The sequence below is a fragment of the Shinella sp. WSC3-e genome (genome assembly GCF_945994535.1).
Classification (GTDB): Bacteria; Pseudomonadota; Alphaproteobacteria; order Rhizobiales; family Rhizobiaceae; genus Shinella; species Shinella yambaruensis.
This window is the reverse complement of the sequence record NZ_OZ000530.1, coordinates 3,016,520-3,072,912: the sequence shown is the minus strand read 5'-3', so window position 1 is coordinate 3,072,912 and position 56,393 is coordinate 3,016,520. Positions and strand designations below refer to the sequence as shown.

The 56,393-nt window shown below is 65.0% G+C and carries 49 protein-coding genes (2 of these 49 running past the window's edge); 25 read left to right on the top strand and 24 right to left on the bottom strand.

Annotated elements, in window-relative coordinates; all coding sequences use genetic code 11:
* From AABF56_RS15290 to AABF56_RS15275, 4 genes are all read left to right on the top strand, one after another.
* Positions 1-295: the 3' portion of a GNAT family N-acetyltransferase gene (locus AABF56_RS15290; RefSeq protein WP_272806577.1), read on the top strand. It extends 296 nt beyond the left edge of the window; only the last 295 of its 591 coding nucleotides appear in the window; the start codon falls outside the window, past its left edge; it ends in the stop codon at positions 293-295.
* 200 nt (positions 296-495) lie between these two features.
* Positions 496-1,182, top strand: a complete 687-nt coding sequence (locus AABF56_RS15285) for an OmpW/AlkL family protein (protein WP_272806576.1) — start codon at positions 496-498, stop codon at positions 1,180-1,182.
* Between the two features lie 114 nt (positions 1,183-1,296).
* Positions 1,297-2,322 (top strand): serine hydrolase domain-containing protein, encoded by a 1,026-nt coding sequence (locus AABF56_RS15280; protein ID WP_272806575.1) that lies wholly within the window; start codon positions 1,297-1,299, stop codon positions 2,320-2,322.
* Between the two features lie 269 nt (positions 2,323-2,591).
* The gene (locus tag AABF56_RS15275; protein WP_272806574.1) at positions 2,592-3,038 is read left to right on the top strand and encodes a glyoxalase superfamily protein; all 447 of its coding nucleotides are present in this window, start codon (positions 2,592-2,594) and stop codon (positions 3,036-3,038) included.
* A gap of 77 nt (positions 3,039-3,115) precedes the next feature.
* Here AABF56_RS15275 and AABF56_RS15270 read toward each other — a convergent pair whose 3' ends face one another.
* On the bottom strand, positions 3,116-4,282 hold the full coding sequence (locus AABF56_RS15270; protein WP_272806573.1) for a hypothetical protein: 1,167 nt from the start codon (positions 4,280-4,282) through the stop codon (positions 3,116-3,118).
* A 249-nt stretch (positions 4,283-4,531) separates the two neighbouring features.
* Here AABF56_RS15270 and AABF56_RS15265 point away from each other — a divergent pair, with 249 nt between their 5' ends.
* A complete protein-coding gene (locus AABF56_RS15265) occupies positions 4,532-4,816 on the top strand; it encodes a hypothetical protein (RefSeq protein WP_272806572.1) in 285 nt (94 codons plus the stop codon).
* A 78-nt stretch (positions 4,817-4,894) separates the two neighbouring features.
* On the opposite strand, the gene AABF56_RS15260 is transcribed toward AABF56_RS15265, so the two are convergent.
* From AABF56_RS15260 to AABF56_RS15245, 4 genes are all read right to left on the bottom strand, one after another.
* Complete coding sequence (locus tag AABF56_RS15260) at positions 4,895-5,629, bottom strand: class I SAM-dependent methyltransferase (protein ID WP_244768232.1); 735 nt, start codon at positions 5,627-5,629, stop codon at positions 4,895-4,897.
* A 194-nt stretch (positions 5,630-5,823) separates the two neighbouring features.
* Complete coding sequence (locus AABF56_RS15255; protein ID WP_272806571.1) at positions 5,824-6,813, bottom strand: WD40 repeat domain-containing protein; 990 nt, start codon at positions 6,811-6,813, stop codon at positions 5,824-5,826.
* Positions 6,814-6,871: 58 nt separating this feature from the next.
* Entirely contained in the window at positions 6,872-7,996 is a 1,125-nt protein-coding gene (locus AABF56_RS15250) for a CobW family GTP-binding protein (RefSeq protein ID WP_272806570.1), read from the bottom strand.
* Positions 7,997-8,131: 135 nt separating this feature from the next.
* Positions 8,132-8,923: a creatininase family protein gene (locus AABF56_RS15245; RefSeq protein ID WP_272806569.1), complete on the bottom strand. Its 792-nt coding sequence runs from the start codon at positions 8,921-8,923 to the stop codon at positions 8,132-8,134.
* A 105-nt stretch (positions 8,924-9,028) separates the two neighbouring features.
* On the opposite strand from AABF56_RS15245, the gene AABF56_RS15240 reads away from it, so the two are divergent.
* The 4 genes from AABF56_RS15240 to AABF56_RS15225 all read left to right on the top strand — a co-directional run bounded on the left by AABF56_RS15240 (position 9,029) and on the right by AABF56_RS15225 (position 12,130).
* A complete protein-coding gene (locus tag AABF56_RS15240; RefSeq protein WP_272806568.1) occupies positions 9,029-9,556 on the top strand; it encodes a MarR family winged helix-turn-helix transcriptional regulator in 528 nt (175 codons plus the stop codon).
* A gap of 58 nt (positions 9,557-9,614) precedes the next feature.
* Positions 9,615-10,643 (top strand): LacI family DNA-binding transcriptional regulator, encoded by a 1,029-nt coding sequence (locus AABF56_RS15235; protein WP_244768237.1) that lies wholly within the window; start codon positions 9,615-9,617, stop codon positions 10,641-10,643.
* A gap of 28 nt (positions 10,644-10,671) precedes the next feature.
* Complete coding sequence (locus AABF56_RS15230) at positions 10,672-11,661, top strand: 2-hydroxyacid dehydrogenase (protein WP_443021131.1); 990 nt, start codon at positions 10,672-10,674, stop codon at positions 11,659-11,661.
* A 61-nt stretch (positions 11,662-11,722) separates the two neighbouring features.
* On the top strand, positions 11,723-12,130 hold the full coding sequence (locus AABF56_RS15225) for a hypothetical protein (protein ID WP_244768238.1): 408 nt from the start codon (positions 11,723-11,725) through the stop codon (positions 12,128-12,130).
* A 4-nt stretch (positions 12,131-12,134) separates the two neighbouring features.
* Here AABF56_RS15225 and AABF56_RS15220 read toward each other — a convergent pair whose 3' ends face one another.
* Positions 12,135-12,914 (bottom strand): gamma-glutamyl-gamma-aminobutyrate hydrolase family protein, encoded by a 780-nt coding sequence (locus AABF56_RS15220; protein WP_272806567.1) that lies wholly within the window; start codon positions 12,912-12,914, stop codon positions 12,135-12,137.
* Between the two features lie 454 nt (positions 12,915-13,368).
* On the opposite strand from AABF56_RS15220, the gene AABF56_RS15215 reads away from it, so the two are divergent.
* The 6 genes from AABF56_RS15215 to AABF56_RS15190 all read left to right on the top strand — a co-directional run bounded on the left by AABF56_RS15215 (position 13,369) and on the right by AABF56_RS15190 (position 20,146).
* Entirely contained in the window at positions 13,369-15,678 is a 2,310-nt protein-coding gene (locus tag AABF56_RS15215) for a putative bifunctional diguanylate cyclase/phosphodiesterase (protein WP_272806566.1), read from the top strand.
* Between the two features lie 182 nt (positions 15,679-15,860).
* Positions 15,861-16,634 carry an N-acyl amino acid synthase FeeM domain-containing protein gene (locus AABF56_RS15210; RefSeq protein ID WP_244768241.1) on the top strand — a complete coding sequence of 258 codons (774 nt, stop codon included), beginning with the start codon at positions 15,861-15,863 and terminating at the stop codon, positions 16,632-16,634.
* A gap of 228 nt (positions 16,635-16,862) precedes the next feature.
* Positions 16,863-17,087 (top strand): aa3-type cytochrome c oxidase subunit IV, encoded by a 225-nt coding sequence (locus tag AABF56_RS15205; RefSeq protein WP_244768242.1) that lies wholly within the window; start codon positions 16,863-16,865, stop codon positions 17,085-17,087.
* An 86-nt stretch (positions 17,088-17,173) separates the two neighbouring features.
* Entirely contained in the window at positions 17,174-18,328 is a 1,155-nt protein-coding gene (locus tag AABF56_RS15200; protein WP_272806565.1) for a Re/Si-specific NAD(P)(+) transhydrogenase subunit alpha, read from the top strand.
* Entirely contained in the window at positions 18,328-18,738 is a 411-nt protein-coding gene (locus tag AABF56_RS15195; RefSeq protein ID WP_272806564.1) for an NAD(P) transhydrogenase subunit alpha, read from the top strand. Before AABF56_RS15200 ends, AABF56_RS15195 begins: the two co-directional genes overlap by 1 nt.
* A gap of 10 nt (positions 18,739-18,748) precedes the next feature.
* Positions 18,749-20,146 (top strand): NAD(P)(+) transhydrogenase (Re/Si-specific) subunit beta, encoded by a 1,398-nt coding sequence (locus AABF56_RS15190; RefSeq protein WP_272806563.1) that lies wholly within the window; start codon positions 18,749-18,751, stop codon positions 20,144-20,146.
* Positions 20,147-20,216: 70 nt separating this feature from the next.
* Here AABF56_RS15190 and AABF56_RS15185 read toward each other — a convergent pair whose 3' ends face one another.
* Both AABF56_RS15185 and rpsU read right to left on the bottom strand, forming a co-directional pair.
* Entirely contained in the window at positions 20,217-21,110 is an 894-nt protein-coding gene (locus AABF56_RS15185) for a tetratricopeptide repeat protein (protein WP_398432656.1), read from the bottom strand.
* Between the two features lie 320 nt (positions 21,111-21,430).
* On the bottom strand, positions 21,431-21,658 hold the full coding sequence (gene rpsU / locus AABF56_RS15180; protein WP_119256642.1) for a 30S ribosomal protein S21: 228 nt from the start codon (positions 21,656-21,658) through the stop codon (positions 21,431-21,433).
* Between the two features lie 330 nt (positions 21,659-21,988).
* On the opposite strand from rpsU, the gene AABF56_RS15175 reads away from it, so the two are divergent.
* The 5 genes from AABF56_RS15175 to AABF56_RS15155 are packed head-to-tail and all read left to right on the top strand — an operon-like array spanning position 21,989 to position 27,530.
* Positions 21,989-23,242, top strand: coding sequence for a sarcosine oxidase subunit beta family protein (locus tag AABF56_RS15175; protein WP_272806562.1), 1,254 nt, complete (start codon positions 21,989-21,991; stop codon positions 23,240-23,242).
* Positions 23,242-23,640 carry a hypothetical protein gene (locus AABF56_RS15170; protein ID WP_272806561.1) on the top strand — a complete coding sequence of 133 codons (399 nt, stop codon included), beginning with the start codon at positions 23,242-23,244 and terminating at the stop codon, positions 23,638-23,640. Before AABF56_RS15175 ends, AABF56_RS15170 begins: the two co-directional genes overlap by 1 nt.
* Before the next feature lie 14 nt (positions 23,641-23,654).
* Entirely contained in the window at positions 23,655-23,999 is a 345-nt protein-coding gene (locus tag AABF56_RS15165) for a sarcosine oxidase subunit delta (protein WP_244768247.1), read from the top strand.
* Positions 23,996-26,989 (top strand): sarcosine oxidase subunit alpha, encoded by a 2,994-nt coding sequence (locus tag AABF56_RS15160; protein WP_272806560.1) that lies wholly within the window; start codon positions 23,996-23,998, stop codon positions 26,987-26,989. Before AABF56_RS15165 ends, AABF56_RS15160 begins: the two co-directional genes overlap by 4 nt.
* The gene (locus AABF56_RS15155; protein WP_244768249.1) at positions 26,982-27,530 is read left to right on the top strand and encodes a sarcosine oxidase subunit gamma; all 549 of its coding nucleotides are present in this window, start codon (positions 26,982-26,984) and stop codon (positions 27,528-27,530) included. Before AABF56_RS15160 ends, AABF56_RS15155 begins: the two co-directional genes overlap by 8 nt.
* Positions 27,531-27,682: 152 nt before the next feature.
* On the opposite strand, the gene AABF56_RS15150 is transcribed toward AABF56_RS15155, so the two are convergent.
* The 14 genes from AABF56_RS15150 to AABF56_RS15085 form a co-directional block, all read right to left on the bottom strand.
* The gene (locus tag AABF56_RS15150) at positions 27,683-28,168 is read right to left on the bottom strand and encodes a MaoC family dehydratase (protein WP_244768250.1); all 486 of its coding nucleotides are present in this window, start codon (positions 28,166-28,168) and stop codon (positions 27,683-27,685) included.
* 63 nt (positions 28,169-28,231) lie between these two features.
* Positions 28,232-30,199 carry a glycogen debranching protein GlgX gene (gene glgX / locus AABF56_RS15145; protein WP_272806559.1) on the bottom strand — a complete coding sequence of 656 codons (1,968 nt, stop codon included), beginning with the start codon at positions 30,197-30,199 and terminating at the stop codon, positions 28,232-28,234.
* A gap of 7 nt (positions 30,200-30,206) precedes the next feature.
* Positions 30,207-31,838, bottom strand: coding sequence for an alpha-D-glucose phosphate-specific phosphoglucomutase (locus AABF56_RS15140; RefSeq protein WP_272806558.1), 1,632 nt, complete (start codon positions 31,836-31,838; stop codon positions 30,207-30,209).
* A gap of 13 nt (positions 31,839-31,851) precedes the next feature.
* Positions 31,852-33,300, bottom strand: a complete 1,449-nt coding sequence (gene glgA, locus AABF56_RS15135) for a glycogen synthase GlgA (RefSeq protein ID WP_272806557.1) — start codon at positions 33,298-33,300, stop codon at positions 31,852-31,854.
* An 8-nt stretch (positions 33,301-33,308) separates the two neighbouring features.
* A complete protein-coding gene (glgC, locus tag AABF56_RS15130) occupies positions 33,309-34,571 on the bottom strand; it encodes a glucose-1-phosphate adenylyltransferase (protein WP_244768254.1) in 1,263 nt (420 codons plus the stop codon).
* Positions 34,572-34,593: 22 nt separating this feature from the next.
* On the bottom strand, positions 34,594-36,807 hold the full coding sequence (gene glgB, locus AABF56_RS15125) for a 1,4-alpha-glucan branching protein GlgB (protein WP_272806556.1): 2,214 nt from the start codon (positions 36,805-36,807) through the stop codon (positions 34,594-34,596).
* On the bottom strand, positions 36,807-39,266 hold the full coding sequence (locus AABF56_RS15120; protein ID WP_244768256.1) for a glycogen/starch/alpha-glucan phosphorylase: 2,460 nt from the start codon (positions 39,264-39,266) through the stop codon (positions 36,807-36,809). Before AABF56_RS15120 ends, glgB begins: the two co-directional genes overlap by 1 nt.
* 203 nt (positions 39,267-39,469) lie before the next feature.
* The gene (locus AABF56_RS15115) at positions 39,470-40,681 is read right to left on the bottom strand and encodes a vWA domain-containing protein (protein ID WP_272806555.1); all 1,212 of its coding nucleotides are present in this window, start codon (positions 40,679-40,681) and stop codon (positions 39,470-39,472) included.
* A gap of 141 nt (positions 40,682-40,822) precedes the next feature.
* The gene (locus AABF56_RS15110) at positions 40,823-41,710 is read right to left on the bottom strand and encodes a transglutaminase family protein (RefSeq protein WP_244768258.1); all 888 of its coding nucleotides are present in this window, start codon (positions 41,708-41,710) and stop codon (positions 40,823-40,825) included.
* 22 nt (positions 41,711-41,732) lie between these two features.
* The gene (locus AABF56_RS15105) at positions 41,733-44,129 is read right to left on the bottom strand and encodes a circularly permuted type 2 ATP-grasp protein (RefSeq protein WP_443021130.1); all 2,397 of its coding nucleotides are present in this window, start codon (positions 44,127-44,129) and stop codon (positions 41,733-41,735) included.
* A gap of 21 nt (positions 44,130-44,150) precedes the next feature.
* A complete protein-coding gene (locus tag AABF56_RS15100; protein WP_272806554.1) occupies positions 44,151-47,468 on the bottom strand; it encodes a transglutaminase family protein in 3,318 nt (1,105 codons plus the stop codon).
* A gap of 129 nt (positions 47,469-47,597) precedes the next feature.
* Positions 47,598-48,371 (bottom strand): VOC family protein, encoded by a 774-nt coding sequence (locus tag AABF56_RS15095; protein WP_272806553.1) that lies wholly within the window; start codon positions 48,369-48,371, stop codon positions 47,598-47,600.
* Positions 48,372-48,415: 44 nt separating this feature from the next.
* On the bottom strand, positions 48,416-49,150 hold the full coding sequence (locus AABF56_RS15090) for a DUF899 domain-containing protein (protein WP_272806552.1): 735 nt from the start codon (positions 49,148-49,150) through the stop codon (positions 48,416-48,418).
* Between the two features lie 81 nt (positions 49,151-49,231).
* A complete protein-coding gene (locus AABF56_RS15085; protein WP_244768262.1) occupies positions 49,232-49,693 on the bottom strand; it encodes a MarR family winged helix-turn-helix transcriptional regulator in 462 nt (153 codons plus the stop codon).
* An 86-nt stretch (positions 49,694-49,779) separates the two neighbouring features.
* On the opposite strand from AABF56_RS15085, the gene AABF56_RS15080 reads away from it, so the two are divergent.
* Entirely contained in the window at positions 49,780-50,184 is a 405-nt protein-coding gene (locus tag AABF56_RS15080) for a GFA family protein (RefSeq protein ID WP_272806551.1), read from the top strand.
* 43 nt (positions 50,185-50,227) lie between these two features.
* Here AABF56_RS15080 and ilvD read toward each other — a convergent pair whose 3' ends face one another.
* On the bottom strand, positions 50,228-52,063 hold the full coding sequence (gene ilvD / locus AABF56_RS15075; protein WP_272806550.1) for a dihydroxy-acid dehydratase: 1,836 nt from the start codon (positions 52,061-52,063) through the stop codon (positions 50,228-50,230).
* Between the two features lie 203 nt (positions 52,064-52,266).
* Here ilvD and AABF56_RS15070 point away from each other — a divergent pair, with 203 nt between their 5' ends.
* Both AABF56_RS15070 and AABF56_RS15065 read left to right on the top strand, forming a co-directional pair.
* Entirely contained in the window at positions 52,267-53,304 is a 1,038-nt protein-coding gene (locus AABF56_RS15070; RefSeq protein ID WP_272806549.1) for a GntR family transcriptional regulator, read from the top strand.
* Between the two features lie 10 nt (positions 53,305-53,314).
* Positions 53,315-53,665, top strand: a complete 351-nt coding sequence (locus tag AABF56_RS15065; protein ID WP_272806548.1) for a VOC family protein — start codon at positions 53,315-53,317, stop codon at positions 53,663-53,665.
* 3 nt (positions 53,666-53,668) lie between these two features.
* On the opposite strand, the gene AABF56_RS15060 is transcribed toward AABF56_RS15065, so the two are convergent.
* A complete protein-coding gene (locus AABF56_RS15060; protein ID WP_272806547.1) occupies positions 53,669-55,198 on the bottom strand; it encodes a UxaA family hydrolase in 1,530 nt (509 codons plus the stop codon).
* A 143-nt stretch (positions 55,199-55,341) separates the two neighbouring features.
* On the opposite strand from AABF56_RS15060, the gene AABF56_RS15055 reads away from it, so the two are divergent.
* Positions 55,342-56,109 carry a FadR/GntR family transcriptional regulator gene (locus tag AABF56_RS15055; protein WP_272806546.1) on the top strand — a complete coding sequence of 256 codons (768 nt, stop codon included), beginning with the start codon at positions 55,342-55,344 and terminating at the stop codon, positions 56,107-56,109.
* A 61-nt stretch (positions 56,110-56,170) separates the two neighbouring features.
* Positions 56,171-56,393: the beginning of a galactonate dehydratase gene (dgoD, locus tag AABF56_RS15050; protein WP_244766543.1), read on the top strand. 926 nt of this gene lie beyond the right edge of the window; only the first 223 of its 1,149 coding nucleotides appear in the window; the start codon lies at positions 56,171-56,173; its stop codon lies beyond the right edge, outside the window.

The window sequence follows — 56,393 nt, the reverse complement described above, 5'->3', positions numbered from 1 at the left end:
CGCCGTCGATTGCGAACACGAGGGCAAGGGCATCGGCGGCGCGCTGATGCGGGCGGCGATCACCGAGGCGCGGGGCCGCGGCCACGGTGCGGTGCTGCTGATCGGCGATCCGGAATATTACGAGCGCTTCGGCTTCTTCGCCGACAAGGCGCGGCATCTCGTCATGCCCGGCCCGTTCGAGCGCCGCCGCTTCCTCGGGCTGGAGCTGAAGGACGGCTGGCTGGCCGGTGCCGCCGGCGTGCTCGTCCCAAGCGGTCGCCGCCGGGTGGCGGCGGAGCTGCGCAAGGCGGCCTGAGGACGGGGCCGGCAACCTGCCGGCTCTTTGCCGTTTGATACGTGTCATTGTTTTAATTGGATGATTGTCAAGATTGGCGCGAATATCGCGCCAATCTCCCCATTCGCCTGCCGCTGTTTGATCCATCTCAAAGGAGCCTCGCACCCTGCCGCTCCATAGTCGCCCTCGCAAAGACGAGTCGCGTTTGATGGAGAGACGACATGAAGGGAAATTGGATGGGGCGTGCCGCCCTTGCCGCCGGTCTGGCGCTGCTGGCTGGGCAGGCATTCGCTGCCGATCTTGAGGAGCGCATGGCGCCGTCGGAGGCGACCGTTGATTTCGCGGCGCAGAGCCCCTGGCAGATCCGCGTGCGCGGCCTCGGCGTCATCACGAACGATTCCGGCTCGGTGAACGGTATCCCGAGTTCGGACCTCTCCTATACGGATACGGTCATTCCGGAGCTCGACATCTCCTACTTCTTCACCGACAACATCGCAGCCGAACTCATTCTCGGCACGACCTATGCGAATGTCCATGCGGACGGCGCGATCGAGGGCCTCGGCAAAGTGGGCAAGGCCTGGCTGCTGCCGCCGACGGTGACCCTGCAATATCACTTCACCGATTTCGGCGCCTTCAAGCCTTATGTCGGCGCCGGGGTGAACTACAGCCTTTTCTATGAGCAGTCCGGCTCGGGCAGGTTCTCCAATCTCGACATCGAGAACAAGGTGGGCGCGGCCCTGCAGGTCGGCTTCGACTATATGCTGGACGACCACTGGGGCGTGAACTTCGACGTGAAGAAGATCTTCCTCGAGCCCAAATGGAAGGTCGATTTCGACGGCGCGCCGCTCACCGGCAAGGCGAAGCTCAATCCCTGGCTCGTCGGTGCCGGCGTCACCTACCGCTTCTGACGGTGGGATTCCGAAGCGCCCGCCCGCCGCCCGGCAGGGTGGGCGCCTTCAACATTGCGTGAAAGCCGGCGATCGGCCATGAATTCGCGCGGGCCTGCGCCTATGTGCCATGACATGAGGACGCACGCTCTTATTGCCGGACTTTCGCTCGCGCTCGCCATCTCGTCGCCGCCTGCCGTTCATGCGCAGCAACCGGCCGTCGTGCAGCCGGCGCAGACGATTGCCGAGACGCTGGAGGCTGCCGCCGCGCTGTCGCAGCTAAGGGCCGTCGTCGTGGCGCGGGACGGCGAGATCGTCGCCGAGCGGGGCTATGGCGGCCATACGCCGGCCGAAAGCACCAATATCAAGTCCGCTTCCAAATCGATCATCTCCGCCCTTGTCGGCATCGCGATCGACAAGGGCCTGCTGGAAGGCGTCGACCAGCCGATCGCACCGATCCTTTCCGGCGACCTGCCGGCGGAACGCGATCCGCGGCTCGATCGCATCACGATCGGCCATCTCCTCTCCATGCAGGCGGGGCTGGATCGCACCTCCGGCGGCAATTACGGGCGCTGGATCGCCAGCCGCAACTGGGTGCGTGCCGCGCTCGCCATGCCCTTCGTCGACGAGCCGGGCGGCCGCATGCTCTATTCGACCGGCTCCACGCATCTGCTTTCGGCCATCCTGACGAAGGTCGGGGGCAAATCCACCCTGCAGCTTGCGCGCGACTGGCTGGGGCCGGTCGAGGGCTTTCGCATCGGCGCCTGGGACCGCGACCCGCAGGGCGTATATCTCGGCGGCAACCAGATGGCGATGAGCACCCGCTCGCTGCTGGCCTTCGGCGAGCTCTATCGCAATGGCGGGCGCACGGCAAAGGGCGAACAACTCGTGCCGGAAGACTGGATCCGTCGGTCCTGGACGTCGCGCACCAATTCCCGCTTCTCCAACGACGGCTACGGCTATGGTTGGTTCGAACGCGTGATCGGCGGCAGGACGGTCCATTTCGCCTGGGGTTTTGGCGGCCAGATGCTCTATGTCGTGCCCGATCTCGGCCTGACGGTCGCCATGACCTCCGACGAGAGCGGGCCGTCCGCGCGCTCCGGCTACCGCGACGAGCTGCACGACCTTCTGGCGAAGATCATCGGCACCGCGGAGGGCTGAGGCGGCCCAGGTCGCCGCGCGGTGGTAAAGGCAAGGCATCCGGCAAGCGCCGGCAGCGCGCCGCAGATGCGGTCGAGCCGGCGGCGGATTTGACAGGAGGCCGGCCAGGCCTTATGTGCGAGGGCAAGGGTGAGAGCCCCTGCCGTCCGCGAGCGCAAGCTTTGGTGAAGTCTCTCCTTCGGAAAATCGGTCTTCCAGCATCAGGCATGCGAACCGGTGGCAATGCGGGCTCCCCCCGAAAAGACGCATGCACCGACTGGAGATTCGACATGCGTTCATCATCGACGCCCCTTCCATCGCTTGACGCCCTGAAAGACCAGGCAAAGCGGCTGCGCGCCCGCTTTTGCGAGGACGGCCAGGCCCTTTCCCATTCGCGCGCCCTCGAACTCGTAGCCGCCCAATACGGCTTTCGCGACTGGAACACGCTGCACGCGGCGGCCGGCAACCGGCCGCCGTTCAATCCGTGGATGCTTGGCGCGCGCGTGCGCGGCCACTATCTCGGCCAGCCTTTCGACGCGCAGGTGCTGGGCGTGCAGGCGCTGACCGGTCAGCCCGGCCGTTACCGCATGGTGCTGCATTTCGACGAGCCGGTCGATGTGGTGACCTTCGACAGCTTCTCCGCTTTTCGCCAGCGCGTGCATTGCACCGTCGATGAAACGGGCAGGACCATGGAAAAGACCTCGAACGGCCGGCCGCATCTCGAACTCGAATGGTGAGGCCTTTCGGCTTCATGCAAAAGCGTGAAGACAAAGAATTGCAGCGTTTTCGCGATTCGAAGAAAAGCGGGAATGATCTAAAACGAACCGGCAAACCGCACTGCAAGGCCGTCGATCTTGAAATCGGCGGCCTTGTCGTTTTCGCGGCGCACGAGATGGCTGTATTCCAGCGCCATCGTTGCGCCCCTGGGCAGCGTATAGGTCAGCGTGGCGGCGACCGACTTCGTGCGCGTGCGGTAGTCGTAGTAGAGCCAGTCGCTATAGGCCTGCTCGTAGGCGAGCGTCAGCTTCAGCTTTTCCGTCAACGCCTTTTCCAGCGAAAGGCCGACCGTGCGCACATCCTCGGCGAGCGGATCGTCGATATCGACGAGGCGGAGGTCGCGTGCCAGTTTTGCCTTCAGCACGGCCTTGTGCGGCAATTGCCAGGTCGCCTCGCCCTTGAAGAAGGGACGGGCGTGTTCGACGGTCGTGCCGAGGTAGGGGCTGGCGATGCCGACGACGCCGGCCTCGGCCATCAGGGTGATGCCGTTGCCGTAGGCCCGGCCATAGGCGAGCGACCCGCGCAACGTTTCGGCCGGAAAGCGACCGAACGTCCTGCGCTCGGAGCCGGCAATGCGGCTCGCCCTGTATTGCAGCGTGGCGCCCGCCTCGCCGCCGAGCAGCGGACGGATCTGGCCGCCCGTGAGGTCGAGCAGGCTGTAGCCGGCGTCGAGCTGGGTCGGCTTCAGGCCGGCAAGCGTGAAATGCGCCTTGCCGCGGTCAAGGTTCGAGAGGGTCGCGGTCAGATGGTTGCGGCCGCCCCAATGGTCGACCGTCAGGCCGGCGCTCGCCGTCGCGAAGACATCGTCCTTGCGATAGCCGATCAACGCACCGGGCAGGGCGAGAAAGATATCGCCCGTGCGCCGGTGCTCAAGTCCGCCCTTCAGGGTGAGCTTCGCCGACTTGCTGAGATCATGGGCGTAGCCGAATTCGATCCCGGCCGTGCGTTGGTCCGCGAAACGATATTTCGGCACACGCCGGGCACTCATGTTCAGCGCGTAGGCGAACTGGGAGTCCTCCAGCGCCAGGCTGCCGCGCAAGCCGAGTTTCGCCTCGCCGAAGGCGGCCGAAAGATGGGTCGGATCCTGAAAAATATTCGACGTCCAGCCCATGCCGGTCTTGTAATCGACGGTTGAATCGGCTTTTGCCGGGTTGTGCCCGGCCAGCATCGCAGCCGCACAAACGAAGCCACCAAGAAAGCGCATCAGATCCTGTTCCTGTCCGTTTCTGGAACGGAATCCTAGGGTTGCATGGTTAAAAATTCCCTCAATGGTTGATATTAAACTTGATGTCGCAATTTATGCTACCTGAAATTGATTTTGGTTGGGAATTGTTAAACTTGTCTACGTTATGGTTAACTCTTTGCTATGATTGGGAAATCGGGTTGAGTAAATCGATGCTTATATTACCTTCGATTGCGTACCAGAGAGGTACACAACCAAAGGAGAGAGAGCATGAACAAGACCCGCATCATCGCCATCGCAACCGTCTTCGCAATCGCCGGCGCCGGCCAGGCATCGGCCGGTGGCCTGCTTGGCGGCCTCGGCATCCTGAACAACAACAAGACGGGCAGCGTGGTGATCGCCCCGAGTGTCGGCGTCGGCGAAATCCTCAGCGACAACGATAACAACAAAGTGCTGAACGGCGTGCTCAACGGCACCCTGTCGGGCATCCTCAACGGCAATACGCTGGGCATTCTCGGCGGCAGCGACTGCGGCTGCAAGAAGCGCAAGCACTGACCGCACCATCCCCGCCCTTGTGGTCCGTGGGCCCGGGAGAGCGCTGCTCTCCCGGGCTTTAACCGTTCGGTGCGGCGGTTACCTGCGCTTCAGGACGCCGATGCCGAGGAAGTGGCCGTCGACCGATTCGTATTGCTGGGTGAAGTCCCAGGCTTCGAACTCGCTTTCGGCCTGCTTGATGTAGTTCCAGAAGAGCGTCGTGCCTGCGCAGGCCTGCGAGGATATGTCGTGATGCACGATGATGCCGGCCTGCTTGCGTACCATCAGGTGGTCGTACATCACGCCGTGCAGCGAATGGTCGCCGTCGATAAACACCATATCGGGCTTGAACGAGCGCAGGTAGTCGCCAACCTGCTGGGAGGTCGACAGGTCCTGGATGTAGTGCACGGGCGTGGAGGAGATTTCCCGATACTTTTCGATGAACGGCGTCGGCTCGATCGGATCGATGGCGAGGGAAAACTCCAGCGGCGCGCCGATCTTCTTCAGCCATTCGTTCACCAGGATGAACGTTCCGCCCCACCGGCAGCCGATTTCCGTGAAGTTGCGGACCTGCCGGGCATTGTGGGACAGCCAGACGAGATAGCGGGCGAGCTGGGAAGGATACTGCCACAGGTGCAGGCCCTTGCCGAAATAGGGGGAAAGCTCGTTCGGCTGCTGTTCGAGATATTCGTCGTTCAGGCCGAGTTCGGGGATCAGCTGCCGCTCGATGTACTGGATGTCGTAGCATTTCGCGCTGGGCAGGTTGCGGATGGTTTCTATCGCGCTTTCCACCGAGCCGGAGATGCTCGCATAATATTGGTATTTCTCAATCATCCGAACCGTCCTTTGGTACGCGCAATTGGCCGCCTTCGCGTGGGAGACGGCTGCGCGGGGGATCGCGGCCCGTCGGGCCCGATCCCGGTAAAAAAGCAAGGTTGTTTCGCGAGCGCATGGCTGCCCGGCCCCCGGAAATCCCCTTGGGACCTCTAGAGGCGCAGGCTTGCTTCAAGCTGATGATGGTGCCTGGCTCAGCCGGCCAGGTCGATGACGCCGCAATCGCCGGCTTCGCTGGCGAAGGCGAGGAGCTTTCCGTTGCCGCTCCAGGCCAGGGAGGTGACCGCGCCCTTGCCGGGGCGGCGCAGCAGCACTTCGCGGCTGTCGGCAAAACGGGCGGCCAGCACCATGCCGTCGGAATAGCCGATGGCGACGACCTCTTCCGCGGGATGACAGGCGACGCAGGTCACCATCACGTCGGCGCGGGTGCCGAGTTCCAGCGGTGGCTTGCCCATCGGCCCGTCCTTGGCGGAGAACGGCCAGACGATCGCCGCCGGTGCGCCGGACGAGGCGAGCCATTTGCCCTTCACCGACCAGGACAGCGACTTCACCTTGGCCGGATAGCCCGTCATGCGCATGTGGCGCGTCTCGGCGCCGGGCTTGGTGTCGAGCTTCCAGCCATGCAGGGCGTTTTCCTGCATGCTGGTGACCACGAAGCGGCCGTCGGGCGAGAAGGTGATGCCGGTATGGGCGCCTTTCCATTCGAGATCGACCGGCTGGCCGGCCATTGCCACCCAGTGCAGCGAGGCGCCGTTGTAGCGCGCCACGCCGATGCGCAGGCCCTTCGGCGCGAAGGCGATGCCCTCGACCGAGCGGCTTTCGGCGAACTCCTTGATCGTGCCGTCGGCAAGGCGGACGCGCGCCGTGCGCCCCTCGGCAAAGCCGACCGCGCCCTGCGGGCCGGCGGCAACGACGGAGATCCACTTGCGCGGCACTTCGGCCAGAAGCGTCGCGGTGCCGTCGGCGGCGATGCGCTGCACCTTGCCGTCCTCGCCGCCGGTGATCAGCGTGCCGTTCGCCTCGTCGCGAATGCAGGCGAGCAGCCCGTCATGCGCCTCGGTGACCTTCTCGCCGTGGTCGAGGCGGTGGATGGCACCGGAGGCGGTGGCGAAGAACGGCACGTCGCCGAGGAAGGCGGCCGCGACGACGTGCCCGTCGAGATCAAGAGGCGCGACTGTCGGCATCAGGTCTTGTCTTTCATGCGCAGGACGGTATCCGAAAATCGCTTCACACGGTCCGGCATCATGCTTTCTGGGCCTCGCAGGCCTTGAAGGTGCGCTCGATCTTCTCGCGGTCGAGATCGCGGCCGATGAAGACAAGCCGGCTTTCGCGCGTCTCGCCGTCCTTCCAGGCGCGCTGGTGGTCGCCCTCGACGATCATGTGCACGCCCTGCACGACATAGCGCTCGTCATCGCCGGCAAAGGCGATGATGCCCTTGAGACGCAGGATGTTCGGGCCGTCCGTCTGGGTGATCTTCTGGATCCAGGGGAAGAAGCGGTCCGGGTTCATCTCGCCGCCGCGCAGCGAGATCGACTGCACCGTCACGTCATGGATCGGCGAGACGCCGTGGTCGTGGTGATGGTGGTCATGATCATGATCGTGGTGGTGATGGTCGTGATCATGGTGGTGGTGATCATGGTCGTGGTCGTGACCATGATGGTGATGGTCGTGGCCGCAATCGGGGCCGCAGACATGGTCCGGATGGTCGTGGTCGAGGAAGTGCGGGTCGTTTTCCAGCGCCCGCTCCAGGTTGAACGCACCCTGGTCGAGAACCTTGGAAAGGTCGATTTCCGAACGGGTGGTGCGGTGGATGCGGGCGGACGGGTTGATCACGCGCACGGTCGCCTCGATCCGGGCCAGCTCTTCCGGGCTGACGAGGTCGGTCTTGTTGATCAGAACGACGTCGGCAAACGCGATCTGGTCTTCCGCCTCGCGGCTGTCCTTCAGGCGCAGCGGCAGGTGCTTTGCGTCGACCAGCGCCACGATGGCGTCGAGCTCGGTCTTCTGGCGCACGTCGTCGTCCATGAAGAAGGTCTGGGCGACCGGCACCGGATCGGCAAGGCCCGTCGTTTCGACGATGATGGCATCGAACCGGCCGGGGCGGCGCATCAGGCCTTCCACCACGCGGATCAGGTCGCCGCGCACGGTGCAGCAGATGCAGCCGTTGTTCATCTCGTAGATTTCCTCGTCGGACTCGACGATGAGGTCGTTGTCGATGCCGATCTCGCCGAATTCGTTGACGATGACGGCATATTTCTTGCCGTGGTTGTCGGTCAGGATGCGATTGAGCAGCGTCGTCTTGCCGGCGCCGAGATAGCCGGTGAGCACGGTGACGGGAATGGGCTTGGGAAGGGCTGTTTCGGTCATGGGAACCTCGAGCGATGGCGGGGACGCGTGCGGCGTCCGGTTGGCGTCTGATATAGGAGATCGGACGGGCCAGCGCAAATGCGATCCGGCCTTTGTCGTCATGCAAAATCGCCCCGTGCCTTTGCCGGAGCCGCTTTAACGCAGCGTTTCCACGTCGAAGGCGGCGACGTCCTCAAGAAGGGCGAGGAGGCCGCGCACGGCATGGGCGAGCAGCAACTCGCCCCTTTGCGCCGTTGCCGCGGCGGCGTTTCCGGCAACGCCCTTGGGGTTGAGGTCGGACATCTTCCAGCCGAAGGCATGCGGACCATAGGCGCGCAGATGGGCAAAACGCGCGGCGAATTCCGCCTGCCGCGAACCGAAGCGCTCCGCCCTGTCCATCCGGACACGTTCCGGATGCAGGGCGAGCATGACGGAGGTCTCGATGTCGCCGCCGTGGATATCGAGCGCCTTGTCCTCAGGCGTAATCCAGCCTTCCGGCTGGCCGAAGCGGGTCCATGCGGTGGCGACGACGAGCATGTCGAGGTGCACGCGTGCCTCCGTCGCGACAATCGTCATCAGCGGCGCGTTGCCGCCATGCGCGTTGAGCAGGACGAGCTTGCGGATGCCTTTCGCCTTGAGGTCCCCCGCAATGCCCAGCCAGCGTTCCACCGCCTCCGCGTAACCGAGCGAACGCGTGCCCGGCACATCGAGATGCTCCGGCGAATAGCCGACGGGCTCCGTGGGCAGGATGGTGACGGGCAGGTGCGCCGGCAGCACGTCCATCAGCCGGGAGACGATGCCCTCGGCGATCAGCGTGTCGGTTTCGAGCGGAAGGTGCGGGCCGTGGCCCTCATGGGCGCCGAGCGGCAGGACGGCGATCCAGTCGGCGCGGTCCCCTGCCGTCAAGGCCGGGTCGTTCTCGCTCCATCGCATCTTTGGATGCGCCATTGCCTGCCTCTCGTCCCGTCTTGCCGCCCGACTGTCACATGAGTCATACAGGGCCATGCCCGCGATGCAAGGGTAACGCAGGGAACGGTGAGGCGGAGGCAATCGATGGGCAAGAAGCACAAGGACGGCAAGAAGGGCAAGAAGAAGAAGGGGCACACGGATGTCTCAGGTGCTGGTCTTGCCGCCGCCGTCGTCAATGCGGCCCGCTCCATGCGCACGGTACTGTCGCGCAATCTTCTCGCCACCGGTCTCTATGCCGGCCAGGACGGGGTGATCCTGGCGCTTGCCGAGGAGGGGGGCCTGACCGCAGGGGCGCTCGCCGCCCGGCTCGGCGTCAAGGCGCCGACCATGACGCGCACGATCGGGCGCCTCGAGGCGCAGGGTTTCGTGGAGCGGCGGCCGGATGAGACGGACGGCCGCCTGACCGTCGTGCACCTCACGCCCGCCGGCGAGGCTTCCATCGGTCATATCACCGAGGCGGGCCGGCTCAGCGAGCAGCAGGCGGCGGAAGGTTTGAGCGAAAAGGACGTGCGCCAATTGCTCAAGCTGCTTCGCGCCGTGGACGAAAACCTGCATGGCGGCCTGCCGGATGCGCCGCGCGATAGCGAAAAGGCAGTTGCCGACGAGATTTAAACTGTTTAAATAAACGGTTTTAAACGCCGTGTTGCTTGGCGTTCGTCGGGGAGGGGTCGTGGCACAGAAAATCAAGCTTTCCACCATCGCGGAGACGCTCGGCGTTTCCACGGCGACGGTATCGCTTGCGCTCAGGGACAGCCCGCTGGTTGCAGCCTCCACCCGCGACAGGATCAAGGAACAGGCCCGCGCGCTCGGCTATATCTACAATCGCCGCGCCGCCAGCCTGCGCACCTCCCGGTCGGGCATCATCGGCGTCGTCGTGCACGACATCATGAACCCGTTCTATGCGGAGATCCTGAAAGCCATCGAGAGCGAGCTCGATCGCGACCGGCAGACCTTCATCCTCTCCAACCACTACGATTCGGTCGAAAAGCAGCGCAACTTCGTCGAGACGCTGCTGCAGCTCGGCGGGGACGGGGTCATCATGTCGCCGGCCATCGGCACGCCGCCGGAGGATATCCAGCTTGCCGAGGACAACGGCATGCCGGCGATCCTGATCGCGCGCTCGATCGAGGGGCTGGACGTGCCGATCTTCCGCGGCGACGACAGCTATGGCATCTCGCTCGCCACCAACCACCTGATCGGTCTCGGCCACCGCACCATCGCCATGGTGGGCGGCACGGACCAGACGTCGACCGGCCGCGACCGCTACCAGGGCTATGTCAACGCGCTGCGAAAGGCCAATATCGAGATGGATCCCGGCTTGCGCATCCCCGGTCCACGCACCAAGCAGGGCGGCTTCGAGGCGGCGGTGCATTTCCTCTCCCTGCCGCAAAAGCCGACCGCGGCGGTCTGTTGGAACGACCTCGTGGCGATCGGCCTGATGAACGGCATCGCCCGCGCCGGCCTCGTGCCCGGCCGCGATGTCTCCGTCACGGGTTACGACGACCTGGAGGAGGCGGCGATCGCGACGCCCGCACTCACCACCGTCTGGAACGGCCAGTCCGAGGTCGGTCGCAATGCCGCCCGCGCGCTGCTCGACAAGCTTTCGGGCAGCCACGAGCCGGACGGCATTCACCTTATCAAGCCGGAAATGCGCATTCGCCAGTCCACGGGGCCGCTGAAGCCCCATCCGGAAGGCTGAGGCAAACCGGGCAAACGGAGATTTCGCCATGGTGGTCAAGACGCGCATTCTCGTGCCGGGCACGATCCGCGAGCGGGTGCTCGACCGGCTGAAGGATGCCTTCGATGTGGTGCGCATCGAGCGGGCGGATCCGGCGCTGCTTGCGCGGTCCGAGGCGGCAGGCATTTCCGGCATTGCCGTCTCCGGCGGGCTCGGCGCGGCGATGATCGAACATCTGCCCGCGCTGGAGATCATCGCGAGCTTCGGCGTTGGCTATGATGGTGTGGATGTCGCTGCCGCCGCGGCACGCGGCATAACCGTCACCAACACGCCGGATGTGCTGAACGACGAGGTGGCCGATACGACAATCGGCCTGCTGCTCAACACGGTGCGCCGCTTCCCGCAGGCCGAGGCCTGGCTGCGCGAGGGCCGCTGGGCGCGCGAGGGTGCGTTCCCGCTGACGCCGCTCAGCCTGCGCGGCCGCAAGGCCGGCATCTACGGCCTCGGGCGCATCGGCATGGCCATCGCCGAACGGCTGAAGGGTTTCGGCATCGAGATCGCCTACCACACGCGACGTCCGCGCGAGGGCGTGCCCTTTGCCTATTATCCGTCTCTGGCGGAACTGGCGGGCGCGGTGGACATCCTCATCGCCATCGTGCCGAAGACGGCCGAGACGCACCGGACGATCGATGCGGACATCCTTCGGGCGCTGGGGCCGAACGGCGTGCTGATCAACGTCGGACGCGGCTGGACGGTCGACGAACCGGCGCTCGCGGCGGCGCTCAAGGACGGCGTGATCGCGGCGGCCGGGCTCGACGTGTTCTATGACGAGCCGAACGTGCCGCCGGCGCTGCTCGACCTGCCGAACGTCTCGCTGTTGCCGCATGTCGCCTCGGCTTCGGTGGCAACACGCGATGCCATGGCCGACCTTGTGGCGGACAATCTCTTCGCCTGGTTCGAGCGCGGCGTGGCCCTGACGCCGGTGCCCGAAACGCCCTTTACGCGAAAAGCGGGGAACGGTCCGGAAAGCCTTCGTTAACCTTTCGGCAAGTTTGCGGGCGCATGCTTTTGCCATCGAGTCGCTTGCGAAGGAGAGCCCCATGAAGACGCTGATGCTTGCCGCCGTGGCCGGCGTGTTGTCGCTGGGGCTCTGGAGCGTTGCCGCGGACCGGACGCCGGCTGTGGACCCGGTGACGACGCGGTCCATTCCCGCGCCGGCGGGAACGCATAGCTATACCATTTCCAACGTCGTGGCGAACACCGCCTGCCTTGCCGAGCGCGGCGGCCGCATCTCGAGCCGCAGTGAACGCTTTGCCGCCAACATCGACTGCGATGCGGTCTGGCCGCGCCTCTCCGCGGCGCGGACCTGGGTCAACAATGGCGACGGCACGGTGGTCGTCGCCGATGCGCAGGGCGAGCCCATCCTGACCGTCGTCGACGGCGACGGCCTTGCCTACGAGGCCGTCGAGCCCGCCGACGCCATGATCACGATGATTTCTGCCGACTGAGCGATTATTCGGCAGCGGTCCGGTGCGCGGTCGCCTGTTTGGAGGCGGCATAGTCGCGCACGGCCTGGCCGAAGGCCGCGAAAAGCCTGTTCGACGGCTGGTCGGAGCCGACCCAATATTCCGGATGCCACTGCACGCCGACCGCGAAGGCCTTGGCGCCGATGACGGAGACGGCCTCGATCGTGCCGTCCTCGGCGACGGCTTCGACGGCAAGGCGCGGCGCGATGTCGGAGATCGCCTGCCGGTGCAGCGAATTGACCTGCACCTCGCCGGCGCCGACGACGGCGGCAAGGCAGCTGCCCTCCTTGACGATGACCGTCTGGCGGATGCCATAGGCGACGTCGAGCACGGGCGTGTCCGGCTTGCGGTGATCCCACATGCCGGGCTGTTCCTGGATCTCGTTGGCGAGCGTACCGCCGAGCACGACGTTCAACTCCTGGATGCCGCGGCAGATGGCGAGCAGCGGAATGCCGCGTTCCAGAGCGCGGCTGATCAGCGGCAGGCTGGTGGCGTCGCGCGCGGTGTCATAGGGGCCTTCCGCCTCGGTCGCTTCCTTGCCGTAGAGCGAAGGATGCACATTGGTGCGCGAGCCGCTGACGAGGAGCCCGTCCACCCGGTCGAGAATGCCGTCGAAATCGTTGTCCGTTTCGAGCGCCGGCACGAGGAACACCGTGACGTCCGCACCCTTGACGGCGGCGCGCACATACTGGTTCGGGGTGGCCTGCCAGACGTTGCCTTCGATTTCCCTGATATCGGCGGGAATGGCGACGACGGGTTTCGACATGGTGGGCTCCGGAAAAAGAAATACCAAATGAGGATTTGCTATCAAATCCACCATCAGTCAATTCCCCCATTTCGGCGAAATGACGACGGATGCCCTGTTTCCAGGGGACAGGAGGCTTGCGGCTCCATCGAGATTCGACAGGATTTGCGGTCCGCCAGCCACGCTCCGTTAACCAAAGGCTTGCAAACAGCGATTGCACGCTAAATTTTTCTCGCCCCGCTGCTGCGTAATACTGTGTCGTGCCGGAGACAGGAAATTATAAGCATGACTCATGTCAGGTTGAGTTTGCTGCGCGGAAATCGGCAATATTGCAATATTGGGTTGAATGTACCTTCCATGGGTTGAACGGGCGTGCAATGATGCCGGGCACTACCCTTGTTATTGGGTAATTTCCCGAAATCATTCATTAAATTTTGGTCGGTAACCCTCTCTTGGTATAGGGAGTGCCGAATCCATGAAGGATAAGGGTCAAAACACACTGCCGGCTGATGTGTACCTATCGTTCGTCAGCTCGCTGTACGGAAACCGCCAGACCCTTTTCGTGGGCATGATCTCCCATGTCATCACGTTCTCCTTCGTTTACGCCAAGACCGCCGACCCCTTCTTCCTGATCTGGAGCGGCCTCGTCGTCGCCATCTGGTCGCTGCGCGCCGTCGGCATGCGCCATTTCGACCGGGTGGACCATGCCGCGCTCGACATGGACGGCATCCGCTATTGGGAGAACTGGTACAATCTCGGCGCCGTCGGCACGACGCTGGCGCTCGGCACGGCCTGCGGCTACAGCCTGCTCTTCAGCCGCGACAGCTTTGCGGAACTCGCCTGTATCGCGGTGACGCTCGCCACCATGGTTTCCGTCGTCGGGCGCAATTGCGGCTCGAAGCGGGCGGTCGACTACATGACCTTTTCCGCCTGTTTCCCGATGGTCGTGGGCTTCCTGGGCCTGCAGGATTTCTACCATGCGGTGCTTGCGGTGCTCATCCTGCCCTTCGTGATGACGACGCGCATGATGGCGAACGGCGTGCGCGAATTCCTCTACAAGAACGTGCTGGCGACCCGCGAGGTCTCCATTATCGCCGACCGTTTCGACACGGCGCTGAACAACATGCCGCACGGCCTGTTCATGCTGGACGCCGACCACCGGATCCTCGTCGCCAACCGCCGGGCCTGCGAACTCCTGCATCTCGGCAACCAGGAGCGGCTGAAGGATTGCCATCTCGACGTGGTGCTCAGGTTCGGCGTGCGCAATACCTTCCTCAACGCCGAGCAGAGCAAGACGATCCTGCGCCAGCTCGACGAACTCCTGAAGGGCGAACGGTCCCGTGCGCTGGTGCAGGTCACGGACGGGCTCTATCTGGAATTCACCGCCTCGCCGCGCGAGAACGGCGGCGCCGTCCTCATTTTCGAGGATGTGACCGGACGTGTGCGGGCGGAAAAAAAGATCCTGCACATGGTGCGCTACGACAGCCTCACCGGCCTGCCGAACCGCACCTATTTCGCCGATCTCGTGCAGGAGGCGCTGGGCGAGCGCAAGAAGCCGGGCACGGTCGGCTTCATGGTGCTCGATATCGACGACTTCAAGCATGTCAACGACATGAAGGGCCACGTCACCGGCGACCGGCTGCTCTGCGCCATTGCCGAGCGCCTGCGCCGGCTTGCCGGCGACAAGGTGTTCGTCGGCCATCTGATGGGCGACGAGTTCATCCTCTTCTTCCCCAACGAGACGAACCGCCGCGACCTCGAAACGCGCATGCGCCGCTTCCACGAACAACTGCGCGGCACCTACGAATTCGACGGCATGACGTTCCTCGTCTCCTTCAGTGCCGGTGCCGTGATGGTGCCGAGCGACGATTTCCGGCTGGAGGAAATGCAGATCCGCGCCGACCTTGCGCTCTTCGAGACGAAATCGCGCGCCAAGGGCAGCGTCACCGTCTTCGAGCAGGAGATGGACGCGCGCTACATGGATCGTCAGAAGCTCAAGGACGACCTGCGCGAAGCGCTCGCCAGCAACACGCTCTCCGTCGCCTACCAGCCGATGTTCGTGCCGGACGGTTCGCGCATCGAATGCTGCGAGGCCCTGTCGCGCTGGACGCATGTCGAGCGTGGCCCGGTGCCGCCGAATGTCTTCATCCAGCTCGCCGAGGAGATGGGCATCGTCTCCGAGATCACGCGCTTCATGATCATGCGGGCCTGCGCCGACTGCGCGGGCTGGCCGGCGCATATGGGCGTATCGGTGAACCTTTCCGTGCAGGACCTGCGCGGCACCGGCATCATCGATCTCGTCACCGAGGCGCTGGAGGCGGCCGGGCTCGCGCCGCATCGGCTGCATCTGGAAGTCACCGAAAGCTGCCTCATGGAAGAGCCGGTCAAGGTGCAGGCGATCCTGCAGGAGCTGCGCGCCCGCGGCATCACCATCGCCATCGACGATTTCGGCACCGGTTATTCCAGCCTCAGCTATCTCGACCAGCTGCCGCTCGATGTCATCAAGATCGACCGCTCCTTCGTGCGCAACATCGGCGAGGACGCGCGCCGCTTCAAGCTCCTGCGCGGCACGGTCAACCTGTCCCGCGAGCTCGGCCTGCGCATCGTCGTCGAGGGCGTCGAGACGCGCGAGCAGCTCGCCCTCATCAACAAGTACCAGTGCGCCGACCTCGTGCAGGGCTATGTCTTTGCGGCACCCATGTCGCCGGATGCACTGCGCGATCTCTACGAGACCCTTGCCCGCAAGTCCGGCGAATCCCGCCGCCGCGGCCGCCGCGTCGCCTGATCCTTTCCACCACCCAATCTCGTAACGTGTGAATTCGACACGATATATCAGCTTATTCAAAATTAGTGTTAACCATATATTAAGGTTAATGAATGGTATTTTACACAAATTGTCTTATATCGACGATTGTAGTGACGGCAGCGCGGTGGCTGCCGGTGTTTTTCAATCGGGGTACGGGGACAATGGCCAGCGTAGAGACGGCGACCAACCGCTTTTCGGACAAGCTTCTGGGACTGCTCGACAGGATCGAGTATCGCCGCGTGGAGACGGGCGAGGACATGGAAGACGTCGCCCGCATCCGCTACAAGGCCTACAAGGCCGGCGCCGTCATGCATCTCGATGAACAGGCGGTCCTCATCGACGAGGTGGATTTCGACAGCCATGCCTATGTCTTCGGCATCTATTACGAGGAGCGGCTGATCTCCACGGTGCGCCTGCACCATGTGACGCCCGAGCACCGCGTCACCTCGTCGGGAAAGGTCTTCCCGGACGAGATCAATGCCTTCCTCGATGCGGGCATGTCGCTGATCGATCCGGTGCGTCTTGCCGCCGACCCGGAGATCTGGAGCGAGATGCCGGCCATTCCGTATCTGACGCTGCGCATCGCCACGATGGCGACGGACTATTTCCAGACGGATCGCTGCGTGCAAATGGTCAAGCCCGCGCATTCGGCCTTCTACAAGCGCGTCTTCGATGCCGATTTCGTCGCCTCGCCGAAGAGCAACCAGGGCAAGTTCATCATCGACCTGATGCTGCTGGCGACCAACGTCAAGGAGACGTTGCCCTCGCTCTACCAGCGCTTCCCGTTCTTCAAGTCGGAGCCCTATGAGCGCCGCATGATGTTCGCGCGCGGCGACGACCTGCCGTTCAGCCCGCTGACGGTGCGCCCGACGGCGCGCCGCGCGCATTTCGGCGGCGGGCGGATCGAGCTTTCCGGCAATGCCTATGCCGGGTGAGGCGCCCGCGTTCTGATGTCGCATGCCGGGCCGGTTTCGTATGAAACCGGCCCGTTCTGTTTCGGAAACGATACAGGTCGAAACGCGCTGCCCGCCTTGCCGTTGCGCTTTGCCGATCCATTGTGTATGGCCAGAAAGACGCGTGTCTTCACGCTTGAGGGAATCTGTTTTGGCGCTCGTCGTGGGCTTTCCGGCTGACGGGTGCGGGCGCTTAGGAGAAGGTAGACTATGGCTGAACATCATTCCGGACCGGTCGAAACGGGCGCTGCGATGGATTACCCGGAGCACGAGAAGACCTACGACCTCTTCATCGCCGGTGCCAAATACGGCACGCTGTTCTGCGTCGCGCTGCTGGTCGCCATGGCCGCCGGCTTCTTCACGAGCGCCGGTTTCTTCTCGAGCCTTCTGCTCCTCATCATTCTCAACGTCGTCGGCTACTTCCTGCTGCGTTGACCTGAACAACCGCATCCGCGGTTTGTCATGCGGCGCCACCCGGCGCCGTGATCCAACACGGCCAGTCTCGGGGGGAGGACCACGGTTTGAGTCAGTGTGTTTTTATAGCAAGGGAAAGTGACCCGGCCGAAGGCCGCGTCGCGGGTTCCGTCGAAACGGTCAAGAAAATGAAGGGCCTCGGGCTCGATGTGCTGGTGGAGGCCGGTGCAGGCCTTGCCTCGCGCATCCTGGATGCGGACTACGAGGCCGCCGGCGCCCGCATCGTCGGCTCCGGCGAAGCGAATGCCGCCGACGTCGTCCTGAAGGTCCGCCGGCCCACCGCCGCCGAGATCGCGGCCTACAAGCCCGGCGCCATCGTCATCGCCACGATGGACCCCTACGGCAACGAAGCGGCCATCGCCGAGATGGCCAATGCCGGTCTCACCACCTTCGCGATGGAATTGATGCCGCGCATCACGCGCGCCCAGTCGATGGACATCCTGTCCTCGCAGGCCAACCTTGCCGGTTACCAGGCCGTCATCGACGCCGCCCATGAATTCGACCGCGCCATGCCGATGATGATGACCGCCGCCGGCACCGTGCCGGCCGCCAAGGTCTTCGTCATGGGTGCCGGTGTCGCCGGCCTCCAGGCCATCGCGACCGCCCGCCGCCTCGGCGCGGCCGTCTCCGCGACGGACGTGCGCCCCGCGGCCAAGGAACAGGTCGCCTCGCTCGGCGCGAAGTTCATCGCCGTCGAGGACGACGAGTTCAAGGCAGCCGAGACCGCCGGCGGCTATGCCAAGGAAATGTCCAAGGAATATCAGGCGAAACAGGCCGCGCTCGTCGCCGACCACATCGCCAAGCAGGACATCGTCATCACGACGGCGCTCATCCCCGGCCGCCCGGCGCCACGGCTCGTGACGCGCCAGATGCTGGCGGCCATGCGCACCGGTTCCGTCGCCGTCGACCTCGCGGTCGAGCGCGGCGGCAATATCGAAGGCGCCGAGGCCGGCAAGGTCGCCGAGGTCGAGGGCGTCAAGGTCATCGGCTATCTCAACGTGCCCGGCCGCATCGCGGCCTCCGCTTCGGCGCTCTACGCCAAGAACCTTCTCACCTTCCTGGAGACCATGGTCGACAAGGAGACGAAGTCGGTTTCGGTCAATGTCGAGGACGAGCTGGTCAAGGCGACGATGCTGACAAACGGCGGTGCCGTCGTGCACCCGAACTTCGGCGGCTCCGTTCAGCAAGGGGAGGGCAAGTGATGGCGAACGAACTTCTCGACAAGGCGATCACCGATCTCGAACGCGCCGTGGAAGCCGTCCGCGCCGCGTCAGAATATGTGCCGGATGCGGCCGCTGCGGCGGCGCACGGCGTTTCCGGCGGGGCGATCGATCCCTTCGTCTTCCGCCTGGCGATCTTCGTGCTGTCGATCTTCGTCGGCTACTATGTCGTCTGGTCGGTGACGCCGGCCCTGCACACGCCACTGATGGCCGTCACCAACGCGATCTCCTCGGTCATCGTCGTCGGCGCGCTCTTGGCCGTCGGCATCTCGCTTTCGGGCGTTGCGACCGGCTTCGGCTTCGTCGCGCTGATCCTCGCCTCCGTCAACATCTTCGGCGGTTTCCTCGTCACCCAGCGCATGCTGGCGATGTACAAGAAAAAAGACAAGTGAGGCCGGCCCGATGAACGCTAACTTCGCAGCCTTCCTCTATCTCGTCTCCGGCGTGCTCTTCATCATGGCGTTGCGCGGCCTGTCGCATCCGACGACCAGCCGTCGCGGCAACATGCTCGGCATGATCGGCATGGGTATTGCCATCGGTACGACGCTGCTGCTCGCGACGCCGTCCTTCGGCGGCCTCGTGCTCATCGTGCTCGGCCTTGCCATCGGCGGCGGCGCGGGTGCGTGGATCGCCCGCTCGATCCCGATGACCTCCATGCCGCAGCTCGTCGCCGGCTTCCACTCGCTCGTCGGCCTTGCCGCCGTGCTGGTCGCCGCCGCCGCGCTTTACTCGCCCGTCTCCTTCGGCATCGGCGCGGTGGGTGAAATCCATGGCCAGGCGCTCGTCGAAATGGCGCTCGGTGCCGCCATCGGCGCGATCACCTTCACCGGGTCGATCATCGCCTTCCTGAAGCTCGACGGGCGCATGTCCGGCAAGCCGATCATGCTGCCCTACAGGCATGTCATCAACATCGTGCTGCTCGCCGCGATCGTCTTCTTCATCGTCGGCCTGACGCTGTCGGAAAGCCATGTCGACTTCTGGCTGATCGTGCTGCTCTCGCTGGCGCTCGGCGTGCTGCTGATCGTGCCGATCGGCGGCGCCGACATGCCCGTCGTCGTCTCCATGCTCAACTCCTATTCGGGTTGGGCGGCGGCCGGCATCGGCTTCACGCTCGGCAACCTCGCGCTGATCATCACCGGCGCGTTGGTCGGCTCCTCGGGCGCGATCCTCTCCTACATCATGTGCAAGGGCATGAACCGCTCGTTCATCTCCGTCATTCTCGGCGGCTTCGGCGGCGAGACGGCGGCAGCGGCCGACGACGGCGTGCAGCGCACGGTCAAGCAGGGCTCTGCCGACGACGCGGCCTTCCTGATGGCGAACGCCTCCAAGGTCATCATCGTGCCGGGTTACGGCATGGCGGTGGCCCAGGCCCAGCATGCGCTGCGCGAGCTCGCCGATACGCTGAAGAAGCAGGGCGTCGAGGTGAAATACGCGATCCATCCGGTCGCCGGCCGCATGCCCGGCCACATGAACGTGCTGCTCGCCGAGGCGAACGTACCCTATGACGAAGTGTTCGAGCTTGAGGACATCAACTCGGAATTCGCCCAGGCCGACGTCGCCTATGTCATCGGTGCGAACGACGTGACCAACCCGGCCGCGCGCGACGACAAGTCCTCGCCGATCTACGGCATGCCGATCCTCGACGTCGACAAGGCCAAGACCTGCCTCTTCGTCAAGCGCTCGCTCGGCTCGGGCTATGCCGGCATCGACAACACGCTGTTCTACAAGGACGGTACGATGATGCTGCTCGGCGACGCCAAGAAGATGACCGAGGACATCGTCAAGACGATGAACCACTGATCGGCAAAGCCAGGAACGAAAAAGCCCGCGAGATGATCGCGGGCTTTTTGTTGGAAGGATCCCTGCCGGACTAGGCCGGCTTGGCGGCGCTGGCGACGCCGCGGGTGCGGGCAAGGCCGTCCTTGGCGGGCTTGTAGTTCGGGTCGAGCTTCAGCGCATGCGAATAGGACTTCGCGGCGCGCGCCATGTCGCCGCGGCGCTCGTAGATCAGGGCCTGGTTCGCCCAGGACTCGGCAAGCTTGCCGTCGAGGTTGATCGCCGTATTGAAATCCTGGAACGCGTTGTCGTCGTCGCCCTGCGCGGCATAGGAAATGCCGCGGCCGTTATAGGGTTCCGCAGAGTTCGGCGAGAGCGAGATGGCCTTGGAGAAGTCCTCGATCGCCTTGTCGTGCTGGCGGCGTGCCTGGTAGATCAGGCCGCGGTTGTGATAGGCGCGCGGATCGGTCGTGTCGAGCTGGATGGCGCGGTTGAAGTCACGGAAGGCCTCATCGAGGCGGCCGGCCTGGCGATAGAGGTTGCCGCGGCCGATATAGGCGACGTCATAGTTCGGGTTGAGCTGCAGCGCCGTGTTGTAGTCGCTCGCCGCCTGCGCCTGATCGCCCAGGCTGCGCTGAACGAGCGCGCGGTTGGCATAGGCCTGGTAGAAGCGCGGGTTGAGCTCGATCGCGCGGTTGAAGTCGTCGACCGCGCGGCGGTACTGGCCGGCGCGGCCATAGGCAGAACCGCGCACATTGTAGCCTGCGGGATCCTGCGGATTGGCGGCGATGACGGCCGAGAGCGAGGAGATGTTCTCTTCCGAGCCTTGCGCGCGCTCCACCTTCAACACGTCCGTCGATGTCGTCGACTGGCAGCCTGCCATGAGGAGCGCGAGCGACGCGGTGGCGACGGCGGCCATCAGCGGACGGCGCAGGCGGACGGATGCGGAGGAGAAACGAGCGGTCGGGAACCCGGTAGATGCAGCCATGTCCAAGTGCGAATCCTCAAAGTGGGCTTCTATCGCGCCTCATACGCGATGAAAACACTACGCCTCCACAGCCCGCGCGTCATCTATGGCGCGCAAAGGACGCTGTGGTCCTCTCGATCTGCCCGTTACGCTTGAAATCGCGGTGGAATTCCAGCGTAGCGAACCGGCAATTCCGGCGAAGGGGCGTAGCGATAGCGCCCGGAATTGCACGGGAAGTCTTTCACATCCGTGAAGAAACGACCGGTCACGTCAAAAAAGGCGGCGGCGAAATGTTCGCCCCCGCCCGGTCTTGCATCCGAAAACGTCGAAAAGACGGCCGATCAACGGGCGCCGGGACGACCGCCGATGAGGCCTTCGCGCTGGGCGCGCTTGCGGGCCAGCTTGCGGACGCGACGAACGGCTTCGGCCTTTTCACGCGCACGCTTCTGCGACGGCTTTTCATAATAGTCGCGCATCTTCATTTCACGGAAAATACCCTCGCGCTGCATCTTCTTCTTGAGAGCGCGGAGAGCCTGATCAACGTTGTTGTCGCGGACAAGTACCTGCACGAGAATCCCGTTCCTTTGTTTGTTGCCGCCCGGCGATTCTATGGGTCGTCAGGCAAATAGATGACGTTCGCGCAGCCCAGAAGGCTGACGATTGGCGTGTCGGATACCAGATCGCAGCAGTGAAGTCCAGCCTGAAGCGCCGGGAAGCTGAGGATATTTGCGACAGGCCTTCCTGAAACCATCGCAAAACCTTCGATGACGCGCATGTCGCATGTGGTACAAGGTACGCCTGAATGCGTCGCAAAGGATACGGCGCGCCGCGCCAGGATTTGCTTTCTATCGGGGCAGGAAACAGGCCGGCCGGACCGGCGAGACTTTGAGGACTTGGATATGCGCAAATATTCGGTTTTCGCCGTCGCCCGCGAGGCGATGCGCGGCCACAAGGGGTGGGAGGCGCAATGGACCTCGCCCGAGCCGCGCAAGGAATATGACGTGATCATCGTCGGCGGCGGCGGCCATGGCCTCGGCGCGGCCTATTACCTCGCCAAGGAGCACGGCATCACCAATGTCGCGGTGATCGAGAAGGGCTGGCTTGGCGGCGGCAATACCGGCCGCAACACGACCATCATCCGCTCGAACTATCTCTATGACGAGAGCATGGATATCTACGAGCACTCGCTGAAGCTCTGGGAGGGCTTGAGCCAGGACCTCAACTACAATGTCATGTACTCGCCGCGCGGCGTGATGATGCTGTCGCACAATGTGCATGACAAGCAGTCCTTCCAGCGCCACGTCCATGCCAACCGGCTCTACGGCATCGACAATGAATGGCTGACGCCGCAGCAGGCGAAGGATTTCGTGCCGGTTCTCGATATCTCCGCCTCCGCCCGCTACCCGATCAACGGCGCGGCCCTGCAGCGCCGCGGCGGCACCGCCCGCCACGATGCCGTGGCCTGGGGGTATGCGCGCGCTGCCTCGGACCGGGGCGTTCATGTCATCCAGAACTGCGAGGTCAAGGGCATCCGCCGCGGGCCGGACGGCGCGGTGACGGGCGTCGAGACCTCGAAAGGCTTCATCGGCGCGAAGAAGATCGCGGTGTCGGCCTCCGGCCACAACTCGGTCATCATGGCGATGGCCGACGTCAAGCTGCCGCTGCATTCCGTGCCGCTGCAGGCGCTGGTCTCCGAGCCGATGAAGCCGATCTTCCCCTGCGTGGTCATGTCCAACTCGGTGCATGCCTATATCTCGCAGTCGGACAAGGGCGAACTCGTCATCGGGGCGGGCACGGACCAGTACAACTCCTATTCCCAGACCGGCGGCCTGCAGATCATCACGCATACGCTCGACGCCATCTGCGAACTCTTCCCGATGTTCCGCCGCGTCAAGATGATGCGCCAGTGGGGCGGCATCACCGACAACACGCCGGACCGTTCGGCGATCCAGGGCGTGACGCCGGTGAAAAACCTCTTCGTCAATTGCGGCTGGGGCACCGGCGGCTTCAAGGCGACGCCGGGTTCGGCGCATCTCTTCGCCCATCTCATCGCCAGGGGCGAGCCGCACAAGCTGGCGTCCGGCCTGACGCTGGACCGCTTCCGCACCGGGCGCCTCATCGACGAGGCGGCGGCGGCGGCCGTGGCCCACTGATGAACGGCGCGCTGCTTGCGGGCTTTCTTGTGACGGCCGGCACCCTGCCGGCTGGCGACATTCTTCCGATGCCGGGAGACTTTCGCTTTCAGAAGATCCAGAAGGCAGCGGGCGAGACGGATTGGCCCTTCGTCGCGAAGAGCGGGATGCTGGGGTGCGCGAAGGTGTTCGGCGGTCGGGCGGTCTATTTCCTTCCCGACGAGACGGACATGAACCGCGCCTTCAATCTCGATGTGAACGTCTTTGCGATGAGCATGGTCAATTTCGGAATGACAGACATTCTGGCCCCTTACGACAATGCCGAGCAACTCGTGAGGCGGATTGCTCCCTTCGTCACGATGGGCCAGCGACTTTGCGATCAGGCTCCGGGCACGTTCGTGTCGGGACCAGAGCTTTAAACAGGTAGGATAAAATGCTGCTGATCTACTGCCCCTACTGCGAGGAAGAGCGCTCGGAGCTCGAATTCCGCCACGGCGGCGACGCGCACATCGCCCGGCCCGCGAACATCGCCGATATCACGGATGAGGAGTTCCAGGACTACTTCTTCCTGCGCGACAACCCGAAGGGCCTGATCTTCGAACGCTGGCGCCATATCCATGGCTGCGGCCGCTTCTTCAACGCGGCGCGCGACACGGTGAGCGACAAGTTCGTCATGAGCTACAAGGCCGGCGAACCGAAGCCGAACCTTTCCGGTGAGCCGACCGCCACCGAAAAAACCGTCGAAACCTATGAAGCCGTGGAAGGAATCGCGAAATGAGCGGCGCCAATCGCATTGCCGGTCAGGGCCGCCTGACGCCTGCCAGGACGGCGCGTTTCACCTTCGACGGGAAGACGTTCGACGCGCTGGAAGGCGATACCGTCGCCTCCGCGCTGCTCGCCAACGGCGTGCATCTCGTTGGCCGCTCGTTCAAGTATCATCGCCCGCGCGGCATTCTCTCCGCCGGACCGGAAGAGCCGAACGCGCTGGTCGATGTCTCGCGCGATGCCGCCCGCCGCCAGCCGAACGTGCGCGCGCCGGTGCAGGAAGTCTTCGACGGCATGAAGGTGGAATCGCAGAACCGCTGGCCCTCGCTCGCCTTCGACGTCGGCGGGGTGAACAACCTCCTGTCGCCCTTCTTCGCCGCGGGCTTCTACTACAAGACCTTCATGTGGCCGAAGGCGGCCTGGGAGAAGGTCTACGAGCCCTTCATCCGCCGTGCCGCCGGCCTCGGTGTCGCGCCGACGGAGGAGGATCCGGACCATTATGCCAACCGCTACGCCTATTGCGACGTGCTCATCGCCGGCGCCGGCGTGGCCGGTCTTTCCGCAGCGCTTGCCGCCGCGGAAGCGGGCGCCCGTGTCATCCTCTGCGACGAGCAGCCGGAAGTCGGCGGCGCGTTGCATTATGACACGTCGGTGAAGATCGACGGCCAGAACGGCTACGACTGGGCGCAGGCGACGGCCGCCAAGCTAAGGGCGATGGAGAACGTCACCGTCCTCACACGCACCACGGCCTTCGGCTACTACAACCACAATTTCGTCGGCCTCGTCGAGCGCGTCACCGATCACCTGACGCGCCCGGACAAGAAGCTGCCGCGCGAGCGTCTGTGGCAGGTGCGTGCCAAGCGCGTCATCCTCGCCACCGGCTCGATCGAGCGTCATATGGTGTTCGCCAACAACGACCGGCCGGGCATCATGCTCGCCTCCGCCGCGCGCACCTATCTCAACCATTTCGGCGTCGCGGTCGGCCGCAAGGTCGGTGTCTATACGGCGAACGACTCGGCCTATGAGGCCGCCTTCGACCTGAAGCGGGCCGGCGTCACCATCGCTGCGATCGTCGACAATCGCGACAAGCCCGGCGAGGCCGTGGTCGCCGAGGCCCGCAAGCTCGGCATCGAGGTGCTGACCGGCCATTCGGTCGTCGATACCAAGGGCAAGCTGCGCGTCTCCTCCATGTCCGTTGCCCGCAACGGCGGCGGCTCGGCTCGCGCGATCCCGGTCGATGCGCTCCTGATGTCCTCCGGCTGGACGCCCTCGGTCCACCTCTTCTCGCAGTCGCGCGGCAAGGTGGCCTATGACGCCGCCTCCGGCCGCTTCCTGCCGGGCACCTATGCGCAGGATTGCCTCTCGGTCGGTTCGTGCAACGGCACGGACGCTCTCCAGGCGACCATCGAGGAATCGCTGGCGGCTGGCGAGCTGATGGCCCGAGCCACCGGCAACGAGGGCGGCGGCAAGGTCGAGCTTTCCGGCGAGAACGCCTTCGACTGGACCGGCGGCATGGCAGGCAGCGGCGAGGGGGCCGGCATCGACACGACCGTCAAGGCCTTCGTCGACTTCCAGAACGACGTCTGCGCCAAGGACATCCGCCTTGCCGTGCGCGAGGGCATGCACTCGATCGAGCACATCAAGCGCTTCACCACCAACGGCATGGCGACGGACCAGGGCAAGCTGTCCAACATCCACGGCCTTGCCATCGCCTCGGAAGTCCTCAACCGCGAGATCCCGAAGATCGGTCTCACCACCTTCCGCGCGCCCTATACGCCCGTCACCTTCGGCGCGCTGATCAGCCATTCGCGCGGCGATCTCTTCGACCCGGCCCGCAAGACGCCGATGCACGCCTGGGAAGAGGCGCATGGCGCGGTCTTCGAGGATGTCGGCAACTGGAAGCGCGCCTGGTATTATCCGCGCGCCGGCGAGACCATGCACGATGCCGTCAACCGCGAATGCCGCACGGTGCGCAATGCCGCCGGCCTGTTCGACGCCTCGACGCTCGGCAAGATCGAGGTCGTCGGCCCGGATGCCGGCACGTTCATGAACCTCATGTACACCAATGCTTGGGACACGCTGAAGCCCGGCCGCTGCCGCTACGGTATCATGCTGCGCGAGGACGGTTTCGTCTATGACGACGGTGTCGTCGGCCGCCTGGCGGAAGACCGCTTCCATGTCACGACCACGACGGGCGGCGCGCCGCGCGTCATGCACCACATGGAAGACTATCTCCAGACGGAATTCCCGCACCTGAAGGTCTGGCTCACCTCCACCACGGAACAGTGGGCGGTCATTGCCGTGCAGGGCCCGAAGGCGCGCGAAATCCTGGAACCCCTCGTCGAGGGCATCGATATTTCCAACGAAGCCTTCCCGCATATGAGCGTGCGCGAAGGGAAGATCTGCGGCGTGCCGACCCGGCTCTTCCGCATGTCCTTCACGGGGGAAGCGGGCTACGAAGTCAACGTGCCGGCCGATTACGGCGAGGCCGTCTGGGAAGCCATCTGGGCTCGTGCAGAACCGCTCGGCGCCTGCGCCTACGGCACGGAGACCATGCACGTGCTGCGCGCCGAAAAGGGCTACATCATCGTCGGCCAGGATACGGACGGCACCGTCACGCCGCACGACGCGAGCCTGAGCTGGGCCGTCTCCAAGAAGAAGACGGACTTCGTCGGCATCCGCGGCCTGAAGCGGCCGGATCTCGTCAAGGAAGGCCGCAAGCAGCTCGTCGGCCTTCTGACCAAGGACCCGAAGGTGGTTCTGGAGGAGGGCGCGCAGATCGTCGCCGATCCGAACGAGCCGAAGCCGATGAAGATGCTCGGCCATGTGACCTCGTCCTACTGGTCGGAAAACTGCGGCCGGTCGATCGCCATGGCGCTCGTCGCCGGCGGCCAGTCGCGCATGGGCCAGACGCTCTACGTGCCGATGCCCGACCGCACCATCGCGGTCGAGGTCAGCGACATGGTCTTCATCGACAAGGAAGGAGGACGCCTCAATGGCTGATCACGCTCTTCGCAAGGCGCCGCTTGGCCGTCACCATGGCGGCTCGGCCGGTGCGCGCGTCACGCCCGCCGCTCCCGCAACCCGCCTGTCGCTGCGTGCCGGCGAGGATGCCATCGGCACGCTCTCGCTGGCCTTCGGCCTCGAATTGCCAAGGCGGCCCAAGACCTCGGCCTCGGTCAGCGGCCGTCATGCACTCTGGCTCGGCCCGGACGAATGGCTGTTGATCGACGAGAACGGGGCGGATCTCATGGGGATCGCATCAGGCGTTTCCGCGCTGCATTCGGCGACGGACGTCTCGCATCGCAACACGGCGATCCTCGTCTCCGGCCCGGATGCGGCCGGGGCGATCGCCAGCGCCTGCCCGCTCGATCTCGGCAATGCGATCTTCCCGGTCGGCGCCGCCGCGCGCACGGTGCTCGGCAAGATCGAGGTGGTGCTCTTCCGTTCGGGTGAGGAAGACTATCGCGTGGAATGCTGGCGCTCGTTCTCGCCCTACGCCTTCGGCCTGCTGGTGGAAGGCGCGGAAGACGCCGGGCTCTGAGGCCTCAGAGGCCCCTCACCCTAACCCTCTCCCCGCAAGCGGGGAGAGGGGACGTGCCCCATAAAGAGAATTGATTGAGGAAACCGGCGCGGCATATCCCCTTCGCCCCGTTTACGGGGAGAAGGTGGCCGGCAGGCCGGATGAGGGGTGCTTTAAACGTCTTCCGGCCGATCCTTCGGATCGAACTGGATGATGGTGATCCAGTCGGCCGTGAGCGCCGGCTTGCGCTCGTCCTCGATCTCGACCGAGACGTCATAGCGGATGGTCAGCATGCCGGCGCCGCGAAAGCGGGCCTCGGCGAGCACGAAGCGGCCGCGCACGCGCGCCCCGCTTTTTACCGGGGTCATGAAGCGGACTTTTTCAAAGCCGTAGTTGATGCCCATGGTTTGTTCGATGATGCGCGGTACACAATCGTAGTTCATCGCCGACAGCAGCGAGAGCGTCAGGAAACCGTGGGCGATCGTGCCGCCGAAGGGGGTTTCGGCGGCAAGGACAGGGTCGGTGTGGATGAACTGATGGTCCTCGGTCGCATCGGCGAAACGGTCGATCATCGTCTGGTCGACGGTGAACCAGCGCGACAGGCCGAGCTCCGTGCCGACGAGGGCGGCGATGTCTTTCAGGTGAATATTGCTTGGCATGAGGCTTTCCCGCCGCTCGATTCGCGACATCCTTAAAGACCCGGTTTGTCCGGGCTGTGAAGATCAATGCTTTTCGACAAAAATCTCGACGCTGCGCGGATGAAGAAGGCTGGTCGCGGGACGGTTGACGGAAAGCAGGCTCGTCCAGCCGCGCCCCTCCGGCGGCGGCAGGGCGAGCGCCTGCTCGCCGTGCGTCCGGTTGATGGCGATCGCGAGATGAACGATCCGCTGCTGCTGTAGATCGGGCGTCTTGAGGATGGCAAGCAGGGTTCCGGCGAACGGCGCTTCCCAGTCGCCGGCCGTCATCGGCACGCCCGCGAGCGTCAGCCATTCGACATCGCCGGCGCCGCTGAGGAAGGGCGTTTCGCCGAGCGCGGCAAAGCGCTTGCGGATCGCCGAGAGCATGGCGGTGTGTTCGATCAGCCCTTCGTCCAGCTTGTCCCAATGCATCCAGGTGATGGCGTTGTCCTGGCAATAGGCGTTGTTGTTGCCCTCCTGGCTGCGTCCGCCCTCGTCGCCCGCCGTCAGCATGATCGTGCCCCGCGACAGGAAGAGGCTGGCCAGCAGCGCCTTCGTATCCGCCCGGCGGGCGGAAAGCACCGCGCCGTCCGTCGTCTCGCCCTCGGCGCCGTTGTTCCAGGAGTGGTTCTCGTTGTGGCCGTCGCGGTTGTCCTCGCCGTTCGCCTCGTTGTGCTTCACCGCATGCGAGACGAGGTCCATCAGGGTGAAGCCGTCATGGGCGGCGAGGAAATTGACCGAGCGCGTCATGTCGCCGCCATGGCGGGAGAAAATGTCCGAGGAGCCGGCGAAGGCGGTGACGAACGATCCCAGCCGATGGCTGTCGCCGCGCCAGAACGTGCGGGTGTCGTCGCGGTAGCGGTCGTTCCATTCGAGGAACGGCGCCGGGAAATTGCCGAGCTGGTAGCCGCCGGGGCCGATGTCCCAGGGTTCGGCGATCAGCACGCGGTCCTTCAGGAGCGGGTCGGCGCAGATATCGGAGAGCAGCGCGGCATGGGCGGAAAAGCCATCCGCCTCGCGCCCGAGGATCGTCGCGAGGTCGAAGCGGAAACCATCGACGCCGGCATGGCGCACGAAATGGCGCAGGCTGTCGAGCACGAGCTGGCGCACGACCGGGTGCTCGCCGGCAATGGTGTTGCCGCAGCCGGTGTCGTTGATCAGCTCGCCGGGGCGGCCCTCCACATGGCGGTAGTAGGTGAGATTGTCGAGGCCGCGCATGGAGAGCGTGGCGCCATGGCGGTCGCTCTCGCCGGAATGGTTGAAGACGAGGTCGAGGATGACGCCGATGTTTTCGGCGCGAAGCACCGCGACCGTGTCGGCGAGCTCCCGCATGCCGCCGGGCACGAGGCACGGGTCGAGCGCCATCAGGGCGATCGGGTTGTAGCCCCAGCTGTTGGAAAGGCCGAGCGGCGGCAGGTGGCGTTCGTCGATCCAGGCGGTGATCGGCATCAGTTCGACGGCGTCGACGCCGAGCCGCTTGAGATGGGCAAGCACGGCGGGATGGGCGAGCGCGCCCACGGTGCCGCGCATCCTCTCCGGCACGTCGGGGTGCAGCATGGTGAAGGCCCGCACCGCGATTTCGTAGATGAAGCCGCCGGGGCGGAAGAGCGGCGGCGCCACGCTGACGGGCCGGTCGCGCGTGACGATGGCCTTCGGCACGATCTGCGCCGTCTCCACGCCGAAGCGGGCGAGCCGGCCGTCATGAACGAAGCGGCGGTCGATCTCCCTGGCATAGGGGTCGACGAGCAGTTTCGACGGGTCGAACCACAGGCCGTGGTCGGGCGAATAGAGGCCGTCGGCGCGAAAGCCGTAGCGCGTGCCGGCGGTCACGCCTTCCACGAAGACGCGGTGGAAGCCGTTCTCGTCCCGTCCCATGGCCAGGCGGGCGAGCTCCCTGTCGCCGTCATTGTCGAACAGGCAAAGCTCGACGCGGGCGGCGTCGTGCGAATAGACCGCGAACTCCACCCCGTCCCCGGAGAGCGTGGCGCCCGGCGCGAAGGAGGGGGCGGTCATCGCCATCTCAGGTGATCACGGTCGGCGCATCGCGGCCGGTGCGGCTCCTGATGCCGGCGATCGTGTCGGCAACGGCGATAAGGTCGGCAAGGGCCTCCTGCGTGTCGATGTCGTGGCGCGCGGCGTCGGGTTCGAAGCGCTCGATATAGACGCGCAGCGTCGCGCCCGACGTGCCGGTGCCGGAGAGGCGGAAGACGACGCGCGAGCCGCCTTCGAAGAGGATGCGGATGCCCTGGTTCTTGCTGACGGACTGGTCGACCGGGTCGTTGTAGGCGAAATCGTCGGCCGTCGCGACGGTGAGGGCGCCAAAGGTCTTGCCGGGCAGCGTAGCGAGCTGGTCGCGAAGGTTCGCCATGAGGCCGTTGGCGGCCTCGGTATCGACTTCCTCGTAGTCGTGGCGGGAATAGTAGTTGCGCCCATAGGTCGCCCAGTGCTGCTTCACGATGTCGAGAACGCTCTCCTTGCGCACGGCGAGGATGTTGAGCCAGAGAAGCACGGCCCAGAGGCCGTCCTTCTCGCGCACATGGTTGGAGCCGGTGCCGGCGCTTTCCTCGCCGCAGATTGTCGCAAGGCCGGCGTCGAGCAGGTTGCCGAAGAACTTCCAGCCGGTCGGCGTCTCGTAGATGCCGATACCGAGCTTTTCCGCGACGCGGTCGGCCGCGCCGGAGGTCGGCATGGAGCGGGCGATGCCGGCAAGGCCCTTGGCATAGCCGGGAGCGAGATGGGCATTGGCGGCGAGCAGCGCGAGGCTGTCGGAGGGGGTGACGAAGATGCCCTTGCCGATGATGAGGTTGCGGTCGCCGTCGCCGTCGGAGGCCGCGCCGAAATCCGGCGCGTCGTCGGCCATCATCGTCTCGTAGAGGGCGCGGGCGTGCACGAGGTTGGGGTCCGGATGGTGGCCGCCGAAATCCGGCAGCGGCATGAAGTTCAGCACCGAGCCCTTGGTGGCGCCGAGGCGGTTTTCCAGGATCTCCTTGGCATAGGGGCCGGTGACGGCGCTCATCGCGTCGAAGACGATGCGGAAACCGCCGGAAAGCAGGGCGCGGATGGCGGCGAAGTCGAAGAGTTGCTCCATCAGCTCGGCATAGTCGGAGACGGGATCGATGACGGTGATGGTCATGCCCTCGATCTCGTGTGTGCCTTCAAGATCGAGGTTCACGTCCGCGACGTCGGCGATCTTGTAGCTGTCGATGGATTTCGTGCGGGCGAAGATCGCATCGGTGATCTTTTCGGGTGCCGGGCCGCCGTTGCCGATATTGTACTTGATGCCGAAGTCCTCGGTCGGGCCACCGGGATTGTGGCTGGCCGACAGCACGATGCCGCCGAAGGCCTTGTACTTGCGGATGACGTTGGAGGCGGCGGGCGTCGAAAGGATGCCGCCACGGCCGACGAGCACGCGGCCGAAGCCATTGGCCGCCGCCATCTTGATGGCGAGCTGGATGACCTCGCGGTTGTAGTAGCGGCCGTCGCCGCCGATCACCAGCGTCTCGCCGGCAAACCCCTCCAGCGAATCGAAGATCGACTGGATGAAGTTCTCCGCATAGTTCGCCTGCTGGAAGACGGGGACCTTCTTGCGCAGGCCCGAGGTGCCGGGCTTCTGGTCGGAATAGGGCGTGGTCGATACGGTCTTGATGGTCATCGGCTCATACTCGTCAGGAAGGGTTGGCTCGCGAAAGCAGGCTGGAATAGAGATCGGCATAGCGCGCGGCGCTGTTTTCCCAGGAAACGTCCGACTTCATGCCCTGGTTCTGGATGCGGGCCCAGATTTTCGGCTCGCGCCAGGCCTTGAAGACGCGGCGCAGCGCTTGGCGCAGGCCCTCGGCATTGATCGGCGTGAACTGGAAGCCCGTGGCGACGCGGGCGGAAAGGGCGGCCTCGTTGGCGTCGATGACGGTGTCTGCGAGGCCGCCGGTGCGCGCGACGACGGGGATGCAGCCGTAGCGCAGGCCATAGAGCTGGGTGAGGCCGCAGGGCTCGAAGCGGGAAGGGATGAGGATGGCGTCGGCACCGGCCTGCATGAGATGCGACAGCGGCTCGTTGTAGCCGATGACGATGCCGATGCGGCCGCGATGGCGGGAGGCCGCAGCGAGCAGTGCGCCTTCCAGGCCCTGGTCGCCGGAGCCGAGCACGGCGAGCTTGCCGCCCTGATCGACGATCCAGTCGGCAACCTCGGCGATGAGGTCGATGCCCTTCTGCCAGGTGAGGCGGCTGATGACGCAGAAGACCGGGCCGTCGTCCTGTTCGAGATTGAAGCGCTCGGCGAGCGCCCGGCGATTGACTGCGCGCTGTTTCAGCGAGCCGGCGGCATAGGGGCGGGCGATGTTCGTGTCGGCCTCGGGGTTCCAGACGGCGATGTCGATGCCGTTGACGATGCCGACGAGGTCGCTGGCGCGGGCATTGATCAGGCCCTCGAGACCCATGCCGTAGTCCGCTGTCATGATCTCGTGCGCATAGGTGGGGCTGACCGTGGTGATCGACCAGGCGGTGCGCAGCCCGCCCTTGAGGAAGCCGACGTCGCCGTAATATTCGAGCCCGTCGACGGTGAAGGCTTCCGGCGGCAGGCCGAGGGCCGGGAAGATGTCGGCACCGAACTGGCCCTGGAAGGCGAGGTTGTGCACGGTGACCACGGTGGGAATGTGCTGCAGGCCGGTATAGCGCATGTAGACCGCGGTCATCGCCGCCTGCCAGTCATGGGCATGCACGATGTCCGGCCGCCAGTCCGCCAGCAGGCCGCGGGCGATTTCGGCGCCCGCGAAGGACAGTGCGGCAAAGCGCTGCCAGTTGTCGATGAAGTCCTTGCCCGTGGCATCCGTATAGGGCCCGCCCGGCCGGTCGAAGAAGCCGGGCGCATCGAGCACGAGGATGTCGAGGCCCTCGTGCCGGGTGGCGAGGATGCGTGCGGGTTCGCCGAGAAGGTCGTCGAAGGTGGCGACCAGCTCGACGCTTCCCAGCCGCTGCATGACCGCGGGATAACCGGGCATGAGCGTGCGCATGTGCATTCCATGCCCGGCGAGTGCGATCGGCAATGCGCCGGCGACGTCGGCGAGGCCTCCCGTCTTGATCAGCGGGAATACTTCGGATGCCACCGAAAGGATGTTCATGAGGACGACTAGAGCTCCAGCTTGTCGATCATGGGTTGGGTGATGAGGCAGACGCCGCCCTCCGACCGGCGGAAGCGCTTGGCATCGAGCACCGGATCCTCGCCGACGACGAGGCCTTCCGGAATGACGACGCCCCGGTCGATGACGACGTTCCTGAGGTTCGCATGGCGGCCGATCAGGACGTTGGGCAGCACGACGGCGCCTTCGAGGCGGGAATAGGAATTGGCGCGCACGCCGGTGAAGAGGAGGCTTCGGTGCAGCGTCGAGCCGGAGATGATGCAATCGCCCGAGACGAGCGAGGAGATCGCCGAGCCGCGGCGGTTCTCGTCGTCATGCACGAACTTTGCCGGCGGCTTGATCTCGGCGAAGGTCCAGATCGGCCAGGAGCCGTCGTAGATGTCGAGTTCCGGGGTGATGTCGGTGAGGTCGATATTGGCCTGCCAATAGGCATCGACCGTGCCGACGTCGCGCCAGTAGGCCTCGCGCTCGAAATCCGAACGCACGCAGGAGGCGGTGAAGCGATGGGCGACGGCTTTGCCGTGCTCGACGATATAGGGGATGATGTCCTTGCCGAAGTCGCGGCTCGACGTCGGGTCTGCGGCGTCGCGGCGCAGGAGGTCCATCAGGAACTTGGTGTGGAAGACATAGATGCCCATGGAGGCGAGCGCCATGTCGGGATTGCCGGGAATGGCCGGCGGGTCGGCCGGCTTTTCCACGAAGGCGATGATCTGGTCCTTGTCGTCGACATGCATGACGCCGAAGCCGGTCGCCTCCATGCGCGGCACTTCCAGGCAGCCGATGGTGACCTGCGCGCCGGAATCGACGTGCTGCTGGAGCATCAGCTCATAGTCCATCTTGTAGATATGGTCGCCGGCGAGGATGACCATGTATTCGACGCCGTAGTCCTCGATGATGTCGATGTTCTGGTAGACGGCGTCGGCGGTGCCCTCGTACCACTGCGTTTCGGACACGCGCTGGCTGGCGGGCAGGATGTCGAAGCTCTCGTTGCGCTCGGGCCGGAAGAAGTTCCAGCCGCGCTGCAGGTGGCGGATCAGCGAATGCGCCTTGTACTGGGTGGCGACGCCGATGCGGCGGATGCCGGAATTCAGCGCATTGGAGAGGGCGAAATCGATGATGCGCGCCTTGCCGCCGAAATAGACGGCGGGCTTGGCGCGCCGGTCGGTCAGTTCCTTGAGGCGGCTGCCGCGGCCCCCCGCCAGAACATAGGCCATCGCGTCACGGGCGAGGGGTTGAATCCGCTTTTGCTCCATAGTGTCCTCCCGACAGTCGAAATTATGCGTCCAGCTCGAGCATCAGCGTCGCCAGGGGCGGCAGGGTGATCGTGGCTGCTATTCTTCCATTTGCGTTTTTCTTGGCCTGCACGGCGCCGCCATTGCCTTTGCCGCTGCCGCCGTAGATCTCGGCGTCGGTGTTGAGGATTTCCCGCCAGCGGCCCTCCACCGGCAGCGGGACCCCGTAGTTCTCGCGGTAGACGGGGGTGAAGTTGGTGACGACGGCGATCGGCTTCTCGCCCGGTGCCTTGCGCAGCCAGGCGAAGACGGAATTCTCCCGGTCGTCGGCGATCAGCCATTCGAAGCCGTCGCCCTCGCAGTCGCGCGCATGCAGCGCCGCCTTGCGGCGGTAGGTGCCGTTGAGATCCCGCACCAGCCGGCGCATGCCCTCGTGCAGCGGATATTCGAGCAGGTTCCAGTCGAGGGCGCGCGCCTCGCTCCATTCCTGCCATTGCGCGAATTCCTGGCCCATGAAGAGCAGCTTCTTGCCGGGATAGCCCCACATGAAGCCGTAATAGGCGCGCAGGTTCGCGAATTTCTGCCAGTCGTCGCCCGCCATCTTGGCGATCAGCGAGCCCTTGCCGTGCACGACCTCGTCATGGCTGAGCGGCAGAACGAAGTTCTCCGTGAAGGCATAGATGAGGCCGAAGGTCATGTCGTTGTGGTGGAACTTGCGGTGTACCGGCTCGCGCGACAGGTACTGCAGCGTGTCGTGCATGAAGCCCATGTTCCACTTGAAGCCGAAGCCGAGGCCGCCGTCGTGCACCGGCGCCGAAACCTTCGGCCAGGAGGTCGATTCCTCCGCGATGGTCAGGATGCCGGGATGGGCGGCATAGACATGGCTGTTCATCGATTGCAGGAAGCGCACGGCCTCCAGGTTCTCGTTGCCGCCATATTCGTTCGGCACCCACTCGCCGTGCTTGCGCGAATAGTCGAGATAGAGCATCGAGGCGACCGCATCGACGCGCAGGCCGTCGAGATGGAACTTTTCCGCCCAGTAGAGCGCGTTGTTGATGAGGTAGGCCAGAACCTCCGCGCGGCCGAAATTGTAGATCGCGGTGTTCCAGTCCGGGTGAAAGCCTTGCCGCGGGTCCTCGTGCTCGTAGAGCGCGGTGCCGTCGAAATGGCGCAGGCCGTGCGCATCGGTCGGAAAATGCGCCGGCACCCAGTCGAGGATGACGCCGATGCCCACCTTGTGGCAGCCGTTGACGAAGCGGGCAAAACCTTCCGGCTCGCCGAAGCGGGCGGTCGGCGAATAGAGGCCGGTCGTCTGGTAGCCCCAGGAGGGGTCGAAGGGGTATTCGGTGATCGGCAGGAACTCGATATGGGTGAAGCCCATGTCGACGCAATAGGGGATCAGACGGCTCGCCAGCTCGTCCCAGGTGAGGAAGTCGCCATTGTCGTTCTTCTGCCAGGAGCCGGCATGCACCTCGTAGATCGAGATCGGCTGGCGGCGGGCGTCGGCTGCGGCCCAGTGCGCAAGGTGCGCCGCGTCTTCCCAGGTCTGGTCGATCGGCCCTGTCGTCATGGAGGCGTTGGCGGGGCGCAGCTCCGAGCGGCGGGCAAAGGGGTCGGCCTTCAGCGGCAGGACCTCGCCGTTGATGCCGACGATCTCGTATTTGTAGGCGTGGCCGATGGTGATGCCGGGCAGGAAGATTTCCCAGATGCCGGTGTCGCGGCGCAGCCGCATCGCATTCAGCCGGCCGTCCCAATTGTTGAAATTGCCGACGATGGAGACCCGCTTGGCATTCGGCGCCCAGACGGCGAAGTGGAACCCCTCGATGCCGTCGAGCGTCATCGGATGGGCGCCGAGCTTGTCGAAGAGGCGAAGGTGCGAACCCTCGCGGATGTAGTAGTCGTCCATCGGGCCGAGCACCGGGCCGAAGGAATAGGGGTCGATCACCACCCACTCGCCGCCGACATTTCTGGCGCGGTAGCGGATCGGCTGGAGCTTCTTGACGGAGACCTCGCCGGCGAAGATGCCGGCCGGATCGACCTGCGTCAGCTCGCCGATCTCCTTGCCGGAGAGCGTCTCGGCGGTTACCTCAGCCGCGCCGGGCAGGAAGCAGCGGGCGACATAGCCCTCGCCGGCCGCATGCAGGCCGAGCACGGCGAACGGGTCCCAGTGCCGGCTCTCCAAGATCGCGTCGATGTCCGCCTTCGCCAGAAGCTCTGACGGCCCACCCGTCGTGCCTGTTTTTGGCGATGCGGTCATCAAGCTCTCCAGATTTCCTTGGCGTATTGGCGGATGGTGCGGTCGGACGAGAACCAGCCCATGCGGGCCGTGTTGCGGATGGTCTTGGAGTACCAGGATGCCTTGTCGGTCCAGATGGCGTCGACATCGCGCTGGGCCTTGGCATAGGCGTCGAAATCGGCCGCCACCATGAACCAGTCGTGATTGTAGAGACCGTCGACGAGACCGGCGAAACGGTTGCGGTCATCGGGCGAGAAGACGCCCGAGGAGATCGCGGCGAGCGCCTGCGACAGCTCCTTCGACTGCTCGATGATGGCGCGCGGATTGTGCCCCTCGGCCCTGACCTTCGCCACTTCCTCCGCCGTCATGCCGAAGATCACGATGTTCTCCTCGCCCACATGGTCGCGCATCTCGACATTGGCCCCGTCGAGCGTGCCGATTGTCAGCGCCCCGTTCAACGCGAACTTCATGTTGCCGGTTCCGGACGCTTCCATGCCGGCGGTGGAAATCTGTTCCGAGAGGTCGGCGGCAGGCACCATGATCTCGGCGAGCGAGACATTGTAGTTCGGTACGAAGACGACCTTGAGCAGGCCGCGCACGGCCGGATCGTTGTTGATCACCTTGGCCACGTCGTTGGCGAGCTTGATGATCAGCTTGGCATTGTGGTAGCTCGGCGCCGCCTTGCCCGCGAAGAGTTTTACGCGGGGGACCCAGTCGAGTTCGGGATGCGAGCGGATCTGGTCGTAGAGCGCCACGGCCTCGATGATGTTGAGCAGCTGGCGCTTGTATTCGTGGATGCGCTTGATCTGGATGTCGAACATCGCGGCGGGGTCGATCCTCACGCCCATGCGGCTGCCGACGAGATTGGCGAGGCGGTTCTTGTTCTCCCGCTTGATCGCCGCGAAACGCTCCTGGAAATCCCGGTTGTCGGCGAAGGCGTCGAGTGCCTTCAGCGCTTCGGCGTCGTCCATGAAGGCATCGCCGATCGCTTCGCGGATCAGGTTGAAGAGACCCGGATTGCACTGCATCAGCCAGCGGCGCGGCGTAATGCCGTTGGTCTTGTTGTTGATGCGGTCCGGATAGAGATTGTGCAGGTCGGCGAAGACCGTTTCCTTCATCAATTCGGTATGCAGCGCCGAGACGCCGTTGATCGAGTGCGAGCCGACGAAGGCGAGGTTGCCCATGCGCACGCGCCGCTCGCCCGATTCCTCGATCAGCGAGATGTTGCGGATGCGCTGGTCCTCGAAACCCTTCTCCTTGCGCGCCTCGACGAGGATCTTGGCGTTGATCGCGTAGACGATCTGCATGTGGCGCGGCAGCAGCCGCTCGAGCAGAGGCACGGGCCAGCTTTCCAGCGCTTCCGGCAGCAGCGTGTGGTTGGTGTAGGAGAAGGTGCGGTGGGCGATGTCCCAGGCGACGTCGAACGCGATGCCGTGCACGTCGGTGAGCAGGCGCACCAGTTCGGCGACGGAAATGGCCGGATGCGTATCGTTGAGCTGGATCGCCACGGCATCCGGCAGCGAGGAGAAATCCGGATATTGCTGGAGATGACGACGCAGGATGTCCTGCAGCGAGGCGGAGCAGAAGAAGAACTCCTGCCTGAGGCGAAGCTCCTGGCCGGCGGAGGTGGCGTCGGCCGGGTAGAGGACGCGCGTCAGGCTTTCCGCCTTGTTGCTCTCGCGCAGCGCGCCGATATGGTCGCCGGCATTGAAGGCGTCGAGCAGGATCGGATCGATCGGGTTGGCGGCCCACAGGCGCAGCGTGTTGACGCGCTTGGCCCGCCAGCCGACGGCCGGCGTGTCATAGGCCGTCGCGATGACGCGCTCGGCCGGCTTCCAGACGAAGCGCTGCTTGTCCTCGCCGATATTGATCGTCTCGACGGAGCCACCGAAGCCGATCTCGTAGGAGCTCTCGCGCCGCTCGAATTCCCAGGGATTGCCGTGGGCGAGCCAGGTTTCCGGCAGCTCCACCTGCCAGCCGTCCGCCATCTGCTGGCGGAAGAGACCGTGCACGTAGCGGATGCCGTAGCCATAGGCCGGCACATCGACGGTCGCCATGCTCTCCATGAAACAGGCGGCAAGGCGCCCGAGACCGCCATTGCCGAGGGCGGCATCGGGCTCCAGCTCGGCGATGATGTCGAGATCGACGCCGAGCGAGGCGAGCGCGTGGCGCATCTCGTCCATGATGCCGATATTCGTCATGGCGTCGCGCATCAGGCGGCCGATGAGGAATTCGAGCGAGAGGTAATAGACCCGCTTCGCACCCGTCGAATAGGTCCGGCGGGTGGAATCCATCCACTTGTCGGTGATGCGGTCACGCGCCACAAGGATGGCCGCCGTCAGCCAGTCATGCGGCTTGGCGACTTTCGGGTCCTTGCCGATACGGTATTTGAGGCGCTCCAGGAGTTCCGTCGCGAGCTGTTCGCGATCCGACGATCGGAGGGCCGGGGCGAGATCGTTGTTGGTAACCCGGTTCATCATCGGCGAACTTTGCCCCCTCGCATTCTGTGCGTCTGTTCTCGCGAAAGTCGCGTTTAAATCAATTTATGCATCTATCCGAAGCGCTTGCAACATGCTTTTCAAGAAGGGCCGCATGCATTTTCGACATGCCTGAAACACGTTGAATATGCTAAAAAACCCGCTGTGCCGGCACAGCGGGTTCGTTGTCGGAAGGGCTTTTGTGCTTAACGGGTCAAGCGGGACACAACTGCCGATGCGCGTTCGCCGATGGCCTTGAACGCAGCGACCAGCTCGTCCATGCGCTCTGCGGCGAAGTAGTTCTCCGGCGAGCTCACGCAGGCCTGCAGCAGCTGCTGGCCGCGGGTCGGCGCCATGAAGGCCACGCCATAAACGACCATTCCGGCGGCTTTTGCCTTGGTGCAGGTTTGCTTCGTCGTGGTGTCGTCGGCGGTGTAGTTGTTGTTACCGTCCGTCATCAGGATGATGTACTTGGTCGGTACCTGGCCGTTTTTCTTCTTGTGCTCGGTGTTTTCAGTCGATGCGTTGAGCTTGTTGTAGGCTGCGGCCATGGCGTCGCTGGAACTCGTCCCGCCGCCGGCGGAGAGGGCGTTGACCTGGGTGAGCGACGCCGCCGTGCCCCAGGCGAGGTTGTAGGCCGTCGACATTTCAATATTGTACGACACCGTTCCTGTTCGCACGAACTTCGTACTCGGGTCGGCAGCATTGAGCTGGGTGAAGAGGCTTGCCGCCGCCAGCTTCAATGCTTCGATCTTCTTGATGTAGCAGGGGCTGATCGGGTTGTTCTTTATCAGCCGTCCAGTGTCGTCATATTGATAGCAGCTGTTGACGGAGGTGTTCTTCTCCGTGGTGTTCGCGAGCATCGAGCCGGATTTGTCCAGGACGAGATACATCGAAAGCGCGTTCTTGGATTCGGTCGCGCTCTCGGCGAAGCTCTTTGTCGTCAGCGTCGCTGATTCCTGGCCGAGCAGCCGGGTAAAGGGCGTGAAGTAAATCTTTCGGCTGGACGTCACTTCGATCTTGAAGGACTTGCCGGTTCCCGCTGTCGCTTCTTCGGTTATGAGCACTTCGCTGTTGGCGCCGATATCGGCAGCGTCATCGTCCCCGGACGGATCCTTTTCGCTACCGTCCACGGCGGCGCCGCCCGCCATTTGCGTTTTGATGAACGACAAGGCCAGGAGCTTGGCGTCCGAGGCCAGCATGCCGTCATTGGCCATGGCGGAGGCCGCGGCAAGTGCGGCCGCGTCGGTGGCGTCCTGCAGTTCGGCCTTCGCCAGCACCATGCTGGTCAGGTCCATGGCGACACCGCCGGCTGCCAGCATGACCGGGAAGACGAGCGCCGTCATCATGCCGAAATTGCCACCGCGGTCACGCCGGAGGCGGGAGATCCAAGTCTTTCTTTCCGTGTTCTTCGTCATGAGAATTCACCCACCATCTTCATAATGTGGGGCGACGCTAGCAGCGAAGTGTTATTTAACGGTTCGGGCGCGTGGTATAGTTTTCGTAAAATTGCGCGGACCCTGAAAATCCGGCCTTTCCGGCTGTTTCCAAACGGGATTTCATGCCGTCTGGCGCACCGGGATGACGTCGACGGCCTGGTTCGTCTTGTGCTGGCCGTAGCCCTTCAGGACGCCGATGACGGGGGCGACGTCGGCATAGTCGCGACCACAGGCGACGACGATATGGTCGGTGCCGGCGGGGATGTTGTTGGTCGGGTCGAGTTCCATCCAGCCGTTCACCCGGCCGCACCAGTAGCGCACCCAGGCATGCATCGCGTCCGCCCCCTCCAGCCGTTCCTTGCCCGGCGGCGGAATGGTGCGAAGGAACCCGCTGACATAACCGGCGGGGATGCCGAGGCTGCGCAGCGCCACGATCATCACATGGCTGAAATCCTGGCAGACGCCGCGTTTCAGCTTGAAGGCCTCGCGTGGGGTCGTGTCGACATTGGTGGCCTTCGGGTCGTAGGTGAAGTCCTTGTGGATGCGCGCGCAGATGGCCGTCGCGATGGCCCGGATCGTCATGTCCGGTTTGACGATGGACCGGGCGTATTCGGCAATTTCAGGGCAGTCCTTCAGCCGCGGGCTCGGCCCTGTATAGTGGTGCGGCGAGCCGGCATCGAGCGACCAGTAGTTCGCGATATCCTCCGGCAGGTCCGCGACGCGCGGGGAGAAGTCGGCGGCCGGCTCCGGCATGTCGACATGCACGCGCGCCTGCATGCGGATGTCGAGCCGCTCATGCGCGTTGCGGAAGAGGATGGCGCTCATCGGATTTTCGAAGAAGTCGGTGTGGTCGACCCGCTCACCGGGGCTTGGTGTGACGCCGACCGTGCCGGCAATCAGCCGCTGGCGCCCGCCGATCGACAGCGGCAGCACGCGCACGATATGCCGCCCGCCGGAAACCGGCGTGTCGTAGAGGTAGCTGATATGGAGGTTGACGTCGTAGAGCATGGTTTCGGCGCCTCCCCCTCGCTCAGCTCAGATAGGTTTGCGCAAGAATGTCGGACAGCTTCTCGAGTTCCGTCTCGAAGCGCTTGTAGACCGCGTCCGTCATCGTTTCCGGCGTCATCACCGCGAGCCCCGCATGCAGCCGCATCGCCTCGCGGTAGAAGGGCGACATCTGGCCGTTGGCATAGGCGTTCGGCAGCTGCTCGACTTCGTTCTTGATCTCGTTCAGCTGGTAGAGGATCGAGCGCGGGTTGAGCGGGTCGAGCGCGAGGAGGTCCGTGACCGTGAGGCGCGCGGTCGCGACATTGTAGCGGCGGCGATGGGTCATGACGCTGTCGCCGATCTCCAGGAGCATGTCGAGCGCGCCGTCGGGCGCATCCTCGCCGGACATGTGGCCGAGCAGGCGCGTCATGTGCAGGCCGCGTTCGAGATAGCGGCCGATGGAGAGGAAACGCCAGCCTGTGAAGCGGTACATGTTCTCGTGCACGAGACCGGCGAAGCCCGCGAGCTTGCGCAACAGGACGGTCATGGCGCGCGTCGCGTCGTCGCCGGCCTGGACATTGACATGGAAACGGCGGGCTGTCTTCGACAGGTCGTTCAGCGCCAGCCAGCCATCCGGCGAGAAACGGTCGCGGATATTGCTGGCGGAGAAGACCGCGCTGTCGATGTTGCGGATGAGGCTCGTCGGCACGGCCTCCGACGTGTCGATGTCGAGCGCTTCCAGATAGTCGGTGACGTCCTTCAGCAGCGGCTGCCCGGGATTGGCATATTCGGCGTAGCGGCCGTGCCAGGCGCGCAGGATGCGCAAGGCGCCTTCCGCCCGCTCGATGTAGCGGCCGAGCCAGAAAAGGTTGTCGGCCGCGCGGCTCGGCAGGCTGCCGGGCATGTTGCGGATGAAGACCTCTTCGGCGGGCAGCAGCGAGGTGCGCTCGACGGGCTTCTGGCTGACGATCCAGACATCGGCGGCCGAGCCGCCTTTCTGCATGGCGATGGCCGCCACATTGTCGCCGGCGCCGATACGGGCGAAGCCGCCGGGCATGATCTGCCAGCCGTCGCGCGTGCGGGCGGCGAAGACGCGCAGCGACATCGGCCGCGGCACGAGCTTGCCGTCGACGAAGGCGGGCGTGGTGGAGAGCGTGACGGCCTCCTGGCCGACCAGCTTTGCGCCATCGCTCGCCAGCCACTCGGCAATCGATTGCTTGGCGGTGTCGCGCAGCGTCGATCCGAGTACGGACTGTTCGTTGTCGTCGAAGAAGGGGCGTGTCGAATAGGCTGGGCCGATGACCATGCGCTCGATATGGGCCGCGACGTGCTCCCGCTCGTCCTTCTGGCCGCACCACCAGGTGGCCACGGACGGCAGGAGCTGGTCCTCGCCGAGCAGCTGGCGACAGATGTTCGGCAGGAAGGCGAGGAAGGCACGGGTCTCGACGATGCCGGCGCCGAGCGCGTTGACGAAGGTGACGGAGCCGGCGCGCAGCGCCTCGACCATGCCGGGCGTGCCGATATGCGAGTTCTGGTTCAGTTCCAGCGGGTCGGCGAAGGCGGCGTCGAGCCGCCGCCACAGTACGCCGATGGGCTTGAGGCCTGCGACGGTGCGCACCATGACCCTGCCGCCGACGACCGTCAGGTCCTCGCCCTCCAGCAGCATGAAACCGAGATAGCGGGCGATATAGGCGTGTTCGAAATAAGTCTCGTTGGCAAGGCCCGGCGTCAGGACGGCGATGCGGTCCTCGGCCGATTTGTTGGCCTGCAGCGTGGTGCGGAAGGCGCCGAAGAAACCGGCGAGGCGGTGGACATGGGTTTCCGCATAGACGTCGGAGAAGGCGCGGGTCGTCGCCACGCGGTTCTCCAGCGCGAAGCCGGCGCCGGAGGGGGCCTGCGTGCGGTCGGAAAGCACCCACCAGTTGCCGTCAGGCCCGCGGCCGATCTCGAAGGAGACGAAATGCAGGAAATGCCGGCCGGCGGGATGCACGCCGACGAGCGGGCGCAGGAACTCGCTGTTGGAGGCAACAAGCGCGGGCGGCAGCAGGCCGTTCGCGACGAGCTCGTTCTTGCCATAGATGTCGGCGACGACGGCTTCCAGCAGCTCGGCGCGCTGGATGAGGCCGCGCGAGAGGGTTTCCCACTCGGCTTCGTCGATCAGCACCGGAATGTGCGAGAGCGGCCAGGCGCGGTCGCTGCCCGCCTCCTTGCCATAGGCGCGGTAGAAGACGCCGGCATCGCGCAGGTAGCGGTCGGCGCGGGCGAAGCGGCCGGCAAGGTCGGCCTCGTCCATGCGGCCGAGCGCGTTCAGGAAATGCCGCCAGACGGGGCGGACCACGCCCTCGGTGCCGACCATCTCGTCGGCCACGCCAGGAAACGGGGCGTAGATGCGTGCCGCCTCGGCCGTCCTGCGTTCCGCCTCCGCACTCGTGGTTTTCAATCCATTCACTCCTAACGGAGGTCAGATGCCGGGCGGCCGGCGCAGATCCAGCGTCAGCGGGAAATCCGCCGACGGTGTTTCCGGCCACAGCGTATAGCCGCCCGTCCTGTGCCCCCAGGGCTCGAACCGCGCCAGCCGGCGCGCCTCGGCCTCGTTGCCGTTGACCGGGAACGTGTCATAGTTGCGTCCACCCGGATGGGCAACGTGGTAAATGCATCCCCCGATCGCCCGCCGCGACCATGTATCATAAATGTCGAAAGTAAGCGGTGTGTTGACGGGCAGCACCGGATGCAGGCCCGAGGCCGGCTGCCAGGCCTTGTAGCGCACGCCCGCGACGGAAACGCCCTTCGTGCCGGTCTGCTTCAGCGGCAAGGGCCGGCCGTTGCAGGCAACGGTGTAGCGCTCCGGATTGGTGGTCTCCAGCTTCACCTGCAGCCGTTCGACGGACGAATCGACATAGCGCACGGTGCCGCCGATCGCGCCCTGTTCGCCCATGACATGCCAGGGTTCCAGCGCCTGGCGCACCTCAAGGCTCGCGCCTTCGTACTCGACCTCGCCGCAGAAGGGGAAGCGGAATTCGAGCTGGGCGGAAAACCATTCGGGCCTAAGGTCGAAGCCATTCGCCTTGAGGTCGGCGATGACGTCGAGAAAATCCTGCCAGACGTAATGCGGCAGCATGAAGCGGTCGTGCAGCGTGGTGCCCCAGCGCACGAAGCTCCCCTTGGCCGGGTTCAGCCAGAACCGGGCGATGAGCGCGCGGATCAGCAATTGCTGGGCAAGGCTCATGCGGGCGTTCGGCGGCATTTCGAAGCCGCGGAATTCGACGAGGCCGAGCCGGCCGGTCGGCCCGTCCGGCGAGAACAGCTTGTCGATGCAGATCTCCGAGCGATGCGTGTTGCCCGTGACGTCGGTCAGGAGGTTGCGGAACAACCGGTCGACGAGCCAGGGCAGCGGGGGAACGCCCTCGCCGGGCGCGGGCACCTGCGCGAGCGCGATCTCCAGCTCATAGAGCGAATCGTGCCGGGCCTCGTCGATGCGCGGGGCCTGGCTGGTCGGGCCGATGAAGAGGCCCGAGAACAGGTAGGAGAGCGAAGGATGGCGCTGCCAGTGCAGCACGAGGCTCTTCAGGAGGTCCGGGCGGCGCAGGAACGGGCTGTCGTTCGGGTTCCTACCGCCGACGACCACATGGTTGCCGCCGCCGGTGCCGGTGTGGCGGCCGTCGATCATGAACTTGTCGGCGCCGAGGCGGGACTGGCGCGCCTCCTCGTAGACGGCGCTGGTGATGTCGACGCAGTCCTGCCAGCCCGAGGCGGGATGGATGTTGACCTCGATGACGCCGGGATCGGGCGCGACGCGGATGACGTTGAGGCGCTCGTCCTGCGGCGGGGCGTAGCCTTCGATATGGACGGGCAGGCCGAGCCGGTCGGCCGCCCGCTCGGCGGCGGTCACGAGATCGAGATAGTCCTCGAGCCGCTCGACGGGCGGCATGAAGATCGAGAGCCGGCCGTCGCGCGCCTCGACGCTCATCGCCGTGCGCACCGCGCCGACGATTTCGCTGCGGACCTGCTCGATGCGGACCTGCCCGGCCTCGCTTGCCTGGAACGAGGCCGCGGCCATCGTGCGGCCGGGTTCGGAATAATCCGGCAGCGGCGGCTTGTCCTCGGAAGGGTCGGCCGGGTTGATGTAGGGGTAGCTGGAGGGCGAAAGATAGGGCAGGGCGCCGAGCGGCAGGCGGTAGCCGACAGGGCTGTCGCCGGGCACGAGAAAGATCTTGCCGCGGCGCGTGCGCCATCTTTCGCTGACCCAGCGCCGGTCGCCCGCGCGGGCATTCCACGCCTGGACCGGCAGGATATGGCCGGTCGGCGTGGTGAGGCCGCGTTCGAAGACGCGGGCGATGCGGCTGCGCTCTTCCGGATCTTCGAGCTTCGAGTTCGACGGATCGACATTTTCGGGAAGATTGCCTTCCTTGATGATCCATTCGGCGGGGTCTTCATAGGCCGGCTGCACCATGTCCGGCTCGATGCCGAGCTCCTCGGCGATGCCGGTGAGCACGGCCTTGGCATCGGCCTCCCCGACATCCGCATCACTGCCTTCTTCGGCGATCAGATCCGGATTCTGCCAGATCGGCCGACCGTCACGGCGCCAGTAGAGCGAGAAGGTCCAGCGCGGCAGGCTCTCGCCGGGATACCATTTGCCCTGGCCGTAATGCAGGAAGCCGCCGGGGGCGAAGCGCTGCCGCAGGCGACGGATCAGCTGGTCGGCCTTCTCCCGTTTGGTCGGGCCGACGGCGGCGGTGTTCCATTCGTCGGATTCGAAATCGTCGATGGAGACGAAGGTCGGCTCGCCGCCCATGGTGAGGCGGACGTCGTTTGCGGCGAGGACCGAATCCACCTCGTGGCCGAGCGCGTTCAGCGCCTCCCAGCTCTCGTCGGAAAAGGGTTTGGTGATGCGCGGATGCTCGGCGACGCGATCCACCGTCATGGCGAAGTCGAACTCGGTGTTCGCCACGCCGAAATAGCCGCCGGAAATGGGGGCGGCGTTGCGGTAGTGCGGGGTCGCGGCGAGGGGGATGTGGCTTTCGCCGGTCAAAAGGCCCGAGGTCGGGTCGAGGCCGATCCAGCCGGCGCCGGGAATATAGACCTCGCACCAGGCATGCAGGTCCGTGAAATCGACCTCGGTGCCGGAGGGGCCGTCGAGCGCCTTCAGGTCCGGGGTCAGCTGGATGAGATAGCCGGAGACGAAGCGGGCGGCAAAGCCGAGATTGCGCAGGATCTGCACGAGCAGCCAGCTCGAATCGCGGCAGGAGCCCCTTGCGGTCGTCAGCGTTTCCTCCGGCGTCTGCACGCCCGGCTCCATGCGGATGACGTAGCCCACCTGCTGCTGGAGACGCGCATTGAGGCCGACGGCCATGTCCACCGTGCGTTGGCGCGAGCGGTCGACGCCCGCCATGAAGGCCTCCAGCGCAGGCCCCATCGGCTCGGGCGTTCGGTAGATCTTCAGGTCTTCGCGTAGGTCCTCCGGATAGTCGAAGGGCCAGTGTTCCGCCTCCTCCTCCACGAAGAAGTCGAACGGATTGTAGACCGTCATGTCGGCGACGAGATCGACCTCGATCTTCAGTTCCGTGACCGGATCGGGGAAGACGTAGCGGGCGAGGTAGTTGCCGTAGGGATCCTGCTGGAGGTTCACGAAGTGGTTTTCCGGCGAGACCTTCAGCGAATGGCTGATGACCTTGGTCTTGGAATGTGCCGCCGGCTTCAGCCGGATGATCTGGGGTCCGAGACGGACCGGGTTGTCATATTTGTAATGGGTGAGGTGGTAGATACCGGCCTTGATCGACATGCGCTCTCTTGTTCCCCTCGGTGACGGTCTTCTGCCGCCATCGACGGGAGTTTGTGCAATGCGAAGAGAGATTGCAAGCGGGAATGGCGCGGGGTGCGCGCGGACCTGCGCACCCCGGCCTTGCGTCGATCAACGCGCCATGGCGACCAGCGAGAAAAAGGCGCCCTGAGGGTCGACGCAATTGAGGATCCAGGCGCCGCCGGGCACCTCCATCGGGCCCATGACGATCTGGCCGCCGCCGTCCGTCACGCGCTTTCCGGCGGCATCGAGGCCTTCGACGACGAAGTAATAGCCCCAGAAGGGCATGGGCGAGCCAGGAGGATTGGTCATCATGCCGCCGATCGCGTCGCCGCCGCGCACGGCGAATGTCTGGTAGGTGCCCAGGCCGGCGTCTGACATGTCGACGGCCGTATCCTTCGTCCAGCCGAAGGTTCTGGCATAAAAGTCCCACGCGCTGTCGAGATCGCCGGCCATCAGCTCGTTCCAGCCGATGTGGCCGGGTGTCATCATCGCGGGCCGGTCGGGGCCTTCATCCTCGGTGGAGAAGAGCGAGAAGACGGCGCCGTGCGGATCGCTCGCGACGGCAAAGCGGCCGATGCCGGGGATGTCCTGCGGCTGGCGACAGATTTTTCCGCCATTGGCCTCGATGTCCCGCAGCGTCTCCTCGATCCGGTCGGTGAAGATGTAGCCCATCCACATCGGCGGCATGCCTTCCGCTTCCGCCGGCAGCGTCATCAGGCCGGCCACCTGGCTTTCGCCGGCATAGGCGAGGATGTAGTCCATGCCCTCCATGCCGGAATCGCGCATCGACCAGCCGACGACCGACGCGTAGAACCGTTCGGCGGCCGGAACATCCGGCGTCATCAGCTCGTACCAGCAGAACGTGCCATAGTCCTTGTGCATGCGGTGGTCCCTTCTTTCGGTTGGCCTTCTCTCGGTCGGCGGGTTCAGTCGCAGCAGGATGATGTCTTCTGCGCCCCTGCATATTCGTCCTTGCGCTTGACGAAGCTGAGCGTGCCGGTCTCGTTGCGGCCCTTCGGTGCACGGTCGAGGATCATGAGCGTGCCGAGCGCCTCCTCGCCGCCGCGGGCATAGTCGGAATAGGTGTGGTAGACGGTGCCGTCCCCGTCCTTGAAGAAGGCGCTGAGGCCGGGAAGCTCGTCATGCGCATCGGCCGCGTCCGTCTCGCGGTAATTGTAGATGACCTTGCCGCTCGCCAGCTCCTCCTTCGTGAAGGAGACATGATAGTCGAAATTGAAATCGCTGCCATAGGCGGACACCCAGGGGAATTTCCAGCCCATGCGCTTCCTGTAGGCCTCAAGCTTTTCCAGTGGAGCGCGGGAGACGGCGATCATCGTGACGTCGTGGTTGTTGAGATGCGGCAGCATGCCATCGACATGGTCCGCCATGAAGGAGCAGCCGGGGCATCCGGCATCCCAGTCGGGACCATACATGAAGTGGTAGACGATGAGCTGGCTGCGGCCATCGAACAGGTCGGCCAACGTCTTCTCGCCATCGGGCGTGTCGAAGGTATAGGTCTTGTCGACCTTGACCCAGGGCAGGGCGAGGCGTTCGGCGCGCACCTTGTCGCGCAGCTTCGTCTCCTCCTTTTCAAGCGCCAGCAGCGCTTTGCGGGCAGTCAGCCATTCCTTTCGGGATACGACCTCGTGGTTCGGTCTCATGCTCGGAACTCCTCTTTCGCGGGCTTTCGACAAATGAGTTGGTATCAACATTTCTTGCCCATGTCAAAGCGCGCGCCGCCTTCACCGCTCCGGGATGGACTGTTTCTCGACGGCCTGTAACGCGGCGATGACGGTTTCGGTTGCCTGGAGCAGTCCCTTTTCGCCGAGCGCCTCGCCAAGTGCATCCGCCCACACCGCCTGGCGTGCCCGGATGGCGGCAAGCACCGCCTTGCCGCCATCCGTCAGAACCATCAGCTTGGCGCGCTGGTGGGCAGGGTTTTCGGCATAGACGATCAGACCGTCCCTTTCGAGGAGATCGGCGACGCGTTGCACGCCCTGCCGTGTCATGCCAAGCGCCCGTCCGGCATCGGCGACGGACATCGGCGCATGGTCGGCGGCGGCAAGCACCTGCCAGCGGGCGCTCGTCTGGCCGGCCGGTTTGGCCAGCGCATCGCCAGCGGTTTGCAAATGCCCGGCAAGGCGCAGGACCGAGATGGCGAAGGCGGCGAAGGCGTTGCCGGCGGGGGTGCGGTCGGAGCTCATATTGACAACATGCTGTCATTCTGCAAAAAGTGACTTTGACAGCATATTGTCATTTAGACGCCATTGGCGCAAGCGAGGAGAGCATCATGTTGAGGACCTACAAGGGAAGCTGCCACTGCGGAAAGATCCGCTACGAGGCCGATATCGATCTCTCCGCCGGCACGGGGCGCTGCAATTGCTCGATCTGCTCGAAGAAGCGCTATTGGGGCGCGCAGATCAAGCCGGACGCCTTCCGCCTGCAATGCGACGAGGCGGATCTTGGCGACTACCAGTTCGGCACGATGAGCGGGCACCACCGCTTCTGCAAGACCTGTGGCGTCTCGCCCTTCGGGCATGGCTATATCGAGGCGATCGGCGGGGCCTATGTCTCGATAAACGTCGCCTGCCTGGACGACATCGAGCAGGGCGAACTGGCGGAACTGCCGGTCCAGTATTTTGACGGGCGGAACAACGCCTGGTGGAACACGCCGGCCGAGACGCGCCACCTTTGAGAATCGGCCGGGCGCCGGATACGTCCAGCGCCCGGCGAACTTCTTACTCCGGCAGGATACGCACGGCGCCCTTGTCGGCACTGGCGGCGAAGGCGGCATAGGCCTTCAGCGCCGTCGTGACGTTGCGCCTGCGCGGGGCGGCCGGCTTCCAGCCGAGCTTGTCCTGCTCGGCGCGGCGCGCTGCGAGCTCCGCTTCCGGAACGGCAAGGTTGATCGTGCGGTTGGGGATGTCGATCTCGATGAGGTCGCCCTGACGCACGAGGCCGATCGCGCCGCCCTGCGCCGCTTCGGGCGAGGCATGGCCGATGGAAAGGCCGGACGTGCCGCCGGAAAAGCGCCCGTCGGTGATCAGTGCGCAGGCCTTGCCGAGGCCCTTCGACTTCAGGTAGCTCGTCGGATAGAGCATTTCCTGCATGCCCGGGCCGCCCTTCGGGCCTTCATAGCGGATGACGACCACGTCGCCGGCCTTCACCTCGCCGCCGAGAATGCCCTTCACCGCCGCATCCTGGCTTTCGAAAACGACGGCGGGGCCGGAGAACTTCAGGATCGATTCATCGACGCCGGCCGTCTTCACGATGCAGCCGTCGAGCGCGATGTTGCCCGAGAGCACGGCAAGGCCGCCATCCTTCGAGAACGGATGCTCGACGGAGCGGATGACGCCCTTCTCACCGTCGGTGTCCAGCTCGTCCCAGCGTGCTTCCTGGCTGAAGGCGACCTGGGTCGGGATGCCGCCGGGCGCGGCACGGAAGAAGGTGCGCACGGTCTCGCTGCTGGTGCGGGTGATGTCCCAGCGGTCGATCGCGTCGCCCAGCGTTTCGGCATGCACGGTCGGCGTGTCGCGGTGGATGAGGCCGCCGCGGTCGAGCTCGCCGAGGATGCGCATGATGCCGCCGGCGCGGTGCACGTCCTCCATGTGCACGTCGGCCTTGGCCGGCGCGACCTTGGAGAGGCAGGGCACCCGGCGCGACAGTTCGTCGATGTCGTCGAGATCGAAATCGATGCCGCCCTCATAGGCGGCCGCAAGGATATGCAGCACCGTGTTGGTCGAGCCGCCCATGGCGATGTCGAGCGACATGGCGTTCTCGAAGGCCTTCTTGTTGGCGACCGAGCGCGGCAGGATGCTGTCGTCTTCCTGCTCGTAGTAGCGGCGGGCGAGATCGACGATGAGGTGGCCGGCCTCGACGAAGAGGCGCCTGCGGTCGGCATGGGTCGCGAGCGTGGAGCCGTTGCCCGGCAGCGACAGGCCGAGGGCTTCGGTCAGACAGTTCATCGAATTGGCGGTGAACATGCCGGAGCAGGAGCCGCAGGTCGGGCAGGCGGAGCGCTCGATGACCTTGACGTCCTCGTCGGAGATCTTGTCGTCGGCGGCGGCGACCATGGCGTCGACGAGGTCGAGCGCATGGGTCTTGCCGTGCAGCACGACCTTGCCGGCTTCCATCGGGCCACCGGAAACGAAGACGGCGGGGATGTTGAGGCGCATGGCGGCGTTCAGCATGCCGGGCGTGATCTTGTCGCAGTTCGAGATGCAGACCATGGCGTCGGCGCAGTGCGCATTGACCATGTACTCGACCGAGTCGGCGATGATCTCGCGGCTCGGCAGCGAATAGAGCATGCCGTCATGGCCCATGGCGATGCCGTCGTCGACGGCGATCGTGTTGAATTCCTTGGCGACGCCGCCGGCCTTCTCGATCTCGCGGGCGACGAGCTGGCCGAGGTCCTTCAGGTGCACATGGCCGGGCACGAACTGGGTGAAGGAGTTCACCACCGCGATGATCGGCTTGCCGAAGTCCGTGTCCTTCATGCCGGTCGCGCGCCAGAGGCCGCGGGCACCGGCCATGTTTCGGCCGTGGGTGGTGGTTCGGGAGCGATATGCGGGCATGGTCAATTCCTCGAGTGGACGCGGCTGACATATGGGCTTTTTCGGGCCGCATTGCGAGCCTCAGCAGGGTTCCCTAGCGCAAAACACCCCGCGCGTCACGAAAGGAATGGAGATTTTTTGCCGATGCGACGCAATTTCCTTGCCGCGGTCCGCGGCGGACATGACCGTTGTCGGCACGGTGCATTCATGCGAAGGTCCGCGCCATGATCGGCACAGGCCAGGCTTTGGCGGAAACGGGCGCGGAAAGCGCCGAAGGGGCGCTCGACAAGAGCCCGCTCTATCTGCGCATCCGCGAGGTGCTGGCGGAGGCGATCGCCTCCGGACGGCTGCCGAAAGGCGCCCTGCTCCTGGAGGGGCCGGTCGCAACCCTCTTCTCCTCCACCCGCACGCCGGTCCGTCAGGCTTTCGCGCTGCTCGAGACGGCGGGGCAGATCCGGCGTTTCGACGGGCGCGGTTTCCTGGTGGGGCAGGGGCGCGGCGGGCCGAAGCGGGTGGTGCTGACGGCCGAGATGCTCGGCCTCGATGAGGAGGCGCCGGCTCTGCGCAAGGCGCCGGCCTGGGAGGCGATCTACGAGAGCCTGGAGCGGGAGATGGTGCATCTCTCCGTCTTCGGCCGCCACCGGATCAACGAGGTGGAACTGGCGCGTGCGCGCGGCGTCGGCCGGCAGGTGGCGCGCGATGCGCTGACGCGCCTGGAAGCGCTCGGCATCGTGGAAAAGGACGAGCGCATGCGCTGGACGCTGGTGCCGCTCGACGAACAGCGCATGCGCGACCTGCACGATATCCGCGTCGCGCTGGAGCCACTGGCGCTGAGCCAAGCCGCGCCCTTCATCCCGCCGGCCGAGCGCCATGCCATGACGCTACGGCTGGAAGAGGCGCTGGCCGCCTATCCGGATCTCTCCGTCGAGGCGATGGACGGCCTTGAAACCGACCTGCACATCACCTGCCTCGGCTACTGCCCGAACCGCGAACTGCTGATCGCGCTGCGCCGCGCCCGCTTCATGCTGAATGTCAGCAAGCACATTATCGGCGTTTCGCACCGCATGCCCGCCGACGAGCCCTTCATTGCCGAGCACCTGGCGGTGTTCCGCGCGCTCGACGTGGACGACCGGGGGCGCGCGGCCGAAACCCTTCGTCATCACATCACGGTTTCGCTGCCCAAGGTGATCGGCCGCGTCGCGGAGCTGCGCGTAGCGCACCGGCCGGACATGCCGGCCTATGCGACGCCCGTCGCCCGCTGAGGAGGAAACGATGAAGGTCAGGCGCATCGTCGCGAATATCGAGACGGCCAATCCGGCGGCCGTTGCCCGTTTCTATCGCGAGGTGCTCGGGCTGGAGCTGCTGATGGATCACGGCTGGATCGCCACCTACGGCACGGATGGCACCATGCCCTTGCAGGTGAGTTTCGCCTCGGAAGGTGGCGGGGGAACACCGGTGCCGGGCCTGTCGATCGAGGTGGATGATGTGGAGGCAGTCCACGCCGCCGTGGTGAGGGGCGGCTATCGTGTCGAATACGGACCGGTGGACGAGCCCTGGGGCGTACGGCGCTTCTTCGTGCGCGATCCCGCGGGGACGCTCGTCAATATCCTCATGCATGTCTGACGCTCAGGTGATGGCGCCAACCTGCCAGGGTACGAACTCGTTGTCGCCGTAGTCGAAGGCCTCGCTCGCCGTCTTCCGGCCGGAGGCGGTTTCGATGACGAAGTCGAAGATGCGCCGGCCGGCCTCCTCGATCGTCTCGGTGCCGTCGACGATCGTGCCGCAGTTGATGTCCATGTCCTCCTTGATATGCTCGTACATCGGCGTGTTGGTGGCGATCTTGATGCAGGGCGCCGGCTTGTAGCCGGAGACCGAGCCGCGGCCGGTGGTGAAGGCGACAAGGTTGCAGCCGCCGGCGATCTGGCCGGTCACGGCGGCCGGGTCGTAGCCGGGCGTATCCATGAAGACGAAGCCGGGCTCCGTCACCTCTTCGGCATATTCATAGACCGCGTTGAGCGGCATGGAGCCGCCCTTGGCGACCGCGCCGAGCGATTTTTCCAGGATCGTCGTGAGCCCCCCGGCCTTGTTGCCGTGCGAGGGGTTGTTGTTGAGTTCGGCATCGTTCCTCGCGGTATAGTCCCGCCACCAGTCAATGCGGGCGAGCAGCTTTTCCGCGACCTCCGGCCGGGCGGCACGACGGGTGAGGAGATGTTCGGCGCCGTAGATTTCCGGCGTTTCGGACAGCACCGTCGTTGCGCCTTCCTTCACCAGAAGGTCCGAGGCGATGCCGAGGGCGGGGTTGGCGGAAATGCCGGAATAGCCGTCCGAGCCGCCGCATTCCAGCGCCAGCTTGATGCCCGACAGCGGTTGCGGCGTGCGGCGGATGCGGCCGACATCCGGCAGCATGTCGTCGATCATCGCGCAGGCCGCCTCGATGGTCTTGCGCGTGCCGCCGTGGTTCTGGATCATCATGGTGCGGAAGGTCTTTCCTTCCTCCAGCCCGGCCTCCTCGACGAGCGGGCCGTACTGAAAGGTCTCGCAGCCGAGGCCGATCATCAGGATGCCGCCGAAATTCGGGTTGCGGGCATAGCCCTTGAAGGTGCGGGTGAGGATGCGCCCGCCCTCGGATTTCAGGTTCAGCGCGCAGCCGCCGCCATAGGTCAGCGCCACCACGCCGTCGATATTCTCGTGGCCGGTCTCGCGGAACCTGCGGGCATAATGCTCCGCGACATAGCGCGAGACCGTGGCGGAACAGTTCACGGTGGAGAGAATGCCGATATAGTTGCGGGTGCCGATGCGGCCGTTGCCGCGGTCGTAGCCCTCGAAGGTGCGGCGCTCGGCCTCCGGCACCATCTCCGGAGGGGCGTTGTCGACGCAGAATTCGTGTTTCAGCGCCACGTCGAGAATGGCGAGGTTCTGCAGGTGGACATGCTCGCCGGGGCGGATCGCCCGCGTCGCATAGCCGATGATCTGGCCGTATTTCCGCACCGGCTCGTTTTCCGCGATGGGCGCGATCGCCACCTTGTGCCCGCGCGGAATGCGCTCTTCGGCGGCGATGCCGTTCACCAGCAGGCGACCGGCATCGACATTGGCGGGAACAACCCCGACATTGTCTTTCGCGTTGAGGACGAGCACGGGGGGGAGATCGGCGAGCATGGCGGCTCCTTCGTTGGGACCGGCGCATTATGCACTTTGTCTGCAAAAGTCAATATTGTGAATTGGCCTGCGCCTCGTGAAGGGTGGTCATGGCTCTCGCCATCAATTTGTCGTATGATTGATCAGTAATTGTATGATCATTTATGCGAAGCAAGGGAGGAAGCGTGGCGGACAAGGCAACAAGGCAGGCGCATCGGCCGTTGTCGCGCCGACCACGGGTGCGTCACAATGTGACCGCGGCGATCGGCGGCGACATCTGCAGCGGGCGTTTCCCGCCCGGTGCGGTGCTGCCGCGCGAAAGCGATCTGTGCGCTGCCTACGGCGTCAGCCGCACGGTCATCCGCGAATCGCTGAAGGTGCTGGAGACCAAGGGGCTCGTGCGCGGCCGGCCGCGGGTCGGCACACTCGTCTGCGATCGTTCGGAATGGAACGTGCTCGATGCGCAGATCCTCGAATGGATGGGGCCGGACGTGCTGTCGGCCGACCTTCTCGGCTCCATCCTCGAAGCGCGCCGCACCGTCGAGCCCGCCGCCGCCTTCCTTGCCGCCGCGCGCGCGACGGCGCAGGAGATCGCCGATCTCGAACGCGCCTGCGACGACATGGGCGATGCCGAGGGCGACCTCGAGGCCTTCACCGCCGCCGACACGCGCTTCCACGAGACCTTGCTGAAGGCCAGCCACAACCAGGTCTTCCATCAGCTTTCCTCGATCATCCATGCAGCCCTTTCCTATGCGCTGCACGCCTCCAACCAGGCGGCGGACAAGCGTGATGAAGCGCTCGGCGTACACCGGGATCTGGTCGATGCGCTGCGCCTGCGGGATGGCGCGCGGGCGGAAGCCTGCTCGCGCCGCATCCTCGATCTCGCCGCGCGCGATCTTTCCGGCCTGATGGGTCGCACCGGCGCGCCATGACGAACGACGCGGGCGCAAGATCCCGTGGCTTGAAGACGAACTGACGAGGGATGGAGACTCCATGAAGATCACGAAGCTCACGACCTATATTGTTCCGCCACGTTGGCTGTTCCTGAAGGTTGAGACGGACGAGGGCATCGTCGGCTGGGGCGAGCCGGTGGTGGAGGGCCGCGCGCTGACGGTGGAGGCGGCCGTGCACGAGCTTGCGGACTATCTCATCGGCAAGGATCCGCTTTTGATCGAGGATCATTGGCAGGTTATGTACCGCGCCGGCTTCTATCGCG

What these genes read in the sequence shown, in the direction of transcription:
- AABF56_RS15220 (WP_272806567.1), bottom strand. Translation starts at nt 12,914, where the DNA reads ATGTCGAAACCCGTCGTCGCCATTCCCGCCGATATCAGGGAAATCGAA.
- glgB (WP_272806556.1), bottom strand. Translation starts at nt 36,807, where the DNA reads ATGACCGCATCGCCAAAAACAGGCACGACGGGTGGGCCGTCAGAGCTT.
- glgX (WP_272806559.1), bottom strand. Translation starts at nt 30,199, where the DNA reads ATGACCGCCCCCTCCTTCGCGCCGGGCGCCACGCTCTCCGGGGACGGG.
- AABF56_RS15160 (WP_272806560.1), top strand. Translation starts at nt 23,996, where the DNA reads ATGAGCGGCGCCAATCGCATTGCCGGTCAGGGCCGCCTGACGCCTGCC.
- AABF56_RS15195 (WP_272806564.1), top strand. Translation starts at nt 18,328, where the DNA reads ATGGCGAACGAACTTCTCGACAAGGCGATCACCGATCTCGAACGCGCC.
- AABF56_RS15230 (WP_443021131.1), top strand. Translation starts at nt 10,672, where the DNA reads ATGGTGGTCAAGACGCGCATTCTCGTGCCGGGCACGATCCGCGAGCGG.
- AABF56_RS15055 (WP_272806546.1), top strand. Translation starts at nt 55,342, where the DNA reads ATGCGAAGCAAGGGAGGAAGCGTGGCGGACAAGGCAACAAGGCAGGCG.
- AABF56_RS15185 (WP_398432656.1), bottom strand. Translation starts at nt 21,110, where the DNA reads ATGGCTGCATCTACCGGGTTCCCGACCGCTCGTTTCTCCTCCGCATCC.
- AABF56_RS15285 (WP_272806576.1), top strand. Translation starts at nt 496, where the DNA reads ATGAAGGGAAATTGGATGGGGCGTGCCGCCCTTGCCGCCGGTCTGGCG.
- AABF56_RS15060 (WP_272806547.1), bottom strand. Translation starts at nt 55,198, where the DNA reads ATGCTCGCCGATCTCCCCCCCGTGCTCGTCCTCAACGCGAAAGACAAT.
- AABF56_RS15225 (WP_244768238.1), top strand. Translation starts at nt 11,723, where the DNA reads ATGAAGACGCTGATGCTTGCCGCCGTGGCCGGCGTGTTGTCGCTGGGG.
- AABF56_RS15190 (WP_272806563.1), top strand. Translation starts at nt 18,749, where the DNA reads ATGAACGCTAACTTCGCAGCCTTCCTCTATCTCGTCTCCGGCGTGCTC.
- AABF56_RS15095 (WP_272806553.1), bottom strand. Translation starts at nt 48,371, where the DNA reads ATGCACAAGGACTATGGCACGTTCTGCTGGTACGAGCTGATGACGCCG.
- glgC (WP_244768254.1), bottom strand. Translation starts at nt 34,571, where the DNA reads ATGGAGCAAAAGCGGATTCAACCCCTCGCCCGTGACGCGATGGCCTAT.
- AABF56_RS15115 (WP_272806555.1), bottom strand. Translation starts at nt 40,681, where the DNA reads ATGACGAAGAACACGGAAAGAAAGACTTGGATCTCCCGCCTCCGGCGT.
- AABF56_RS15085 (WP_244768262.1), bottom strand. Translation starts at nt 49,693, where the DNA reads ATGAGCTCCGACCGCACCCCCGCCGGCAACGCCTTCGCCGCCTTCGCC.
- AABF56_RS15215 (WP_272806566.1), top strand. Translation starts at nt 13,369, where the DNA reads ATGAAGGATAAGGGTCAAAACACACTGCCGGCTGATGTGTACCTATCG.
- AABF56_RS15070 (WP_272806549.1), top strand. Translation starts at nt 52,267, where the DNA reads ATGATCGGCACAGGCCAGGCTTTGGCGGAAACGGGCGCGGAAAGCGCC.
- AABF56_RS15155 (WP_244768249.1), top strand. Translation starts at nt 26,982, where the DNA reads ATGGCTGATCACGCTCTTCGCAAGGCGCCGCTTGGCCGTCACCATGGC.
- AABF56_RS15150 (WP_244768250.1), bottom strand. Translation starts at nt 28,168, where the DNA reads ATGCCAAGCAATATTCACCTGAAAGACATCGCCGCCCTCGTCGGCACG.
- AABF56_RS15280 (WP_272806575.1), top strand. Translation starts at nt 1,297, where the DNA reads ATGAGGACGCACGCTCTTATTGCCGGACTTTCGCTCGCGCTCGCCATC.
- AABF56_RS15245 (WP_272806569.1), bottom strand. Translation starts at nt 8,923, where the DNA reads ATGGCGCATCCAAAGATGCGATGGAGCGAGAACGACCCGGCCTTGACG.
- AABF56_RS15140 (WP_272806558.1), bottom strand. Translation starts at nt 31,838, where the DNA reads ATGACCATCAAGACCGTATCGACCACGCCCTATTCCGACCAGAAGCCC.
- AABF56_RS15165 (WP_244768247.1), top strand. Translation starts at nt 23,655, where the DNA reads ATGCTGCTGATCTACTGCCCCTACTGCGAGGAAGAGCGCTCGGAGCTC.
- AABF56_RS15240 (WP_272806568.1), top strand. Translation starts at nt 9,029, where the DNA reads ATGGGCAAGAAGCACAAGGACGGCAAGAAGGGCAAGAAGAAGAAGGGG.
- AABF56_RS15080 (WP_272806551.1), top strand. Translation starts at nt 49,780, where the DNA reads ATGTTGAGGACCTACAAGGGAAGCTGCCACTGCGGAAAGATCCGCTAC.
- AABF56_RS15265 (WP_272806572.1), top strand. Translation starts at nt 4,532, where the DNA reads ATGAACAAGACCCGCATCATCGCCATCGCAACCGTCTTCGCAATCGCC.
- AABF56_RS15100 (WP_272806554.1), bottom strand. Translation starts at nt 47,468, where the DNA reads ATGTCGATCAAGGCCGGTATCTACCACCTCACCCATTACAAATATGAC.
- AABF56_RS15275 (WP_272806574.1), top strand. Translation starts at nt 2,592, where the DNA reads ATGCGTTCATCATCGACGCCCCTTCCATCGCTTGACGCCCTGAAAGAC.
- AABF56_RS15260 (WP_244768232.1), bottom strand. Translation starts at nt 5,629, where the DNA reads ATGATTGAGAAATACCAATATTATGCGAGCATCTCCGGCTCGGTGGAA.
- AABF56_RS15120 (WP_244768256.1), bottom strand. Translation starts at nt 39,266, where the DNA reads ATGATGAACCGGGTTACCAACAACGATCTCGCCCCGGCCCTCCGATCG.
- AABF56_RS15210 (WP_244768241.1), top strand. Translation starts at nt 15,861, where the DNA reads ATGGCCAGCGTAGAGACGGCGACCAACCGCTTTTCGGACAAGCTTCTG.
- glgA (WP_272806557.1), bottom strand. Translation starts at nt 33,300, where the DNA reads ATGAACATCCTTTCGGTGGCATCCGAAGTATTCCCGCTGATCAAGACG.
- AABF56_RS15110 (WP_244768258.1), bottom strand. Translation starts at nt 41,710, where the DNA reads ATGCTCTACGACGTCAACCTCCATATCAGCTACCTCTACGACACGCCG.
- AABF56_RS15255 (WP_272806571.1), bottom strand. Translation starts at nt 6,813, where the DNA reads ATGCCGACAGTCGCGCCTCTTGATCTCGACGGGCACGTCGTCGCGGCC.
- AABF56_RS15270 (WP_272806573.1), bottom strand. Translation starts at nt 4,282, where the DNA reads ATGCGCTTTCTTGGTGGCTTCGTTTGTGCGGCTGCGATGCTGGCCGGG.
- AABF56_RS15175 (WP_272806562.1), top strand. Translation starts at nt 21,989, where the DNA reads ATGCGCAAATATTCGGTTTTCGCCGTCGCCCGCGAGGCGATGCGCGGC.
- AABF56_RS15090 (WP_272806552.1), bottom strand. Translation starts at nt 49,150, where the DNA reads ATGAGACCGAACCACGAGGTCGTATCCCGAAAGGAATGGCTGACTGCC.
- AABF56_RS15205 (WP_244768242.1), top strand. Translation starts at nt 16,863, where the DNA reads ATGGCTGAACATCATTCCGGACCGGTCGAAACGGGCGCTGCGATGGAT.
- AABF56_RS15065 (WP_272806548.1), top strand. Translation starts at nt 53,315, where the DNA reads ATGAAGGTCAGGCGCATCGTCGCGAATATCGAGACGGCCAATCCGGCG.
- ilvD (WP_272806550.1), bottom strand. Translation starts at nt 52,063, where the DNA reads ATGCCCGCATATCGCTCCCGAACCACCACCCACGGCCGAAACATGGCC.
- AABF56_RS15250 (WP_272806570.1), bottom strand. Translation starts at nt 7,996, where the DNA reads ATGACCGAAACAGCCCTTCCCAAGCCCATTCCCGTCACCGTGCTCACC.
- AABF56_RS15170 (WP_272806561.1), top strand. Translation starts at nt 23,242, where the DNA reads ATGAACGGCGCGCTGCTTGCGGGCTTTCTTGTGACGGCCGGCACCCTG.